General features: G+C 64.3%; 62 protein-coding genes and 1 pseudogene (2 of these 63 only partly in view). 19 read left to right on the forward strand and 44 right to left on the reverse strand.

Features of this window, described 5'->3' with window-relative positions; genetic code table 11:
* The 18 genes in view from ACWPMZ_RS01860 to ACWPMZ_RS01945 are tightly spaced (at most 47 nt apart) and all read right to left on the reverse strand, a layout consistent with a single transcriptional unit that may run on beyond the window.
* Positions 1-890, reverse strand: partial view of a conjugal transfer protein TraG N-terminal domain-containing protein gene (locus ACWPMZ_RS01860; RefSeq protein WP_455702327.1) — the start only. It extends 1,819 nt beyond the left edge of the window; only the first 890 of its 2,709 coding nucleotides appear in the window; its start codon is at positions 888-890; the stop codon falls past the left edge of the window.
* A 13-nt stretch (positions 891-903) separates the two neighbouring features.
* Positions 904-2,352, reverse strand: coding sequence for a conjugal transfer protein TraH (locus ACWPMZ_RS01865; protein WP_455702328.1), 1,449 nt, complete (start codon positions 2,350-2,352; stop codon positions 904-906).
* Positions 2,342-3,100 (reverse strand): conjugal transfer protein TraF, encoded by a 759-nt coding sequence (locus tag ACWPMZ_RS01870; RefSeq protein WP_455702329.1) that lies wholly within the window; start codon positions 3,098-3,100, stop codon positions 2,342-2,344. Before ACWPMZ_RS01870 ends, ACWPMZ_RS01865 begins: the two co-directional genes overlap by 11 nt.
* A 47-nt stretch (positions 3,101-3,147) precedes the next feature.
* Complete coding sequence (locus tag ACWPMZ_RS01875) at positions 3,148-4,875, reverse strand: conjugal transfer protein TraN (protein WP_455702330.1); 1,728 nt, start codon at positions 4,873-4,875, stop codon at positions 3,148-3,150.
* On the reverse strand, positions 4,872-5,621 hold the full coding sequence (gene trbC, locus ACWPMZ_RS01880; protein ID WP_455702331.1) for a type-F conjugative transfer system pilin assembly protein TrbC: 750 nt from the start codon (positions 5,619-5,621) through the stop codon (positions 4,872-4,874). Before trbC ends, ACWPMZ_RS01875 begins: the two co-directional genes overlap by 4 nt.
* Positions 5,618-6,631, reverse strand: coding sequence for a conjugal transfer pilus assembly protein TraU (traU, locus tag ACWPMZ_RS01885; protein ID WP_455702332.1), 1,014 nt, complete (start codon positions 6,629-6,631; stop codon positions 5,618-5,620). The genes trbC and traU overlap by 4 nt, the downstream gene beginning before the upstream one ends.
* Positions 6,628-7,260: a type-F conjugative transfer system protein TraW gene (gene traW, locus ACWPMZ_RS01890; protein WP_455702333.1), complete on the reverse strand. Its 633-nt coding sequence runs from the start codon at positions 7,258-7,260 to the stop codon at positions 6,628-6,630. Before traW ends, traU begins: the two co-directional genes overlap by 4 nt.
* Positions 7,257-7,766 (reverse strand): S26 family signal peptidase, encoded by a 510-nt coding sequence (locus tag ACWPMZ_RS01895; protein WP_455702334.1) that lies wholly within the window; start codon positions 7,764-7,766, stop codon positions 7,257-7,259. The genes traW and ACWPMZ_RS01895 overlap by 4 nt, the downstream gene beginning before the upstream one ends.
* Positions 7,763-8,143 (reverse strand): TrbI F-type domain-containing protein, encoded by a 381-nt coding sequence (locus tag ACWPMZ_RS01900; protein ID WP_455702335.1) that lies wholly within the window; start codon positions 8,141-8,143, stop codon positions 7,763-7,765. Before ACWPMZ_RS01900 ends, ACWPMZ_RS01895 begins: the two co-directional genes overlap by 4 nt.
* Positions 8,136-8,528 (reverse strand): hypothetical protein, encoded by a 393-nt coding sequence (locus tag ACWPMZ_RS01905; RefSeq protein ID WP_455702336.1) that lies wholly within the window; start codon positions 8,526-8,528, stop codon positions 8,136-8,138. Before ACWPMZ_RS01905 ends, ACWPMZ_RS01900 begins: the two co-directional genes overlap by 8 nt.
* Positions 8,525-11,086 (reverse strand): type IV secretion system protein TraC, encoded by a 2,562-nt coding sequence (traC, locus tag ACWPMZ_RS01910; RefSeq protein ID WP_455702337.1) that lies wholly within the window; start codon positions 11,084-11,086, stop codon positions 8,525-8,527. The genes ACWPMZ_RS01905 and traC overlap by 4 nt, the downstream gene beginning before the upstream one ends.
* The gene (locus tag ACWPMZ_RS01915; RefSeq protein WP_455702338.1) at positions 11,083-11,658 is read right to left on the reverse strand and encodes a hypothetical protein; all 576 of its coding nucleotides are present in this window, start codon (positions 11,656-11,658) and stop codon (positions 11,083-11,085) included. Before ACWPMZ_RS01915 ends, traC begins: the two co-directional genes overlap by 4 nt.
* On the reverse strand, positions 11,655-12,515 hold the full coding sequence (locus ACWPMZ_RS01920; RefSeq protein WP_455702339.1) for a DsbC family protein: 861 nt from the start codon (positions 12,513-12,515) through the stop codon (positions 11,655-11,657). Before ACWPMZ_RS01920 ends, ACWPMZ_RS01915 begins: the two co-directional genes overlap by 4 nt.
* A 1-nt stretch (position 12,516) precedes the next feature.
* Entirely contained in the window at positions 12,517-13,812 is a 1,296-nt protein-coding gene (locus tag ACWPMZ_RS01925; RefSeq protein ID WP_455702340.1) for a TraB/VirB10 family protein, read from the reverse strand.
* Positions 13,812-14,633: a type-F conjugative transfer system secretin TraK gene (locus tag ACWPMZ_RS01930; RefSeq protein WP_455702341.1), complete on the reverse strand. Its 822-nt coding sequence runs from the start codon at positions 14,631-14,633 to the stop codon at positions 13,812-13,814. Before ACWPMZ_RS01930 ends, ACWPMZ_RS01925 begins: the two co-directional genes overlap by 1 nt.
* On the reverse strand, positions 14,630-15,196 hold the full coding sequence (locus ACWPMZ_RS01935) for a type IV conjugative transfer system protein TraE (RefSeq protein WP_455702342.1): 567 nt from the start codon (positions 15,194-15,196) through the stop codon (positions 14,630-14,632). The genes ACWPMZ_RS01930 and ACWPMZ_RS01935 overlap by 4 nt, the downstream gene beginning before the upstream one ends.
* Before the next feature lie 13 nt (positions 15,197-15,209).
* On the reverse strand, positions 15,210-15,497 hold the full coding sequence (traL, locus tag ACWPMZ_RS01940; protein ID WP_057883310.1) for a type IV conjugative transfer system protein TraL: 288 nt from the start codon (positions 15,495-15,497) through the stop codon (positions 15,210-15,212).
* A 29-nt stretch (positions 15,498-15,526) separates the two neighbouring features.
* Positions 15,527-15,841, reverse strand: coding sequence for a hypothetical protein (locus ACWPMZ_RS01945; protein WP_228241501.1), 315 nt, complete (start codon positions 15,839-15,841; stop codon positions 15,527-15,529).
* 370 nt (positions 15,842-16,211) lie between these two features.
* Between ACWPMZ_RS01945 and ACWPMZ_RS01950 the strand changes: the two genes are divergently transcribed.
* Both ACWPMZ_RS01950 and ACWPMZ_RS01955 read left to right on the forward strand, forming a co-directional pair.
* Positions 16,212-16,703, forward strand: a complete 492-nt coding sequence (locus ACWPMZ_RS01950; protein WP_455702343.1) for a hypothetical protein — start codon at positions 16,212-16,214, stop codon at positions 16,701-16,703.
* The gene (locus ACWPMZ_RS01955; protein WP_455702344.1) at positions 16,696-16,911 is read left to right on the forward strand and encodes a helix-turn-helix transcriptional regulator; all 216 of its coding nucleotides are present in this window, start codon (positions 16,696-16,698) and stop codon (positions 16,909-16,911) included. Before ACWPMZ_RS01950 ends, ACWPMZ_RS01955 begins: the two co-directional genes overlap by 8 nt.
* 126 nt (positions 16,912-17,037) lie before the next feature.
* On the opposite strand, the gene ACWPMZ_RS01960 is transcribed toward ACWPMZ_RS01955, so the two are convergent.
* Entirely contained in the window at positions 17,038-17,436 is a 399-nt protein-coding gene (locus ACWPMZ_RS01960) for a MerR family transcriptional regulator (RefSeq protein ID WP_455702345.1), read from the reverse strand.
* A 154-nt stretch (positions 17,437-17,590) separates the two neighbouring features.
* On the opposite strand from ACWPMZ_RS01960, the gene ACWPMZ_RS01965 reads away from it, so the two are divergent.
* From ACWPMZ_RS01965 to lpdA, 4 genes are all read left to right on the forward strand, one after another.
* A complete protein-coding gene (locus ACWPMZ_RS01965) occupies positions 17,591-18,178 on the forward strand; it encodes a class I SAM-dependent methyltransferase (protein ID WP_455702346.1) in 588 nt (195 codons plus the stop codon).
* A 62-nt stretch (positions 18,179-18,240) separates the two neighbouring features.
* Positions 18,241-18,876: a cation transporter gene (locus ACWPMZ_RS01970; RefSeq protein WP_057883315.1), complete on the forward strand. Its 636-nt coding sequence runs from the start codon at positions 18,241-18,243 to the stop codon at positions 18,874-18,876.
* On the forward strand, positions 18,873-20,828 hold the full coding sequence (locus ACWPMZ_RS01975) for an FTR1 family protein (RefSeq protein ID WP_455702347.1): 1,956 nt from the start codon (positions 18,873-18,875) through the stop codon (positions 20,826-20,828). The genes ACWPMZ_RS01970 and ACWPMZ_RS01975 overlap by 4 nt, the downstream gene beginning before the upstream one ends.
* A 102-nt stretch (positions 20,829-20,930) precedes the next feature.
* A complete protein-coding gene (gene lpdA, locus ACWPMZ_RS01980) occupies positions 20,931-22,340 on the forward strand; it encodes a dihydrolipoyl dehydrogenase (RefSeq protein WP_057883317.1) in 1,410 nt (469 codons plus the stop codon).
* Between the two features lie 113 nt (positions 22,341-22,453).
* Here lpdA and ACWPMZ_RS01985 read toward each other — a convergent pair whose 3' ends face one another.
* The 6 genes from ACWPMZ_RS01985 to ACWPMZ_RS02010 all read right to left on the reverse strand — a co-directional run bounded on the left by ACWPMZ_RS01985 (position 22,454) and on the right by ACWPMZ_RS02010 (position 32,007).
* Entirely contained in the window at positions 22,454-23,047 is a 594-nt protein-coding gene (locus ACWPMZ_RS01985) for a cation diffusion facilitator family transporter (RefSeq protein WP_057883318.1), read from the reverse strand.
* On the reverse strand, positions 23,044-25,614 hold the full coding sequence (locus ACWPMZ_RS01990; protein ID WP_455702348.1) for a heavy metal translocating P-type ATPase: 2,571 nt from the start codon (positions 25,612-25,614) through the stop codon (positions 23,044-23,046). The genes ACWPMZ_RS01985 and ACWPMZ_RS01990 overlap by 4 nt, the downstream gene beginning before the upstream one ends.
* 34 nt (positions 25,615-25,648) lie before the next feature.
* Positions 25,649-28,900 carry an efflux RND transporter permease subunit gene (locus ACWPMZ_RS01995; protein ID WP_057883320.1) on the reverse strand — a complete coding sequence of 1,084 codons (3,252 nt, stop codon included), beginning with the start codon at positions 28,898-28,900 and terminating at the stop codon, positions 25,649-25,651.
* Positions 28,901-28,991: 91 nt separating this feature from the next.
* Positions 28,992-30,194 (reverse strand): efflux RND transporter periplasmic adaptor subunit, encoded by a 1,203-nt coding sequence (locus ACWPMZ_RS02000; protein ID WP_455702349.1) that lies wholly within the window; start codon positions 30,192-30,194, stop codon positions 28,992-28,994.
* A gap of 4 nt (positions 30,195-30,198) precedes the next feature.
* Entirely contained in the window at positions 30,199-31,434 is a 1,236-nt protein-coding gene (locus ACWPMZ_RS02005) for a TolC family protein (RefSeq protein ID WP_455702350.1), read from the reverse strand.
* Positions 31,435-31,659: 225 nt separating this feature from the next.
* A complete protein-coding gene (locus tag ACWPMZ_RS02010) occupies positions 31,660-32,007 on the reverse strand; it encodes a hypothetical protein (protein ID WP_057883322.1) in 348 nt (115 codons plus the stop codon).
* A 195-nt stretch (positions 32,008-32,202) separates the two neighbouring features.
* Here ACWPMZ_RS02010 and ACWPMZ_RS02015 point away from each other — a divergent pair, with 195 nt between their 5' ends.
* Positions 32,203-32,622: a CBS domain-containing protein gene (locus tag ACWPMZ_RS02015; protein ID WP_057883323.1), complete on the forward strand. Its 420-nt coding sequence runs from the start codon at positions 32,203-32,205 to the stop codon at positions 32,620-32,622.
* Positions 32,623-32,894: 272 nt separating this feature from the next.
* On the opposite strand, the gene ACWPMZ_RS02020 is transcribed toward ACWPMZ_RS02015, so the two are convergent.
* From ACWPMZ_RS02020 to ACWPMZ_RS02095, 16 genes are all read right to left on the reverse strand, one after another.
* A complete protein-coding gene (locus tag ACWPMZ_RS02020; RefSeq protein WP_120717230.1) occupies positions 32,895-33,620 on the reverse strand; it encodes a PepSY domain-containing protein in 726 nt (241 codons plus the stop codon).
* A complete protein-coding gene (locus ACWPMZ_RS02025) occupies positions 33,617-34,321 on the reverse strand; it encodes a PepSY domain-containing protein (protein WP_120717231.1) in 705 nt (234 codons plus the stop codon). Before ACWPMZ_RS02025 ends, ACWPMZ_RS02020 begins: the two co-directional genes overlap by 4 nt.
* A 72-nt stretch (positions 34,322-34,393) precedes the next feature.
* Positions 34,394-35,194, reverse strand: coding sequence for a DUF305 domain-containing protein (locus ACWPMZ_RS02030; RefSeq protein WP_455702351.1), 801 nt, complete (start codon positions 35,192-35,194; stop codon positions 34,394-34,396).
* A 32-nt stretch (positions 35,195-35,226) separates the two neighbouring features.
* On the reverse strand, positions 35,227-35,706 hold the full coding sequence (locus tag ACWPMZ_RS02035) for a DUF305 domain-containing protein (protein WP_455702352.1): 480 nt from the start codon (positions 35,704-35,706) through the stop codon (positions 35,227-35,229).
* A gap of 12 nt (positions 35,707-35,718) precedes the next feature.
* Positions 35,719-36,219, reverse strand: a complete 501-nt coding sequence (locus ACWPMZ_RS02040) for a DUF2231 domain-containing protein (protein ID WP_455702353.1) — start codon at positions 36,217-36,219, stop codon at positions 35,719-35,721.
* A gap of 190 nt (positions 36,220-36,409) precedes the next feature.
* On the reverse strand, positions 36,410-36,904 hold the full coding sequence (locus tag ACWPMZ_RS02045) for a YybH family protein (protein WP_057883329.1): 495 nt from the start codon (positions 36,902-36,904) through the stop codon (positions 36,410-36,412).
* Positions 36,905-36,917: 13 nt separating this feature from the next.
* Positions 36,918-37,634, reverse strand: a complete 717-nt coding sequence (locus tag ACWPMZ_RS02050; protein WP_455702354.1) for a copper resistance protein B — start codon at positions 37,632-37,634, stop codon at positions 36,918-36,920.
* Positions 37,635-38,205: 571 nt separating this feature from the next.
* Positions 38,206-40,188 (reverse strand): copper resistance system multicopper oxidase, encoded by a 1,983-nt coding sequence (locus ACWPMZ_RS02055; protein ID WP_455702355.1) that lies wholly within the window; start codon positions 40,186-40,188, stop codon positions 38,206-38,208.
* A 79-nt stretch (positions 40,189-40,267) separates the two neighbouring features.
* Positions 40,268-40,498, reverse strand: a complete 231-nt coding sequence (locus tag ACWPMZ_RS02060; RefSeq protein WP_455702356.1) for a hypothetical protein — start codon at positions 40,496-40,498, stop codon at positions 40,268-40,270.
* Between the two features lie 48 nt (positions 40,499-40,546).
* Positions 40,547-40,876, reverse strand: a complete 330-nt coding sequence (locus ACWPMZ_RS02065; RefSeq protein ID WP_120717238.1) for a hypothetical protein — start codon at positions 40,874-40,876, stop codon at positions 40,547-40,549.
* A 97-nt stretch (positions 40,877-40,973) separates the two neighbouring features.
* Entirely contained in the window at positions 40,974-41,366 is a 393-nt protein-coding gene (gene cueR, locus ACWPMZ_RS02070; RefSeq protein ID WP_455702357.1) for a Cu(I)-responsive transcriptional regulator, read from the reverse strand.
* Positions 41,363-43,735 carry a heavy metal translocating P-type ATPase gene (locus ACWPMZ_RS02075; protein WP_120717240.1) on the reverse strand — a complete coding sequence of 791 codons (2,373 nt, stop codon included), beginning with the start codon at positions 43,733-43,735 and terminating at the stop codon, positions 41,363-41,365. Before ACWPMZ_RS02075 ends, cueR begins: the two co-directional genes overlap by 4 nt.
* A 154-nt stretch (positions 43,736-43,889) precedes the next feature.
* Entirely contained in the window at positions 43,890-44,924 is a 1,035-nt protein-coding gene (gene arsB, locus ACWPMZ_RS02080) for an ACR3 family arsenite efflux transporter (protein ID WP_455702358.1), read from the reverse strand.
* Positions 44,925-44,949: 25 nt separating this feature from the next.
* Positions 44,950-45,357 (reverse strand): arsenate reductase (glutaredoxin), encoded by a 408-nt coding sequence (gene arsC, locus ACWPMZ_RS02085; RefSeq protein WP_120718153.1) that lies wholly within the window; start codon positions 45,355-45,357, stop codon positions 44,950-44,952.
* On the reverse strand, positions 45,354-45,821 hold the full coding sequence (locus tag ACWPMZ_RS02090) for an ArsI/CadI family heavy metal resistance metalloenzyme (protein ID WP_455702359.1): 468 nt from the start codon (positions 45,819-45,821) through the stop codon (positions 45,354-45,356). The genes arsC and ACWPMZ_RS02090 overlap by 4 nt, the downstream gene beginning before the upstream one ends.
* Positions 45,818-46,168: an ArsR/SmtB family transcription factor gene (locus ACWPMZ_RS02095; RefSeq protein ID WP_194955811.1), complete on the reverse strand. Its 351-nt coding sequence runs from the start codon at positions 46,166-46,168 to the stop codon at positions 45,818-45,820. Before ACWPMZ_RS02095 ends, ACWPMZ_RS02090 begins: the two co-directional genes overlap by 4 nt.
* Positions 46,169-46,638: 470 nt before the next feature.
* Between ACWPMZ_RS02095 and ACWPMZ_RS02100 the strand changes: the two are divergent.
* Together ACWPMZ_RS02100 and ACWPMZ_RS02105 are read left to right on the forward strand one after the other, a co-directional pair.
* Positions 46,639-46,867, forward strand: a pseudogene (locus ACWPMZ_RS02100) (Arm DNA-binding domain-containing protein); the annotation flags it as partial.
* Positions 46,868-47,103: 236 nt separating this feature from the next.
* Positions 47,104-47,475 (forward strand): tyrosine-type recombinase/integrase, encoded by a 372-nt coding sequence (locus ACWPMZ_RS02105; RefSeq protein ID WP_455702360.1) that lies wholly within the window; start codon positions 47,104-47,106, stop codon positions 47,473-47,475.
* A 133-nt stretch (positions 47,476-47,608) separates the two neighbouring features.
* On the opposite strand, the gene ACWPMZ_RS02110 is transcribed toward ACWPMZ_RS02105, so the two are convergent.
* Positions 47,609-48,256 carry a hypothetical protein gene (locus ACWPMZ_RS02110; RefSeq protein WP_455702361.1) on the reverse strand — a complete coding sequence of 216 codons (648 nt, stop codon included), beginning with the start codon at positions 48,254-48,256 and terminating at the stop codon, positions 47,609-47,611.
* A gap of 104 nt (positions 48,257-48,360) precedes the next feature.
* Here ACWPMZ_RS02110 and ACWPMZ_RS02115 point away from each other — a divergent pair, with 104 nt between their 5' ends.
* Complete coding sequence (locus ACWPMZ_RS02115) at positions 48,361-48,555, forward strand: hypothetical protein (RefSeq protein ID WP_455702362.1); 195 nt, start codon at positions 48,361-48,363, stop codon at positions 48,553-48,555.
* Positions 48,556-48,638: 83 nt separating this feature from the next.
* Here ACWPMZ_RS02115 and ACWPMZ_RS02120 read toward each other — a convergent pair whose 3' ends face one another.
* Positions 48,639-49,244, reverse strand: coding sequence for a phospholipase D-like domain-containing protein (locus ACWPMZ_RS02120; RefSeq protein ID WP_455702363.1), 606 nt, complete (start codon positions 49,242-49,244; stop codon positions 48,639-48,641).
* Here ACWPMZ_RS02120 and ACWPMZ_RS02125 point away from each other — a divergent pair.
* From ACWPMZ_RS02125 to ACWPMZ_RS02135, 3 genes are all read left to right on the forward strand, one after another.
* Positions 49,138-49,470: a hypothetical protein gene (locus tag ACWPMZ_RS02125; protein ID WP_455704203.1), complete on the forward strand. Its 333-nt coding sequence runs from the start codon at positions 49,138-49,140 to the stop codon at positions 49,468-49,470. The genes ACWPMZ_RS02120 and ACWPMZ_RS02125 overlap by 107 nt on opposite strands.
* A gap of 875 nt (positions 49,471-50,345) precedes the next feature.
* A complete protein-coding gene (locus ACWPMZ_RS02130) occupies positions 50,346-50,921 on the forward strand; it encodes an NUDIX hydrolase (protein ID WP_455702364.1) in 576 nt (191 codons plus the stop codon).
* Positions 50,922-50,987: 66 nt separating this feature from the next.
* Entirely contained in the window at positions 50,988-51,380 is a 393-nt protein-coding gene (locus ACWPMZ_RS02135; RefSeq protein ID WP_455702365.1) for a hypothetical protein, read from the forward strand.
* On the opposite strand, the gene ACWPMZ_RS02140 is transcribed toward ACWPMZ_RS02135, so the two are convergent.
* Positions 51,346-52,011: a response regulator transcription factor gene (locus ACWPMZ_RS02140; RefSeq protein WP_455702366.1), complete on the reverse strand. Its 666-nt coding sequence runs from the start codon at positions 52,009-52,011 to the stop codon at positions 51,346-51,348. The genes ACWPMZ_RS02135 and ACWPMZ_RS02140 overlap by 35 nt on opposite strands.
* A gap of 160 nt (positions 52,012-52,171) precedes the next feature.
* Between ACWPMZ_RS02140 and ACWPMZ_RS02145 the strand changes: the two genes are divergently transcribed.
* The 6 genes from ACWPMZ_RS02145 to ACWPMZ_RS02170 all read left to right on the forward strand — a co-directional run.
* Positions 52,172-52,351 carry a hypothetical protein gene (locus ACWPMZ_RS02145; RefSeq protein WP_455702367.1) on the forward strand — a complete coding sequence of 60 codons (180 nt, stop codon included), beginning with the start codon at positions 52,172-52,174 and terminating at the stop codon, positions 52,349-52,351.
* 98 nt (positions 52,352-52,449) lie between these two features.
* Entirely contained in the window at positions 52,450-52,977 is a 528-nt protein-coding gene (locus tag ACWPMZ_RS02150; protein WP_455702368.1) for a helix-turn-helix domain-containing protein, read from the forward strand.
* 52 nt (positions 52,978-53,029) lie between these two features.
* Entirely contained in the window at positions 53,030-53,347 is a 318-nt protein-coding gene (locus tag ACWPMZ_RS02155; protein ID WP_455702369.1) for a hypothetical protein, read from the forward strand.
* A gap of 22 nt (positions 53,348-53,369) precedes the next feature.
* On the forward strand, positions 53,370-53,837 hold the full coding sequence (locus ACWPMZ_RS02160) for a hypothetical protein (RefSeq protein WP_455702370.1): 468 nt from the start codon (positions 53,370-53,372) through the stop codon (positions 53,835-53,837).
* Positions 53,813-54,214, forward strand: a complete 402-nt coding sequence (locus ACWPMZ_RS02165; RefSeq protein WP_455702371.1) for a JAB domain-containing protein — start codon at positions 53,813-53,815, stop codon at positions 54,212-54,214. The genes ACWPMZ_RS02160 and ACWPMZ_RS02165 overlap by 25 nt, the downstream gene beginning before the upstream one ends.
* 19 nt (positions 54,215-54,233) lie before the next feature.
* A protein-coding gene (locus ACWPMZ_RS02170) for a hypothetical protein (protein ID WP_455702372.1) crosses the window boundary here: on the forward strand, positions 54,234-54,550 show its 5' portion. Its footprint extends 142 nt past the window's final position; 317 of the gene's 459 nt are visible here — the first part of the coding sequence; its start codon is at positions 54,234-54,236; its stop codon lies beyond the right edge, outside the window.

The raw sequence follows: 54,550 nt of genomic DNA on the forward strand, positions 1-54,550 counted from the left end.
CCGGCAAAGCCGTGCATCGCCTGGTTCATCGCATTGATGGTGAGGACCTGGCGAAAGATCGCGCTCGCGCTTTGCGAGACGCCGCTCAGATACTGATAGGCGACCGGCAGATCAGCGAGCAGCTTGGCCCTGGCGAGCGCTTCGGTCTGGCGGGGGTAGAGCTGGCGACCGGCGACCAGCGTCATCTCGTCGATCAGGCCCGCCCACTGGTTCGAGAGCGCGGTATAGGCCTCGCGGCAAGTGACGATCGAGGCGGTGACGCTGTCGTCGCCTTGGCGGGTGACGAACTTCTGCGCGCGCGCCGCGCTGCCCGGCGCGATGGTCGCCCAGATGTCACTGCTCTGCGACAGCTCCTTCATCGAGTAGCGGCCGAGCAGGATGTCATAGAACACGCATTGCCGGACATGCTCGTCGAAATTGGCGGCGAACTCGGGATCGTTGATGCGCAGCGAGCGCGTCGCCTCAAGCAGCCTCGCGCCATAGATCATCCCGTTCTTCGAATAGTTGAGATCGCTCGGCAGGCCGAAGACCAGTTCGGCCGAACGCGTGAGATAGTCACCGGCCTGGCTGGTGAAGCTCGCCATGAGCGCGAGCCCCAGAGGGACATTCGCGACCGTGGCAGGAGCGAGGCCCGGGTTGACGCGGTCGGTGACGTGAACGTCCATCCGCGGCACCATTAGGCACATGTAGATGAGCGTCGCGCCGAGAAACCAGTTGAGCCAGGCGCGCCAGTCCTGATTGAAGGCGAGCACGACGACCGCCAGCGCCATTCCCATCACCAGCGCGACCTGGATCAGGCTCTTGTAGCCGCCCGCCCCGGTCCAGGCGGCGACTGCGTTCAGGACGTTGACGATGTATTCGCCGCCGCCGACCGTGAATATCTCGACCACTTGCGATGATCCCTTACGGAACGATCGAGCGCGACTGCAGCCCGCGCGACCAGTCGAGCGCCGCAGCCATCGAGGGCGACATCGAGGCGGCGAGCATATTCTCGATCATCGCGGTCTTCTCGATGATCTGGACGATCGCGGTGATGCGCGCCTGTCCGTTGGCCTGCCGGTGCGCGAGCTGGCTGCGTACCTCCGCCACCTGCGCGCGCCACAGCGCGAGCTTCGCTTCGTCTGCGGCAATGAAACTGGCCATCGAGCGGCCAGCTTCGGAGACGATCCGCTCGAGGATCGCGTGGAGAAGATCGATGCTCGCGACTTCGGCGAGGGTCGCGCGATCGTCGGTCGCCATGCCCCGCCCGAACGCCGCCTGCACGGTGAGGATCTTGTAGAGCGGTAGCGACGCGACCTGGAGCAGTTCCTTCTCCGTATTGCCGATCGCGGTGTCGGTCCGAATGGCCTCGACCATGTTGCCGATCAGGAGGGCGACGCGCGGCCTGATAGCCTTCGCGCTGGCAAGGCTCAGTTGCTGGAACGTCGGGTTGAGACACTGCACGGGTTCGTCGCATTGGAAGACGCGCACGTTCTGGCCCTGCGTCCCGTCGAGCAGCGCGGTCACCAGCGTCGAGGAGGCGTCGCCGGCAAAGGGCACGAACTTGCCTGGCGCATCGTCCGCCGGCGGCACGTAGATCACCGTGCCGATCAGCGTCATCGCGTATTCGGCAAGCTCGCGGTCGAAGGTGCCGCTGGGGTTGAAGAAGGCGCTCTGCTTGAGGACATGCCAGGTGTAGTTGCGCGCGACGCCGGGATTGACGTCGGCGAAGTCCTCGCCGCCGTTCTCGTTGGTCGAGGCGCGCTGCCCCCGCGTGCCGCAGCCATGCTTGGCCGCGGCATAGTCGGTGAAGATGCCTTCGGAATTGCCGATCGCTTCGCAGATCGCCTTGTCGGCAAGATCGCCCTTCGGCCACACGCCCCCGACCAGGCCCTGCGCCATCTCGCAGGAGTTGATCGACAGCTCGTTCATGAGCTGCGCCTTCTGGCTGAACTCCTGCATGATCTTGTTGCACTCTGGGCAGATCGTGTCGATCGCGAGGCTGAAGGCGAAGCCAACCGCGTTGTTGGCGACGGCCTTCAGCAGAGCGACCATCTCGCTGGCATTTATGAAGGAAAAGGAGCCAGCGAAGATGTCGATCCCACCGCACCCGGCGCGCGCGCGCGGCAGCTGGAGATTGGCGATGTTGGTCGTCTTCTGCGGGAAGCGCGTCCACACATTGCCCATGCTGTAGTAGCCCGCCGACTGGCCTTCGAAGGCGGTCGGCCCGGTGACGTTTGCCGCCCCGCCCATGTCATCCATGAACCGATCCATGCTGTTGCCGACGTTTGCCGATGCGGGGGCCAAGATCGGGGCGGCGACCATGCTCGTCGCGGCGAGCGCAAGCGCAATGGTGCTGAGCCTAGTAATCATGTCCGGCTTCCTTCGAGGTGAGGAGGTAGATGCGGTCCTGCAGCTCGTCGGCCGAGAGCACGCCGTAGCCGATCGGGATCGGGCGTTTGCCGACGCTGTCCCACAACACCACCGCCGGGGTGATCCCGGGCTCGAGCCCCATGCGCGGCCGCTGGCCCTTTTCGACGCTGTAGTCCGGGAAGTGCCGCGACGGCCCGCCATCGGTCGAGATCGCGCGCACGGTGATGCGCCAGCGTGACGCGACCGCCTTGACGATCGGGCTCATGACCTCGCAGGCGCCGCAGGTCTGGGCGAAGAAGTAGAACAGGCCGTAGCGCTCGGAGAGCCGGGCCATCACGAGGTCGCGTTCCGTCGCGCGGGTATCCTGCCACTGCTTCTTGGCGAGCGCGCCGACGGGACGTTCGAGCGTGTAGTCGAGCGCCGGATCCTGCCAAAGCGCGCGCTGCCAGACGTCGGAGAACAGCGAGGCGCGGTCGAGCTGTTCGCGCTGGAAGCGGATGTAGGCGGCGACATTATCGGGCGTAGGGCGAAGGATCGCCTGCGCCTTCAGTTCGCGCAAGGTCCCCGTGATCGCGTCGAGCTCTTCCGAGGCACTTGTAGCGGCCTGCGGCTGCGGCTCTGTCTCACGAGGCGCGGGCGCAGGCCTCACGCAGTAGAACCAGTAGCCGAGCTTGCGCTCCGCGCAGTAGAGGGCGTCGGCCGCATCGGTTCGGGGGCCTGCGTCCTGAGCCGCCAGCGGGCCAGCCATGAACAAGCCTGTAGCCGCGCAGAGCGCGAGTTTAATGGCGCCGCGCGTCATTGGGCTTCCCTTGCGTAATAATCCTGGATTTTCTGCTGGATGAGGGTGCTGGTCTCGAGCTCGTCCGGCAGCCGAGCAGCGTCGGTGAACTCGGCATAGACTTCGGAGAAATCCATCTGGCTGAGGTCGAGCCGCGCGAACTCGTCGAGCGTGAAACCCGTGCAGGTCTCGGTCTTTGGCTTGCCCCAAGGCTTGGGCAGCTGCCTCCGGCCCTGCTCCTGCAGGATCCGCGAGAGCTTGGACTCAAAGCAGCAGTAGACCTTCTTCTTGGTCAGACACACGCCGAGGAAGCTGTCGGAACAGTAAGTGCCGACGTAGGCGCACAGCCCCTGCGCATCGCGCTCGTGGAGCAGGACATCCTCGCGGTTGCAGCCGAGCGCCACCAGCAGTTGGATCCCGGGGATGAGCGGGAATCCCTTGCCCTTGCAGCAGTTGAGCACGCCAAAGACCTTGGACGAGCAGGTGTTGCGGGTTCCGCGAAACAGCGTCAGCGTTTGCGGGTCGAACTGTCCGCGCGCCTCGTTCATCGCGTGAAGCGCGGTTACCGCGTCCTTGAACTCGTTGTTTGCCTTGCGCTCGATCGTCTCGCACGATCCGTCGATGCAGTAGACGTCGCCGTCGCAGACATATTGCGTGCCATCCGCTTCGCTGGCTGGAAGCGGGCACTCGTAGACGCGCTCCCAGGTCTCGCATGCTTCGTCGCCGCTCAGACACTCCTCTCGGATGAAACGGCAGCTTCCCTGGTCCTCGAGCGCAGAGCAGTCGCTGGCGGCGCTTCGGGTGATGCAGGTATAGCTGCGCTGCCAGGCCCAGCAGGGCCGGGTGACCGCGACGCCGCCCACCATGCGGGTCTGCGGATCGCTGTCGATGCAGATTTCCGCGTCGAGCGTGCAATTGCCGTTGCTCGCGAAACCGGCGCACTGGCTCTCGTCGGGGGCGGCAGCTACATCCGTTGTGCTTGTGACTGCATAGGGCGTCCGGCCCGACACCGGAGCGTCGCAGGTCATCTCGGTCAGCGGTTCGCCCGGTTCCGAGCAGAACCGCGTGTGCCCGTTGTCGAACCATTGCAGGCAGCGGCCCTCGCGCTGGCCGGTCGCACGGCAGCTCGCGCCGGCGAAGCCTTCGCAGACTGGCTCGCCCGAATTGTTGAAGTCGCCGAACCTGCTGCAAAGGTAATGATACTGCGACCGCCGGGTAACGCTTGCGACGAGCGGCACCGTGCATTGGCCGGCGCTCTGGTCGATCCGCGTGCCGGTATTGCAGGTCGCCAAGTATGTCCCCGCCGACCCGGCGCCGGGAGGAAGCGGTACGCAGCTTCCCTGCGCGCCCCCAACCCTCATGCCGCTGGTGTAATCGAGCGGAGTCTCGCTGATCGTCCGGCTGCGCGCGAGCATGTCGGAGATGTCCTGCGCGTCGAACTCGGCGCGGGTGGTCATGCTGTCGCGGATCGTGCGCAGCGCCGGGTTCGTCGTTGCATTGGCGCGTGCGCGAGCCTCGATCTGGTCGGGGTTTTGCGCCAGGTCCTGCAAGCCGCGCGTCGCCTGCGGATCGTAATTGGGCACTTGGGTAGCATCGACCGGCGCCGAAGCCGCGTCGCGCGCGGTTTCGAGCAGGTCGCTTGCTGTCTGCTTGCCATCGGTTTTGGCCGCGTCGGTGGTCTGTGCGGTGCTCGCGCCCGGCACAGCAAGGATCAGCGCGAGCGCAGCGGCAATCATCCGCGTCATGGCCGGTCTCCTTCGAGGCGGGCGAGGTGGAGCCGTGCCAGCGCCGCGCCGGGCCCGCCGCCTCCGGCAAAGGTTTCGAGGACATGGACGACGCTGACATTGCCCGCGATGCGGTCGTGCGGCGGGACCGCGCTCGTACATTCGAACCCGTCGCACGGGCTGAAATCGGTGCTGAGCATGACGAAGCTCGGTGCGGCCTTTATGTCGAAGGCGCGAAAGAGCCGCGGATCGATGCCGAGCGAGCCCGCTTCGCTGCCGTCGCTCCAAATCGCCGCGAGGCGCTTCTTGAAGCCTTCGCTGTCGCCTTGCGGAAACCCGCGCAGCACCGTGACGCCGCCCGCGCGGCCCATGTCGCGCACCAGCGCCTTGAGCGCCTCGGGCGGCATCGACAGCGAGGCGAAGGCGATGAAGCGCGGGCCTTCGCCCAGCGATGCCGCCTCGGCTTGCGCCTGGGCACGAACCATGGCGTCGAAATCGAGCGGACCAGCAGTGAGGTCGGTACCGACGCTTTGGGCATAGGCCGCACGGTTGGCCTGTGCGGCATCCTGCGTGCTGCGCGCATCCTCGGCGAGCCCGTCGGCGCGTGTTCGTACGGCGGTGGCAAGCGCCTCGGCATCGCCGGCATGCTCGGCTGCGCGCGCGCGGATCGCATCGAGATCGAGGTCGCCCGATGCGCTTTGCGCGAGCGCCAGCCCGCCAATCGAAAGCGCGAGGACAAGCGGGATAAGGAGGAGGGGCTTGTTCATAGCGCGCAGCAGTTCCTCTTGCGCCAGACGAGATAACCCATGTCCTCGCCGATGGCGGGGACGACCTGTCCGGGCTCCTGGAGCGTGGTGGAGGTGCCGATCGGCGGGCAGGCGTAGCGCCCGCTCGTCGCCGGATTGGGATTGGTTGCCTGGAAGCGGTATTGCTGCTTGCGCATCACCGGCATCAGGTATTTGCCGCACAGGCCCTTGGAGCCCATCGTGCCCCACGAGACGAGCTCGCGGTGGAGCTTGTAGGCGAACCGTGAGAGCACGAGCCGCGAGGCCTGGACGTGCCCGATCGAGGCCGAGACATTGCCGTTCATCGGGTACATCGAGCCCTGGCAGCCCGCGCACCAGAACATCTCATCGATCGGCAGCTTGGCGGTCGCAGCGGCGCAGTCGGCCGCGCAGGCGGCCAGCGCCAAGGGGTTGGCGAACAGCACCGCCTCGGGATTGATGATCGCGGTGAGCTCGCTGTCCTGCCACAGCGGATCGATCTCGGAGATGTAGAGGATGTCGATCGAGCCGGGCTCGAGACAGAGGAAATCGGCGACGATCTCCATCCAGTAAATCAGCGGATAGGCGTACCAGTGGACGTGCCAGCTCGAATAATACTGGCTCGCGCCGCCCACCGCCGAGGGTCCGGAGATCGAACGGAACCCGATGTCGAAGCCGGGATCGAGCTTCATCCCGCCAAGGTTGACGAAGCACCACGGCTTCATGCTGACATCGGCGAGCCGTACCGGCTCCCAGAAACCCATCGCGATGCCGGGCCTGATCCCGCACAGGCAGACGGGCAGGTCGGGATTGTCGGGATCGGGCCTGTTCGAGGGCCAGATCTCGAGCCCGCCGACCGAGATCGGGAACAGGCACGACCAGCAGATGTCGGTGATCGGGTTGACGAAGCTGCCGGTGCACTTGCCCGGCCCGGCATCGGCCGCGGCGGGCGTTGCCAGTGCCAGCGACAAGGCAGCGAGGAGGGCCGCTGCGAGCTTGTGGAAGAGCCTCATCGCGCCGTCTCCTTCTTCGCGGGAAGCGCGATCTCGCTCACCGCGAGCAGTCGGCCCTGCTGGCGCACGCGCGCGGGCACGGCCCTGATCCCGAAGCGCTCGGTGAGCTTGCCGCCCTGGTCGAAATAGAAGCGGCGCTGGCGGGCCTTCATCAGCTCGAGCGGTGCGCCGCTGACCAGAATCAGCTTGGCCTGCCGGTCCTGCTTCAGCGCCCAGGCGACCTGCGCTGCGTCGTCGCCGTCGAGGAACAAGAGGTCGGCGCGCAAGCTCACGCTGTCGAGTGGGTTGACCCTGGTGCCTGCGGCATGGATCAGCTCGCCCTTCGCGCCCCTGATATCGGCCGCGAGCGTGATCGTCGGATCGAACGACCAGCTGCGATCGTCGATCGCGCGCGCGATCCCGGCGACCGGGTCCGGGCGATTGACGCGCGCCGCCGTGCGCCGCTTCAACCGGTCGTTGAGCTTCGCGGTCTCGCCCGACTTTTCCATCGCGATCAGGCGCGACTGGATCTGCTCGAGCAGATCGCGCTCGATCACCGGAAAGACCGCGCCTTGCTGGCCATAGTCGCGCGCCTGCGCGGCAGCCGGCAAAGCAAGAGCGATTGTCAGGAGAAGCGGGAGCCGGATCACAGGATCGCCCTCCCGCTGCCGAGGATCTGCCCTGCGCAGACGAAGCCGATCGCGCCGTAGCGACTGTCGAGCCCGCGCGGATGATCGGTGCCGGTGTAGTAGCAGTTTGCCGGGATCGTCCCGGCGGGACCGCGCGTCAGCGGAATCCCGAGGCGGGTCTTGTTGAGGCGCGTCGCAACCTTCTTGCCGTTGATGCGGACATCCATGCCGTGATGGCTCACGACATCGCCGGGCAAACCGAGCACGCGCTTGCCGAACATCTGCGGGTCGGGCCCGAAATGTCTTTCGACCAGCGCGCTCGGCGGCGGCTCGAAGAAGATGAGGTTGCCGCGTTCGATCGGCGCGCGCTTGTCCAGCCAGAACGCCCAGTTGGGCAGGCTCGGGCTCGCGTTGAGCAGCAGAGCGTGGTCCTTGCTGAAGGCGTCGAGCGGCGCCCAGGCCAGCGGCACGGCGCACAGCGAACAAAGGATCAACGGACGGCGCCAGTGAATGAAGGGAAGCTTCATCGGCGCGGCTCCTGCTGGAGCTGCCCGGCAATCCGCCGCTCGAGCTCGGGTGTCGCATCCTCGGCCGCGCCGGCGAGCACCGCCTCGGCAACCAGCACGACCCGACCGTCGCGGCCCATTTCGGCGACCGACGCTTCGGCTGCCTTCAGATAGGCCAGGCTCGCCGCCTGCACCGCCTGCGGCTCGGCCTCGGCGCGCGCGGCTTCGTCGACGAACTTACCGATGGTCTCGGCGAGACGGACCGTAACGATCCGCGGCGGTGGGTTCTCGGTCACCGCGCGCGTGATCCACGCGGCCCAGAGCAGCGCAGCGGCAAGACCGAGCGTCGCGAGGATACTGAGGGCCAGCCTGCGCTGGGGAAGCCGCAGTCTAGTCATGGTCCCTGTCTCCTTCGCCAAGGCGGCGCTCAAGCCGGCGGAGGAAGGCCGGCAGGCGAAAGAGGGCGTAGCCGCCCGCGGCGAACAGGAACGCGACCTTGAGATCCTGGCTGAACAGGTGCCGGGCGACCGGCTCGGCGAGCCGGTAGTGATCGGCGAGGTTGCCGAGCTGCGCGAACAGCAGTCCAAGATCCCACCCTGCGAGGAACAGGAACGCGAACAGCGGCAGGCCGAGCACGACGAGCACGATGTTCATCGCAAATCCCGCCGCCTCGATCAGAACGAGGCAGGTGCCCTGCGCCAGCGACCTCGTGTCGATCTGTCTCCCGGGGCTTCGTCGGCCTGCCATGCGATCGACCGGCGTTTCGTAGTCGAGGGCCATCATGCGGCTCCTCGGGTCGAGCCGGCGATGCTCGCGACATGGCCGATCGCCTTGTCGAGCGGCATGCCGTCGGCGACATGCTTGTGGATCGCGGCATAGGTGTCGGGATCGGACGAGAAGATTGTCGCCGAGAACGGGTCGAGCACGAGCCGGCCGACCGCCTCGATCTCCGGACCCTTGATGTAGACCTCGCTGTACTCGGTGCCCGAGCGCTTGAGACTGCGGATCAGCGTCTCGGTGCGGTCGTCCATGTCGAGCCGCGCTTCCTTGCGGAAATCGGCGATGGTCTCGGCCTTCTGCTGGAGCACCAGCATCCAGTCGCTGTTCTCGAGCGCGGCGCGCGCGCCGTCCGACTTGTAGTAGTCGTTGAGGGATTGGGTGGCGGTGGCAAGCGCGCCGCCGTACTTGCGCGCGGTGCGGGCATAGGTCTCGACGAACTCGCCCATCGAACCGCCCTTGAGCATGGCCCAGGCCTCATCGATCAGCAGCAGCTTCTTCGTCGATCGCGAGGAGCGGGTCATCGCCTGACCGGTCATGAACATGATCGCCGAGAGGACCACGCTCCGCAGCTCCTCGCGTGAAGCAAGATCGCTCATCTCGAAGACCGTGAAATCGTCCTCGAAGGCGAAGCTCGCCTTGCCGGAGAAGAAACCGGAATAGCTGCCGCCGCGGCAGAACGGCCCGATCGCGGTCGCTAGGTCCTTGCCGGCTTCGCTCTCGGAAGAGTGCAGCGCATGCGCGACATCGTCGATGCTGCCGCCGCTGCCGAGGCTGTCCCAGACCTGCGTGATCGCGCGGTCGATGAGGCCGCGCTCGGTATCGCTGGGCGCGGTGCTCGGACGCGCCATTTGCCCGACGATCGCCTTGATCATCGCAAAGCAGTCGAGCCGGTAATCCTCGTCGCTTTCGGCGCGGGCATCGTCGACCATCGAGAACGGGTTGAGCGAGAAGCCCGAGGCGAGCGTGAACTCGACGAAGCGCCCGCCCTGGAGCTTGACCGAGTGCTCGAAGCTGCGGCCGTCGTCGATCACCACGACCTTGGCGCCTGCGCCGCGCAGCGCCGCGCACAGTTCCTGCAGCAGTACCGACTTGCCCGAGCCCGACTTGCCGCAGATGGCGATGTTGTGGTTGCCCGCGCGGTTCTCGAAGGGCGACCAGAAGAAGGGCTGGCCGCGCCGTCCGACGAGCAGCAGATGCGGGATGTCGCTGCCGAGATACTCGCCCTGCATCGGCGCGATGTTCGCAGCGGTGGTCGAGAGCATGGTCTTGAGGCGCTTGAGCCGCGTCATGTCGCTTGCGAGCCCGTCGGCAAGGCTCAGCGGGAAAGCGGCGATCAGCCCCTGGAGCTGGAGGAAGCGCTCGTCGGCGAGGTCCCAACCCGCCGCCTTGTAGATCGCCTTGACCACGCGCTCGTGCGTGTCGCCCTGGCCGAGCGGCGAGATCGTGGTCAGGCCGTAGAACAGCTTGACCAGCTTCTTGCCCGCCTGGAGCTCGGCCTGGACATGGCGCCATTCGGCCGATTGCTCGCCGAGCCGGGGCAGGAAGCGCGCGCTCTTCGTGTCCGAGAGGCTGGTGGTGCGCATGAACTTGTAGCCCGCGCGCGCGGCGGCGGCTTCCTGGTCGGGATAGACGAGGCACAGCATTGTCGCCGTGGGGCACGGGAAACGCAGCTTGTCGGTGAACATGTCGCCGATGAGGCGCGCGCATTCCCACGGCGCCCAGCGCTCGGGCGTCGAGCGCACGGCATAGTGGCGCAGATCGAAGCGGTCGGGATAGCATTCGCCGACCTGCGGCACGCCGTCGCGGTCGCGGCCGGTCTCGCGAAAGCGCTCGGTGCGCAGGATCAACCGGTCGTCCTCGACCTCGAGTTCGATGTCGCGGCGGATCGCCTGGAGGTCGAGCGTCTCGTGGCGGTTCCAGTCTATCCGGTCGGGCTCGCGCGCCGTGGTCGGCGAGGTCAGCTCGTCGATCAGCGACAGGAGGCCGTGCGGCTCGAGGCTCGCCGCGTGCAATCCCAGCGAATGGAGCATGCCGAGCAAGCCCTCGCGGCATTCGGTAAGTTCGGCATCGCTCACATTGCCGGGCAGGGGAACGCCCAGCGACAGGATCAGCCGGGTGGCGCGCGCGTGGAACGGAGCATGCGCCGAGCCTGATTGCCAGACCAGATCATACAGCCGCTGCGTGCGCGCCCGCGCGATCGCCTCGTAAATCCCGCCCTGCTCGTAACGCGGCGCGAACCAGGGACCGACCACCGAACCGATCCGGGGCGAAGCGAAATTGAGCACCTGCAGGCAGGCGCCCGCCGGCATCCCTTCGGAGAAGAACTGCCCGAGGATCTCGCCGGTGCGCTCGTCCGCGCCCACCAGCGGGGTCACTTCGAGCACGAAACCCTTCGACGCGCGGTTGCGGTAGAGGCCGGTGCGCTCGTCATAGACCCGGTAGGGCAGCCAGTCCGACAGCATGTCGAGCATCAGCGGCGCACGGGCATGCTCCGCGCGGTCGGTATCGGCGAAAAGGCCGGAGAGCACCGCGTCGCGCGCGGCGCCAAGCGAAAAGCTCACTGCTGGTCTCCTTGTTCTGGATCTGGTTGGGAAAGCGAAAGGGGCACCCGGCCAGGGGAGGCGTTACGACCGGGTGCCCCGGGTTCCGGCGCGTCTGCGCCGGGTATCGCCGGACCGGGCTGCGAGGGGAGGAACAGCTGGTCCGGCAATTCGGGGAGGTTGGGATTCTTGGAGTTCTCGGGCTCGGGCGCGCGGGCAACCGCCTGGCCGATCGCGCGCAGCAGTTCGCCGGTCCCGCTCGGCTGCCGCCAGCCCGCGCCGACTGGCTCGGGCAGCACGACCTGGACCACGCGGGCCTCATGCTCGCGCCCGGCTTCGTCGCGGTGCGCGGCGAGCACGATGCGCAGACTGCGACCCACGGACGTCCGACCCTGTGCGGAAGAGACGGGCAGCGTCTCCTGACCGGCAGCCACGCCGGTGGCCTGCGCGTCGATCAGCGAGGTCGGTGCGCAGGTGCCCTCGGGCGCGCGGCAGGCGAAATTGCCCTCGACGTTGCCGCCGAGCGTGGCGCAGCCGGCGAGAAGCGATGCCGCGAAGATCCCGCAGGCGAGGTTGCGGATGCACGCGCTCATGACCGCGGCTCCTTTGCGCCCGCGGCGAATGCACGCAGCGTCTGGGCATCGCGGAAGCCTTGGAGCACCGCGCCGTCGCTGGCGCGAACGATGACCGGCGTACCGGCAAAGCCGTTGGCCTTCGCGAACGCTTCGTTAGCGTCGAGCGCTTTGGCATTGGCGCAGGATTTGCCGGTGCCCTGCAATTCTCCGGCATAGGCGGCGTGAAGCGCCTTTTCCGGGTCCTTCGCGCAGAGCACCGTCTCGGAAAGCTGCCGACTCGCCGCGCCGAAGATCGAGATCGGGCGCTCCTCGACCTGGAGCTTCGCCTTGACGAGTTCGCCTGCGAGACGCTGGCAATAGCCGCACTGGAAATCGGAGAAGACCACCAGCCTCGCGCCCTTCGGGTTGCCCCAGCGGATTGCGCCCTCGGCGGGCAGGCTCGCAAGATCGACCGTCTTTGCCGCTTCCGACGGGATGGTCTCGTTTTGTTCCGAACGTGCCCGGGCGCCGCCCGCGGCGAGCAGATCGGGATTGAGTTCAAGCAGCCGCGCGGCGGTAACATCGCGCCGCTCTTCCATGTCGTAGAGTCGGCCCACGAAGAGGTAGCGGGCGGTCTCGTCGATATAGAACAGCGTGTCGCCCGAGACGACCTCGCACCACGGACCGAGCGTATCGCAGGTCAGCGCATCGACCGGTGTTTTCGGGAGGCGCAGCTTGAGCGCGGCGGCGACGTCGCTTGCAAGACCGGCCGCATTGGCGGGAAGCGCGGTGACGGCGGCGACGCCGAGCGTCAGCACCGTGGCGGCGCCGGTCATCGCAAGCGCCACATGGGCGGCGCGGGCTTTGAGGCCCGGCCGGGCGTGGGAAAAATTCATGTTACTTGGTGCTCCTGACATGGACGCCGTCGAGAAAGACGAGCTCGACCTCGATGCCGGTCGGTATCTCGACGACGGGTTGGTATTGTTCGGCGCGTTCGATGAGGTAGCGGCTGACCGTGTCGGCGGCGTCGCCCGCGCCCTGGCCGAAACCGCCGGCAAGAATGTCGGTCGGCGAGAGCGCCTCGCGCTGGCCATTGGCACCGACCTGTCCGGTGAAGATGCCGTTGGCATTGGCGGAGAAGCCGCGCCCGAACCCGCCGACGATCCCGGCGAGCAGCGCCTGCCCGACGAGACTGCCTTCGCGGCTGACCACGCGGCCGCGCACCCCCGACTTGCCGGCAAAGGCGATGAACCCCTTGACCTCGCTCACCGCGTAGCGGCCGCCGGGCTGCGCGCAGGTCATCCGCGCGAGCTTGACGTAGACCTTCTCGGCCGAGAGGTCGCCGCGCGCCGCGCCGTTGACGAGGCACCCGGTAATATCGGTGGTAAGCAACCGCTTGCCGCTGACCACCGAGCGTGCGGGACCGGTGATCCTCAGCACCACGGGCAGCGGATCGGTCTGGCTCGCCACGCCGGTCGAAGCATCGACCCCGACGATTACCCGCGCCGGGGCATAGGAATTGGGCGGCAGGTAGTCGCGGCTCGCCTCGAGCATCAGCGCAGGCGTGCGTTCCGCCGCCGGACGGCTCTTTGCCTCGCCCGCCTCGCCGAAGCTGAGCGTGCTGAGGCCTCCGCTCTGCGGACCGGACGCAAGCGCGTCGCCCTGTTGCGGCTTCGGCGGCGTGACCCCCGGCCCATAGGTCGGCGGTGGGGCGGCCGGTGCCGCCGGCTCGGCCTGGCGAACCTGCTGCAGCTCGCCGCGCAAGGCAGCGTTCTCGGCCGAGATCGCATCGATCGCCGTCTGTCCGTCGCTCATCATCTGCGCGTTTTCGGAACGCAGCGCTTCGAGTTCCTGCTCGATTGCCGGCCGCGGCACTTGCGTTTCCTGCAGATCCTTGATCGCGCGGCCCTGCGCGTCGAGCCGATTGCCGTAGGTGGCGACAAACTCGCGCTGGGAAAGATTGCGGTTGACGAGACCGCCGGTGTCGATGGTCGCCGCGCCCTCGGCCGCGGCGCCACCATCATCCTCGCCGCCGAAGACGATCCACGACCCGCCGATCAGGACAAGACCGCCCAGCCCTGCGAGCAGCAGCTTCTGCCGCCTGGCGATCTGGGTGTTGAGGGTCCGCCGGCCTTCGGCATGACCGCTGTCGTGCGGCGCGCGTTCGTGCGTCGTTTCGGATGCGTCGGCCATCAGTCGAGCCCTCCAGTGTTGAAGACAAGGAAAGCGCTGGTCGCTTCGCCGGGAGGCAACGTGTCGCGGCCATAGGCGAAGGCGAGCGCGCCGGCGGGTGCCTCACGCTCCTCGCCGAGCGCGATCGGCTCCTTGCCCATGTTGCGGATGAGGAAGCGCTGGCCGGTCAGCGCCGCCCCGTCGTACTGCGCAACCTGCTGAACTTCGATGGCGCCGGTGCGGCGCGGCCGCGACAGTTCGGCGCGGGCCGAGAAGCCAGGCAGGACGCCGTCGGTCGCCATCGCCTCGATCAGGCGGATGGCGGCTTCGTTGTGGCCGCTTTCCTGCTCCCAGTCGGCCGCCTCGCGGCGGACGAGCGCCGGATTAGTAATGAACAGCTGGCCCGCCTCTGCGCCGCCGAGGCGGCAGGCGAACCGGTAGACGTAGCCGGCCTTGCTGGTGGCGAAGAAGCTAACCTTGTCCGAGGCGAACTGCGGCGGCACCGAGATGTAGATGTCGCCGCGGACCGGCTCGTGGGTCACCTGGAAGTCGTTGTAGGGAAAGCCGCTGGCGATCTTCGAGACATTGGCGAACCCGTCTTCGACGAGCGCGATGCGGGTCAGCTCGCCGCGTGCGAGCTCGCAGTCGATCGTCGCATTGTCCGCCGCCTCGACGAACTGGTCGGCGTGCGCGGGAACCGCGACCAGCGCGAACGATGCCGCCACGAAGGCCCCGCCGATCGCGCGCAGGCCGTTGTCGGGAACCCGGGTCGCGCCGATGCAGAAACAGGCAAGGCCGGTCCCGGCGAGCGCCGCGCTCAGCGGCATGGAAAAGAGGCTCATGATGACTGTTCCTCGTCTGTGGTAATTTGCTCGAAGCCGGTGAGGCCGAGCGAAAGCCCGCGCTTCGCCCAGGCAAAACGGAAGGTCCGCTCCTGACTCGCGATCACCTGCGCTCCGACGAAGGTCTTGAGCGTGCCGGTGACGGTTGCGGTGAGACTCTTGGTGTCGACCAGCATCGAGCGGATCACGAAGGCCTGGCTGACGTCCGAGCCGCGCTGCTCGTCGACGATTTTGACCAGTTCGGCCTTGAGACGACCGTGCGCCGCCGGATCGGCCACTTTCAGGATCTGCTCCATCCAGTAGTCGAGGCTCTCGGGGGCGCGGTTGAGCAGCATCAGCGCGGTGTCGCGGGTGACGAGCTCGAGGTAATGCGTATCGATCCCGCCGCTCGAGACCGTCAGCGTCTCGGCGGTGACCGGCACGAGAACGACCTGCTCGTCGCGGGTGATCGCGGCGCCGATACCCAGCACGCTGGTCGCTGCCAGAATGGCGCTCAGCCCTGCGAAGCGGTTGCGCTGGGCGAGATATCGCTGGGCCTGCGCATGCGCGAATTCGGTTTGCATGTCGGTCCTCCCCTCACCCGGCCAGCAGGCGGCAATGGGAGGGCGGCGTGGCTTTCAATCCCAGGAAACTCCCGGGCAGATACCAGTAGGCAGCATGCACCAGTTTCGACCCAGCATTGCCTGCCTTCGCCTTCCGCAGGGCGAACCAGGTCACGACCGATAGGCCCGTGCCGATGATGATGTGCTGCGCGAGAATGCCCCAGGCGAACGGGACGAGAAGTCCCGCGAACTCGTCGATGGTCCAGAAGCCGATGAGCTCCGGATCGTCGAGCCGCCGTGGAACAAGGTATCTGTCGGCCATGATGCCGCCCTCCTGCCGTTAAACCGCTGTCAGATGACCGCGGTCACGACCGAGGTGACGATCGGCACGCCGGTGCCGACGCCGATCCCGACACCCACCGGCACCGCCACCTGACCGAGCGCAAACCGCCCCGAGGCCAGCGCGATGAGGCCGCCGGCGAGCGACATGACGGTGATGATCTTGCCGCCCGAACCTTCCAGAAAGTCGGTGAACTTCTGCAGCGCCGGATCGAAAGTGGTGTCGGCGCCGGCATAGGCGGCACCGGCACAGGCGAGCGCTACAATGGCGGGAAGGATGTAGTCGCGGCCCCGGGGGCGGGCGGCGCTGAGTGGCTTGGTGATCATCGGGAGGAACTCCGGGAAGGTTGAACATCGAACCAGCGAGCATGTTCGCTGTATGTTCATTCCTCGCCCTGGAGCCGGGGTGTAGGAAATCGCGAAGTGCGTTGGGCGCTGTCTCACCAAGCAAAAAGCGACATCGACATGGGTCCGGGCCGGGTTCCGCGCGGGTCGGGCAGCGAAGTGCGCAAACCTGGCCGCCTTCTGCGCGCGGCGTGCCGCGGATTGCGATCCGTCAGCCGGAATCCGCGCGAATCGCCATAGGAAGCCGATTCGATCCTTCCTCTATGTTCTCTTCTTGTTCTTTTCGTTTTCCTACAGCCTTCCTTCGCGGCTAGCCCTCGAGTCGATCACCAACACGCGAAAGGATTTGTCGATGACCAACATGGCGCTCTTTGCCGAACAGGAGGTTCGCGCCGATCTCGCCCGGCTGCTGCTTGCCGCAGTCGAAGCCAGCGGCCGGACGCGCTGCGATATCGCGCGCGACGCGCAGATTCATAAGGATGCCCTGCGCCGTGTTCTGGCAGGCGAACGCTCCGCCAGCCTTGGCGAGGCCCTGCGCATTCTTGCCGCGAGCGGCGTTACCCCCCAGGCCCATATCCTGCTGTTCCTCGTGAGCAGCGGCGATCATGCTATTGCCTGGCTGCAATCGGATCTCGCGCAGTTCTTCGAGGACTTTACCGGCGAGCTGCCATCCGCGCTCGAACGCGTCCTGGGCAACCAGGTCCACAATGTGAGGCCGCGCTGGGCCAAAGGCACGGCGCACCGCGTCGCCCGGCTCCTGTCCGACCATATCGAGGAACTCGAACGCAGGGATGCGCTGCTTGGTGACGGTTTCCCCTCCAGCCAGGGAGGCCATCATGGGTGAGGCGATCGATCCTGCAGCGCCTGAGCCGCGCAAGGTCCCGCGCCTTATCCGTCTCCCTGAAGTCAGGCACCGGGTCGGACTGGGCCGATCGACGATCTACCGCTGGATGGCCGAGGGCAGGTTTCCGAAACCGGTCCAGCTTGGCGGCAATGTGGTGGCGTGGCCAGAAGATGAAATCGAGCACTGGATTTCCGCGCGACTAGAATGATCATCCATAACGTCGACTCCGACAGCGGGCTCAGCTTGAATGAGTCTGCTTTTTTCCGTTCCTGCTTGCTCCGGGGTGACGGTCATCTCCGTGTGTACGCAGGCAATCTAGATGGCGGGCGGGCCGCTAGGCGCCAAGGCTATCCATGATCCGGCATTCCGAAACCGCTCCGCCCGCGCAGGAACGAGCGATTTGTTCGAGTTCATCGCGCAGAAGCGCGAGCCTGGCGATTTTTTCGTTCACATCGTCGAGGTGCCGCACCGCGATTTGCGTCACTTCGTCGCATGGTCTTTCAGGATCGTCACCCAGCGCGAGCAGCGACCGGATCTCCTGGGTTTCAAACCCTAGCTTCCTTGCATGCCGGATGAAACGCAGTCGTTCCAGGTCACCCGCACCGTAAGTCCGCCGGCCTGATTGGGTCCGCGCTGCGCGGCGCATCAGCCCGATCTCTTCATAGAAGCGGATCGTGTTGACCTTCGTTCCGGTTGCGGCGGCAAGATCGCCTATCATCAACATCTTCGACATTCCGCTTGATCCTCCAGTCATTGGAGGATGTAGGAGAGCGAAGAGCCGCCGCCAAGGCCGGAGTAGAGACGCCCGCAAGATGGATAGCGACCACTTCACTCCCGCACTGGGAAGACCGGGGCTAACGCGTGCCTATGACCTGGCAATCCGACTCTTGACGCGTGAGACCGTCTGGCGGAGCGAACTTCTTCGACAGGTCGCGCCGCATAACAACGAGACGATCATCGATGTCGGCTGCGGTACCGGAACTTTCGCGCTGATGTTGAAGCGAGCGGCGCCGGGAGCCCGGATTACCGCGATCGATCCGGACCCACACGTGCTCGCACTAGCTCGGAAGAAGGCCGAGGCCGCTGGCATCGAGATCGCCTGGCGGCAAGGGTTTGCTCGGGACGTCGCCGGTCTTGGCGGCAGCTACGACAAGGCCGTGTCGAGCCTGGTCTTCCATCAGGTTCCGCTCGCGGGCAAACGAGAGGGTGTGGCGGCGATGTTCGCTAGCATCAGGCCGGGTGGCGAAGTCCACATCGCGGATTACGCTCACCAAAGCGGCGCGTTGATGCGTGCGCTGTTCCGCCTGACGGTCCAGGGGATCGACGGCCTGGCAGACACGCAGCCAAACGCAGATGGGGCGTTGGAGAGCATCCTTTCCGACTATGATGAGGCCGCCGTCGCACCTCAAGCCGTCGTGCCGACCGCCACCGGTGCGATCAGCCTCTTCCAGGCGATTAAGCCCTTCCGGAATTAATTGCGACACATTCGCAGAAAGGGGCTTGATCCTCCAGCGGCTGGAGGTTGTAGGGAGCGGCAATGGAAGCGAACGAATCAGACGGCTGCGGCTGCACTGGCGACACCAAGCGGGCCCAAACCGATCCCGCGTACCGCCGCGCGCTGTGGTGGGTGGTCATCCTCAATGTGGGCTTTGGCCTCGTCGAGATCGTCGGCGGATTCATCGCCAACAGCCAGGCGCTGAAAGCTGACGCGCTCGATTTTCTCGGCGACGGCTCGATCACTTTCGTCGGTCTGCTCGCTCTCGGATGGGCGGCATCCACCCGGGCGCGAATAGCGATAACACAGGGGCTCTTTCTCGGCGCGCTCGGCCTCGCCGTCATCGCCATGGCCATTTGGCGCGCTCTGAACGCCATTCCGCCGGAGCCCGAGCTGATGGGGGGCATCGGCATCGCAGCGCTGATCGTGAACGTGACCGCGGCCCTGATCCTCGCTCGTTTCCGGGACGGTGGCGACGCACAAGCCCGAGCGATCTGGCTGTTCTCGCGCAACGACGCGATCAACAACGTGGCGGTAATCGCGGCAGCTGCGCTCGTCTTCTTCCTCGACAGCGCGTGGCCCGACATCATCGTGGCTGCCGTAATTGCCGTAATTTTCCTGCAGTCGGCGTGGGAGATCATCCGAGACGCTGGCGGCGAGTTGCGTGCGAAGGCATGACGACTTTCCGCTACCTCAAGGCGTTGGCCCTCGCGCTTCTGCTCGGCTGCGTCCTCGCCGCTCCGGCCCGTGCGCAGACGGCGCCGGCTCAGACCATATGGCGTCTTCTGGACTATATCGCAGTCGATTACGCAGGTGCGGTCTCTGACGGCCGAGTGGTGAACGAGGCCGAATACGTCGAGATGGTGGAGTTCTCCGCGAGCGTGCGCCAGCGCCTCGACGAGCTAGCGCCAACCGAAGCGCGCGCAAACCTGCTGCAAGGAGCAAAGCGACTCGAGGCCGATATCGCTGCGAAGGCGGCCCCGGAAAGCATCGCCACGTCGGCCCGGGAGCTGGGAAGAGTCCTTTTGGCTGCCTACCCGGTGCCGCTTGCCCCGTCGAACCTGCCCGATCTCAGCCGAGGCGCAACGCTCTATGCTCAGAACTGCGCCAGCTGCCATGGATCGATGGGCGACGGGCGAGGTTCGGCGGCAGGCGGCATGGACCCGCCTCCGATCGGCTTCACCGACGAGGCTAGAGCGCGTGAACGGAGCCTCTTCGGCCTCTATCAGGTCATCGAGCAGGGCCTCGAAGGCACGGCCATGCCTTCCTTTGCACAGCTCAGCCCTGATGACCGATGGGCGCTCGCATTCCACGTTGGCCGCTACGCGTATCCAAACAAGCTTGCTCGCTCTGGAGAGACGGCCTGGTCGAATGACGATGCACTGCGCCGACTGATCCCAAACATGACTGCCTTGGCCGGCATGACCCCGGCGCAGCTCGAAGAGAAGCTGGGAGCTGAGAAGGCGCGGGCCGTCACCGCCTACTTGCGCGGCAATCCAGAGGCTCTTTCCGGACCGGAGGGCTCACTCAGTCTGGCCAAGGAGCGATTGCAGGAGGCGCTCGACGCCTATGAAGCTGGTCAACGGGCGAGAGCAACTGACCTGGCGCTTTCTGCCTACCTCGACGGTTTCGAACCCGTTGAGCCGCTCCTGACCGCGCGTGATGCTTCGCTGATGAGGCGGATCGAAGGGGCGATGGCCGAGCTGCGCGCCCGCATCGGCCGCGGCGCGCCGGTAGACGAGGTGCGAGCGCAGGTCGCGATAGTACAGACCCTCTTCACAGACGCCGAAGTTCAGCTCAGCCCCGATAAGGCCAGCGCTGCATCCAGCTTCTTGGGTGCCTTCACCATTCTTTTGCGCGAAGGGCTGGAGGCGCTTCTCCTCGTTATCGCGATGATCGCGTTCCTCAGGAAGGCCGATCGCCAGGATGTGCTGGGCTATGTTCATGGCGGGTGGGTGGCAGCGCTGGTGGCTGGCGTAGCCACCTGGGCGGCAGCGACGTATTTGATCAGTGTAAGCGGGGCGAGCCGCGAGCTGACCGAAGGCTTCGGTTCGATCTTGGCTGCGATAATACTCCTGTCGGTCGGAATCTGGATGCACGGGAAAGCCCAGGCCGGGGCATGGCAGCGCTACATCAACGAGCGGCTCAGCAAGGCGCTCTCGAAGCGGTCTGCCTGGTTCCTGTTTGGGCTTACCTTTCTCGTCGTCTATCGCGAAGTGTTCGAAACGGTTCTCTTCTATGCAACGCTCTGGAACCAGGGCAATTCTGGCGCTGTCGCCGCGGGAGCGCTCGCGGCCATTGTTCTGCTTGCAGTGATCGCCGTCGGAATGCTCCGTTACAGCCGGAATATTCCGATCGCGAGGTTCTTCGCGTACAGCTCCGCCCTCATCGCCATCTTGGCCGTCGTCCTCGCCGGCAAAGGCGTAGCGGCCCTTCAGGAGGCGGGGTTGATCGACGTGCAGCCCCTCGCACTCGTGCCGCGGATCGACCTGCTCGGCCTCACCCCCACGGTGCAGTCAGTGCTCGCCCAGTTGGTCATGCTGGCCGCGGTGCTGTTCGGCTTCTGGTACAATCGGCGAGTGGCCCGAAAGAGCATCCCGCCCGGCGTCCGCCCCGCCAATTCGATATAATCGCGATGTGGCATTGGGCAAAGCAGCGCGCGTCGGCTGCTGCGGACCGGTTCGCCATGAGCGGCGTTCACTTCAAAAGATGTGGCTACCAAGGATCCACGGATGAGCGACGACTTCGATATCATCGTAATCGGCGGTGGCACCGCGGGCTACCCAGCAGCCATCCGCGCAGCTCAGCTCGGGATGAGCGTCGCCTGCATTGAACGTCGGCCCACGCTGGGCGGCACCTGTCTTAACGTCGGCTGCATTCCCTCCAAGGCTCTTCTCCATTCCACGGAATTGTTCGCCCAAGTGAGCGAGGGACTGGAGGAGCACGGTATCGGTATCGGCGGGGTCGCCTTGAACCTGGGCCAATTGATCAGCCGCAAGGATGAGGTCGTCACCGGACTTACCAAGGGCGTCGAGCACCTGTTGAAGAAAAACGGCGTCGAATGGGTGAGAGGAAGCGCGCGGTTCGAGGCTGCCGACCGGCTCACCGTTGACTTGGTCCAAGGCGGCGCCCGATCGCTGACCGCGAGCAAAGGCATACTCGTCGCGACTGGGTCCGACGTGGCGCACCTGCCAGGGATCGATATCGACGAGATGAGCATCGTCTCCAACACCGGCGCACTCTCCTTAACGAGGGTGCCAGAGCATCTGGTCGTGATCGGCGGCGGCTATATCGGCCTTGAGCTTGGCTGCGTCTGGCGGCGTCTAGGGGCCAAGGTCACGGTGATCGAGTTCCTCGAAAGTATCGTCCCCAGCATGGATCGCGAAATTGCGCGGCATCTGCTCAAGGCACTGAAGCAGCAGGGCCTGGAATTTCAGTTCGAAACCAAGGTGACCAGTGTCGAGAAGCGCCCTGACGACCTGCTCGTATCGGTCGAACCGGCTCAAGGCGGCGAAACCGGGACGCTCACCGCCGATGTCGTACTCGTCGCGGTGGGGCGCAGGCCGTACACCGACGGCCTGGAACTGGAGCGGGTGGGAATCACGCTGGACCCCAAGGGGCGCATTCCGGTCGAGCTTGGTTTCAAGACTCAGGTTTCAGGGATTTACGCGATTGGCGATGTGATTGCCGGACCGATGCTCGCGCATAAGACGACCTTGGATGGGGTGAGGTGCGTGGAAGGGATCGCCGGACGCTACGCTGGGGTAGACTATAATACAGTGCCGGCCGTCATCTACACCTCGCCCGAAGTCGCGAGCGTTGGACAAACCGAGGAGCAATTGAAGGCTGCTGGTGTCGAATACAAGTCTGGCACATTTCCATTTTTGGCGAACAGCCGCGCGCGCTGTAACGGCGACACCCGTGGAATTACCAAGCTGCTGGCGGATGCGAATACCGATCGTCTGCTCGGCGCCCACATCATTGGCCCCGACGCCGGCACAATGATCCCTGAAGCGGTGCTGTTGATGGAATATGGGGGAACGGCCGAAGACCTCGCACTGACGACCCATGCACATCCCACCTTGCCGGAGTCGCTGAAGGAAGCGGCTCTCGTCTTGCTGGGGCAAGGTATGCACATATGACCTGGTGCGGGATTGGTCTTTAACGACGCGATCGAAATCTCTCGAACGCTCGAATTTGTCCTCACGCCGGGGGGATGGTCCGGCTTTTTCTGCTCGAGCAGAGCGGTTGAGAATTACTGGTGGGTGTCCTTATGAGCATCACGCAAGATCTCGATCCCACCATAAACCGCGATGCAGGCGACAGCGATGCCAACAATCAAATCGGGCCAGTTCGCCCCTGTCAGCATGACCGCGATCCCCGCAAGGACGATGCCGCCGTTCGAGACGAAGTCATTGAAGCTGAACGTCGTTGCCGCGCGCAAATTCACGTCCTTGTTGTTCAGCTTGTTCAACAGGCGCAGGCACCACAGATTTACGACAGCGGCCACGATCGCCATGCCGATCATGAGCGCGCCGCCGGGAGTCGATCCGTTGAGATAACGCTGCACAGCATCGGCCATTACACCGGCGGCAAAAATGAGCAGCATCACGCCTGAGAAACGCGCGGCGCCTCGTTTCCAGCGACGTGACCGCGTCAGCGCCAACAGACTCAAAGCATAGACAACTGCGTCCGAGGAGTTGTCGACACCGTTAGCCAGGAGTGCATTCGAATCCCCCAGGAAAGCCGTCACGAAAAAGCCTGCGGCGATGGCGACGTTGAGCGCCAGGACCAGCCACAGGGTCTTTCGTTTGTCGGCCGAGCCGAGATCGAAATTGGCTTCGCTCATCCCTTGCGCTCCTCCGTGGCCGGTTGCAGCCCGGCGAAAGGCACCTCTCGAAACGCCAAAAGCCGCAGCGCGTTGAAGACCACGATCAACGTCGAGCCCTCGTGGGCAATGACGGCAGGCCCGATCCCAAGCCCGAGTATCGTGGCAGGCAGCAACACTGCCACCACGCCCATGCTGACGAACACGTTCTGGCGGATGATCCGCCGCGTGCGCCGGCTGAGGTCGACGGCAAAGGGTAGTTTGGAGAGGTCGTCGGCCATCAGGGCGACATCGGCGGTTTCGAGCGCCACGTCGGACCCGGCCGCTCCCATCGCAATTCCGACCGTGGCCGTGGCAAGTGCGGGCGCATCGTTGACACCGTCACCGACCATCGCGACTTTGCCCTCCGCTGCGCGGAGCTTCTTGATCGCCTCGACCTTGTCTTCGGGCATAAGATCGCCCCAGGCGTCCTCGATGCCGACGCTCGCGGCGACGGCCTTGGCGACAGGTGTCGCGTCGCCCGACAGCATGATCATCCGCGTTATGCCGAGTTCGCGCAAGCGTGCGGTCGTTGCCGGAGCCGCCGACCGAGGAGTATCCATCAGCCCGATTACGCCAAGGTACCGCGCGCCCTGGCGAACGATCATGATGGTCCGCCCCTGGGAACGCAGTTCATCCGCCGAGGCCTTCACTGCACCGGAAAGCGGTTCGCCGCCCGCCTCGGCAAAGAGTTCGTCGCGTCCGATGTGAACGGTCTGGCCGTCGACGACGGCTTCGACACCGCGTCCCGTGATCGATTTAAGGTCGGTCGCCTTCGCGGCCGGGCCCTTGAGCCGCTCCGTCCCATCGCGGACGATCGCCGCGGCGAGCGGATGGTCGCTGAGCGCTTCCACCGCGACCGCCGTCTGCAACAATTCTTGCTCCGTTGCATCGGCCGCCGCAACGACATCCGTCACGCGCGGCCGCCCTTCGGTCAACGTTCCCGTCTTGTCGAAGGCAATAGCGCTCAGTGCGCCCAAGTTCTCGAGCGGCCCGCCGCCCTTCACGAGCACCCCGCCGCGCGCCGCCCGTGCCACGCCCGACAAGACCGCGCTCGGTGTTGCGATCGCGAGAGCACAGGGGCTGGCCGCGACCAGAACAGCCATCGCCCGATAGAAGCTGGCACTGAAGGGTTCGTCGATCACGACCCATGCAAACAGCAGCAGCACCACCAGTCCGAGAACGACCGGCACGAAGATGCGCTCGAACCGGTCGGTGAAGCGTTGAGTGGGAGACTTCTGCGTCTCCGCTTCGCTGACGAGCTTCACGACTTTGGCCAATGTCGTGTCAGAGGCGAGACGGGTGACCTGGATTGCCAGTGCGCCAGAGCCGTTGATCGTGCCCGCAAATATTCTGGACGTGGACGCGACGCTGTCCGCTGCGGCCGCAGCGGCCGCCGCGTCCTCTACCGGCTGCTTGTCGACCGGAACGCTTTCGCCAGTCACCGGCGCCTGGTTGACGCTGCTGGTGCCTTCGATCACGAACCCGTCAGCCGGCAAGCGCTCGTTGGGTTTGACGACGACGATGTCGCCGACGACCAGCGCCTCAACAGGCACTTCCTCGGTGGCGCTGCCGCGCCGCACGACCGCCGTCTGAGGCGCGAGCTCCGCCAGCGCTTCGATCGCCTTCTTGGCGCGCCCCATGGCATAATGCTCGAGCGCGTGGCCAAGGCTGAACAAAAACAGGAGCAAGGCCCCTTCGGCGAATTCCCCTAACAGGGCCGCGCCGGCGGCCGCGACGAGCATCAGCGTGTCGATCTCGAAGCGGCGCAATTTGAGAGAATCGATAGCTTCGCGGACAGTGAAGAACCCGCCGAAGAAGTAGGCGGCAAGGTAGAGCGCAGGGGAGACAACCTCCGGCGCGGCCTCGGCCCAGGACAGTGCAAATCCGATAGCTAGCGCGACGCCGGAGATGAGCGCAAAATACAATTCGGTGTTCGACCCAAATACGCCGCCGTGCGCGTGACCCCCGCCCTCGGTATGGTCATGGGAGTGATCGGCATCTTTAGCGTGGTCGTGCGCGTGCTTGCCGGCAGGAGTCGCAGTCGCGGTCGTAACCGGATCGGCAGAAGCGACCGAAGCCGATGTAGCGGGTTTACTAGAGCCTCGGCGACTTACGCCGAGCGAGGCAAGCGCCGACGTTATCTCTGCTTCGTCGACGAGGCTCCGGTCAAACTCCACCCTCAGAGCTCCGCTGCCCGTCGCATGGGCTTCGAACACGCCCTCGATACGGCACAGCGTTTCCCCCACGGTTCGCGCCCGCCGCTCCTGCTCGATCCCCTCGACCTGCCACACGATGTGCCCAAAGCGAGCGGTCAGCGCGGCCCCGGCCGCGCGCGCCGCCTTGCGTATCTGTGCCAGCCCGACCTTCTCCGGATCGTAATGAACACACAGCTTTGCCGGCTCGCTCTCTGCAGCGCCGACCACATGCGCTTCGCTAACGCCGTGGTGCTCCGTCAGCTCGTCAAGCAGCCTCGCGACACAGCGATCCGCTTCATCGGGAACTGTCGGGAGAAGGAGCGGAAGGTCGAGGCGTGTGCGTGTCGTCACAAAGTGTTCTCCCCGAAGACAGGTCTTGGACGGATCATGCTGGCAGCGGTTCCGACCTAGGTATTCCGTCCTCGAAATCGCCCGGCTGATGGGGCTCCCCGCGCTTCCTCAGGATGAGATGGCTGATCGCGGGAAGGACGTAGAGGGTCATGATGGTGGCGACGATCAGGCCGCCGATGACCACGATCGCGAGCGGCTTCTGGACCTCTGCCCCTCGCCCGGTGGCCAGCGCCATGGGCACGAAGCCTATCGCCGGCACGATGCCGGTCATCAGCACCGCGCGGACCCGCTCCAGAGTGCCTTCGACGATCGCTTCGTCCACCGGTCGTCCAGCATCGATCCGCTGACGGACGCTGGTCATCACCACGAGACCGTTGAGCACGGTCACCCCCGATAGCACGATGAAACCGACCGCCGCCGAGATCGAGAACGGCAAGCCCGCCAGCGCCAATCCAAACGCGCCACCGGCGAGCCCCAGCGGAACTGCCGAATAGACGGCCAGCGAAGAGCGCAAATTGCGCACCGCCAGGAACAGGATGCCGAAGATCAGCAGGAATACCACTGGCACGATCAGGGTGATGCGCTGCGAGGCTGCCTGCAAATTCTCGAACTGCCCTCCCCAGGTGATGGTGACACCGGGTGGAAGCTTAACCTGCGCGACCCGCTCCTGCGCCTCCTCGACATAGGAGCCGAGATCGCGGCCCCTCACATTGGACTGCACCACTACTCGGCGCTGTCCGTTCTCACGGCTGACCTGGTTCAGGCCTTCGGACGTTCGGAAGGCGACCAGCTCGCGCAGCGGGACGGACGTTCCGGCACCGGAAGCACCTTCGGGGAGCTGCACGGGAAGCGAGCCGACCACGTCGAGGTCGTCACGGTTGAGATTGTCGAGCCGAACGATGATGTCGAAGCGGCGGTCACCCTCGAACACCAATCCGGCTTCGCGTCCGCCCAGGGCGGCCGCGACCGTGTCGGTCACGTCCTCCATGGCCAGGCCGTAGCGAGCGATCGCTTCGCGATCGAACTGCACCTCGAGCGTGGGAAAGCCCTCGGTCTGTTCGACCTTCAGATCCGCAGTTCCCTCGACACCGCTCATAGCGGCTGCGACTTCGCCCGCGACGCGATTGAGAACGTCCATGTCGTCGCCAAAGACCTTGACTGCGATGTCGCCGCGGACACCGGCGATTAGCTCGTTGAAGCGCAGCTCGATCGGTTGGCTTGTTTCATAGGCGTTACCGACGAGGCCCCCCAGCTTCTCGTCGATCCGGGCGAGAACGTCCTCGCGGCTATCGACCCCGTCCGGCCACTCGTCGCGCGGCTTCAGGATGATGAAGGCATCGGATGCGTTCTGCGGCATGGGATCGGAAGCGACTTCGGCCGTACCGGTCTTCGAGTACACATAGGCGACCTCCGGGAGGCTGGACACCGCGCGCTCGACCGCCAGCTGCATCTTGGTCGACTGCTCGAGCGAGGTCGAAGGTACCCGCAGCGACTGCATGGCAAGATCGCCCTCGTCGAGAGTGGGAATGAATTCGCGCCCCAGACTTGTGAAGACAAGAAAGGCTGCCGCCATGGTGGCCAAGCCGCCGCCAATCCACGGCCAAGGCCGCTGGACCACTCGGCGCAGCACGGGCTCGTACCGCTCCTTGTACCAGGCAACCGCCTTGACCTCTTTCTCCGCGACCTTGCCGCGGATGAGGACGGCAACCATGGCGGGCACGAAGGTCAGCGACAGGAGGAAAGCACCCACCAGCGCCAGCATGACCGTGATCGCCATCGGCGAGAACGTCTTGCCCTCGACCCCGGTGAAGGTGAGCAGCGGCGCAAAGGTGAGCAGGATGATTGCCTGGCCGTAGATGGTGGGCCGGAGCATCTCCTTGGAGGCTTCGAACACTTCGTGAAGGCGCTCCGGCAGGCTCAGAAGCCGGCCCTCATGATGCTGGCGCTCCGCCAGCCTGCGCAGGCAATTCTCGATAATGATGATCGATCCATCGACAATGAGGCCGAAATCGAGTGCGCCGAGGCTCATCAGATTTCCCGACACGCCGAAGCGGTTCATCCCGATGGCCATAAACAGGAAGGAAAGCGGGATCACGAGCGTTGCGATGATCGCCGCGCGGATATTGCCAAGCAGCCAGAACAGCACCGCTGCCACGAGCAGGGCCCCTTCGAGCAGGTTCTTCTCGACGGTTCCGATCGTGGCTTCGACCAAGGCGGCACGATCGTAGACCACGTTCACCGCGATGCCCGGAGGCATCGACTTCGCGACCTCCTCCAGCCGCTCGCGCACGTCTTCGGCAACGATGCGGCTGTTACCCCCCAGCAGCATCAGCGCGGTCCCCACAACCACTTCGCGCCCGTTCATGGAAGCCGAACCGGTCCTGAGATCGCCGCCGCTTTGCACGGTCGCAACGTCGCGGACGAGCACGGGCACCCCTCCACGGGTCCCTATGGCCGTCCGGCCGATCTCGTCTTCGGTGCGAATGCGCGCATCCGCGCGCACCAGAAAGGCCTCGCCGGCGCGCTGCACGAAGTTGGCACCGATCGAGATGTTTCCGCGCTCGAGGGCCTCGGCGAGCTCGGTAAAAGAGACGCCGTAAGCCGCCATGCGGCTTGGGTCAGGCTGGACCACCAGCTGTTTTTCGTAGCCGCCGATCGAATCGATTCCGGCAACTCCCTCGACACTGCGGAGCTGGGGGCGGACGACCCAATCCTGGATCGTCCTCAGATAGGCGGCCTTCTGCACATCGGTCGTCAGACGCTCGCCATCCGGGGTGAGGAACGCGCCGTCGGGCTGAAAACCGGGTTGCCCGGCGATCATCCGCGATTCCTTCGACAACGGTCGCTTGTAATCGACCGTCCACATCAGGATTTCGCCGAGGCCAGTCGACAGCGGGCTCATCTGGGGCTCAACCGCTTCGGGAAGGCTCTCGCGTGCCTGGTTGAGGCGTTCGGCAACTTGCTGCCGCGCGAAGAAGATATCGACGCTGTCCTCGAAGATCACCGTGACCTGGCTGAAGCCATTGCGCGAGATCGAGCGCGTGCTTTCTAGGCCGGGAATCCCGGCCATCGCCGTCTCAACCGGAAACGTGACCAGCCGCTCCATGTCGAGTGGACCCAAGGCCGGCGCCTGGGTGTTGATCTGCACCTGCTTGTTGGTGATGTCCGGCACTGCGTCGATCGGCAGGCGGAATAGCTGGTAGGCGCCATACGCCGCAACGAGCAGGGTAAGGGCGATGACCACCCAGCGAAATCGGACCGAAGCGTCGAGGAGACGATCTAACATAAATACGTTCCTGGGAGGCGTAAGCGGTCGGCAATGCCGAGATCAGCATCGCGGGCGCGGCCGAAGCCTCGAAAATGGGGAGGTGCCTGTATCAATGCTCGGCTTCGCTGGCGCCAAGCTGCGACTTGAGAACGAATGCGCCTTCAGTGGCGATCACGGCGCCCGGCTTGATGCCTCCGAGAATCTCGATGCGGCCACCGCTGCGTTGGCCCGCAGTCACGGGGGTTGCCTGGAAGCCGCCGTTCACCTGAACGAACACGACATCGCGGCCTTCCACCGATTGGACGGCACCCTCCGGGATGACGATGCGATTTCCAGTCGCGCCACCACGCGGCGTGATCCGGACCCGAAATGCCTGGCCCTGGGTCAGCCCGGCAGGAATGCCCGATGGAGACAGCACCACGGTTGCGGCGCGGCTCTCGGTGTCGAGCGAGGGTGTGGTCGATCGGACCACCGCATCCAGGGTCGCCCCATCGCCCAGCTCGATCACGGCCCGATCGCCTGGGCGGATGCGCTGAGCGTCTGACCACGGCACCGCCGCTTCGATCTGGACGCTGCGCGGGTTGGCGACCTCGAACAGCTCGGTCCCGGCCGATACAAAGGCGCCAAGCTCCGCATCCATCTTGGTAATCCGGCCGCTGATCAGGCTGCGGACGGCAATGTGCCGTCCGTCTGAGGTCACCCCGGCCGCGGTCACCCCCGCCTGGGTGCGGCGCAGCTCCGCCTGAGCCTGCGCAGCCTCGGCCTGGGCAGCCTCGAGATCCTGCCGAGCGGTGATCTTGGCATCGAACAGACGCCGCTCACGATTGAGCGCGGCGGCCGTCGCCTGCGCGCGGGCTGCGGCCGAAGCGCGCTCGGCCATGATCGCGGCCGCTTCGCGACTCTCGAGCAAGGCGACGGTCTCACCGGCACCGACTCCATCGCCGAGGCGCTTGTAGATGCTCGTGATCGCACCGTCCGCCCGAGCGGTCAGGGACGAGCGACCGGTCGGGGGAGCGGTCGCGGTCGCCTGGGCAAGGATTTCGGATCCAAGCGAGCCCGCAGTAATACGCTCGGTCCGAATTCCGACCGCTTCCAGATTTGCAAGCGGCACGGCCACAAACCCTTCGGGTCCGTGCTCCTCCTCGCCCTCTTCCTCGCCCGCCTCGGCTTTTTCGGCAGTCGCACCGGCTGCGGTCGGCTGGTCCGTAGCTCGGCCGATGAGTATGCCGCCAACGCCCGCCAACAGGGCGATGCCTCCGGCGATGGCGATGAGCTTTTTGCGATCATCAGTTGGATTGAGGTCCATGGTCATGTCCTTACTGCGCCGTCGCGCGCGCGAGTTCCGCGGTGGCTTCGGCCTGCGCCAGGCGAGCTTCGATCAGTTGGGTTTCGGCGCTTGTCAGCGCGGCCTGCGCATCGAGCAGTTCGATAAGCTCGATCTTGCCAGCCTCGTACGATAGCTGCGCAAGCCGCAGTGCTTCACGTCCCTCGGGGATGGCTCCGCGTTCGAGCGCTTCGACACGGGCGTTGGCTGCGCTGAGATTGGCCGTCGCGTTGGCGATCCGGGTGCTGGCCCCAACACGCGCACTGGCCCGCTCAGCCTCCGCAGCGCGGATTTCGGCTCGAGCTGCCTCGATATTCCCGCTGTTGCGGTCCCTGATCGGCAGCGGCATCGAAAACCCCGCGACGAGCGCCTGATCGCCAAGCTCCTGGACATGGCGGATGCCAAGCCCAACCGCGGGATCGAGCCGTCGCTCCGCAAGCTGTTGCTGGAGACTCGCCTCGGCCAGAGCGAGCTGGGCATTGGCGAGCCGTACGTCCAAGGATTCGACCGGCAAGTTTGTGTTTGGGATCGGGTCGCCGAGGTCGCCCGCAATCGAACTGGGAGCCGTGTCTGCACCGAACAAAGCCGCAAGAGTGCGGCGTGACGCGGCTTCTTCGGCTTGCGCGCCGCGAAGCTCTGCCGCGGCCTGGCTGGCTGCGGCCTGCGCGCGCAGCGCACGCAGTGGCGGCTCCCGGCCAACTTCGACCAGAATGTTGGCGATCCGTGCGAGCTCGCGCGATCTCTCCTCGTTCTCCGCCGCGATACGCAGCCTGTCGCGCGCCGCGACCGCCGTGGCAAACTGTTGCCTCACCGATCGAGCCAGTTCCGCGCGCGTGATCAGCAAGCGCAGCTCGCTCACGGCAAGCTCGGCGCGTCCGACGGCCTGGCGCGCGGATCTCCGGCCTCCCAAGTCGAGCCGCTGATTGACGGCTACGGTCACCTCAGTGCTTTGCAGCCCGCCCAATTCTCCGGTGCCCAGAAAGTTCTCAACCTCGACGCTGAGTTCGGGGTTGTCTCTGAAACCCGCCTGACGGAGCCTGCCCTGCGCCGCCGCGACGGATGCGCGCGCCGATGCGATTGCCGGCGACCGTGCCTCCGCCGCGCCCAGAGCCCCTTCGAGGGTAAGGTTATCAGGCAAGAGCTCGTCGCTCGGCACCAGCAGCGGCAGCAACGCATCGTCTCCGGTGCGATCGATCGGCGCGGGTGGACCCATGATCGGCGAACCCACCTGGGGCGTTGCCGGCGAGCTTACCTGCGCTAGGGCCGCAGCGGGGCTGCACCCGAGAACGGCAGCCGCAAGGACATGCCGAGCATATTCGCTCGACTGACCGATCCCGCTCGATCGCGGGCCGGGAATCCGTCGCCAGAGGGCGCGGACTCGCAATTGGGAAAGCATTTTCGAGAGTTCCTCTGCTGACACAAAACACGCGCTGCGACTGCAGCACGGCTGGTGTCAGGCTCGAGGCGGCTCTTTGTCTGAGGTGATTTCAGCTGCGCTGAGCGCAACCATGGGCAGGGCAAAGTGCAGCGTGGTTGTCGCCAATTGCTCCGTCACGAAGACCACTCCGCGATCCAACGGCGAGACATTGTGACAATGGCCATGCGCACACAGAACGTGCGGCTGCGCGTCGTCGCTCGACTTTTCAGGTGCTGGCGACGTGTCGATGGACTGGATCGTCTGCTCTATCGAGGTTCCCACATCGTCGCACGCAACCGCATCGGACGCGCCGCCGAAAACGACAGCGAACAACAGCAGCAGGGCCGCGAGTGTCCGGAAGGGCGAGGTTGAGCGAAGTGTCATCGACCGCGCGCTAATGCCACGGCAATTGCAGCTAGACAACCTCAAGATATGCCGTCGTTCCGACGATGAGGTATGAACGGGGCGAAAGAAGCCCATGGGATCTCTCGCTGAAAGGAACGTCGGAGCCCCGCGCTGCGTTGGACGACTGAGCGCGCGATTGGCGCGCGGCCACTTCAAGAGCTTAGGAGAGACGATGTGGAAATTCGCGAACTGATGACGAAGGATCCGGCATGCTGCAGCCCGTCGGACAGTGTGAAGGAAGCCGCCTCGCTGATGGCAAGCAACGACTGCGGCCAAATTCCAGTGATCGACGCAGATGGTGGGTTGGTCGGCGTCATTACCGATCGCGACATCGCTTGCCGCTGCGTTGCCCAAGGCAAATCTGCCGAAACGAAGGTGGAGGAGATCATGTCATCTTCTCCCGTCACCGTGACCATCGATGCGAGCGTTGCTGAGTGCTGCAAAAAGATGGAAGAGAACCAAGTCCGTCGTCTCCCCGTCGTCGATGACGCCGGTAAGTGCTGTGGGATCGTGTCCCAAGCTGATATTGCGCGCCATGCTAGTGAGCATGAGACTGGCGATCTAGTACGTGAGGTGTCGGAGCCGACGCGTTAGGCTTCAGCTCATCGTCCCTTTTCCCATCAGTCGCTCATGGACACGGGCGGCCAGTGCGTAATGCGGTGCAAAGCGGGGGTACCCCGAATCTAGCGGCGACAGCGACCGGCAGATGAACGGCCAATAATCTTCAGGCCTATCCAGCGCGAGGCTGCTAGTTCGGGTGCAGGCTTGTTGCAGCCAGATTCTGATCGAACACGCGGGTGAAAAATTCGCCGAACAGTCTGGTCTTGGCCACGCAAGGTTGTGCTGAGCGCGAAGATTGCTGCATCTCACCGAGATATGCGCTCCCGGCGCGCGCGGACCCAAGCGAGATCATGCTTCCACATCGTCCGGAACAGCAGCCAAAAGCCCGTCACCGCCAGCCACGCCATCGCGACGCCGGCGGTGATGATCAGCGGATGGTTGAAGCTTGTCCTGTCGGCGTAATCCATGTTGTGAAGCATCCAGAAGAAATCCCACCAGCGCCAGGTGTCATTCCGCCGCTCGAGCACGGCGCCCGTGGTGGCCGACACGTAATATGTGCTCGCGTCGTCGTCGGCGAAATCGACCTGCCAGATCGGCGGCTCGTGGTCCCTGACCGGCAGCGATCGCTCGGTAAGAAGCTTCGCCGCGCCGGGCCTCGCCCCGTTGGGATGGTTCGACTGCGCAATGGCGCGGGCGGCGGGCGCATCGATCGTCACTGGAATTCCCGTTCGGGCATCGAACATCCGGGTCGATCGCGCGGTCCGCACTTCGACCACCGGCCGATCAAGCAGAGTCTTCAGCCGCAGACCCTCGATTTCTGCGCTGCCCAACTCGCGGACGATCCCTGGCCACGCGGTCGCTTCGCCAGCGACTGCCGCTTGGGTCGCTTGAGGCCGGGGGCCTCCGGCAACCGCCTCCATGTCTAGCAGCGCCATCGCGGCGCCACTGATTGCCCAGATCACGAACTGCAGGCCGATCGCCAGCCCGACCCACTTGTGGATTTTCCGCAGCCAGGTCGACTTGATTGTCATAGGGTGCTGCGCCCCTTCTTCTTGCGCTTGGGAAAGGCATGGAAAAGCAACCAGATGCCCGAGAGCGCCATCAGTACCGCGCCCCACGTGAAGACGCGAAGAAGGGAGTTGTTGACGTTCTCGCGCTCGTCATAATCCATGATGTGGAGCATCCACACGAAGTCGAACACGCGCCACAGTTCGTGCCGGCGCGACAGCAGTTCGCCGGTAACCGGTGAGAGATAGAAGGTCGGACTGTTCCAATGATCGAACTCCACCCGCCAGAGCGGAGGCGTTCGTCCGCGGATTTCCCCGGGCACATCCGTAAAGAGTTCGACCGATGCGATGGACTCGGACCCGGTGTAGTACGACGAAGCCAGGGCTCTGATTGCCTGCTCGTTCGGCGGGTCCAACCGCGTAGCCGAGGTTGCCCCGAAGGCGCGCTCTCCCGAGGGCCCTTCGGTGACATAAATCGGGCGCTCATCAACCCAGGCCAGCCTGATGCTGGAAGCTTTCTCCCGCGCGGCAAGCGCGAGCGGATCCCGCAAGGCGTTCGCATGGACGCCCGGAATGGACGCCACGCGAATGAGATGGTCGCCGTGGATCGTATCGATATGGACGATGGTCATGTAAAGGCCGCTAAGCGACCAGACGACCACCTGCAGGCCGACGAACAGCCCGATCCATTTATGCGTCTTGCGGGCGATTACGTGGGTTCGCATCTGCGGGCGAAAGCTCCGGCCTTGGATGAGAGTGGCCCCGGCGAAGTTCTCGCCGGGGCCATCAAGGGGCGATCAGCAGTGGCCCGCTTCCCGATGTTCGGGAGCGCAGGTAGGCGACGCGTCGGGCTCCGCTGCAGGTTCCGCCGAGGGCTTGGGCGCAGCCGCTTTGGCCGGGGCCGGCTTTGCATCGGCAGCCTTCGGAGCAGCAGGTTTCGCGGTAGCCGCCGGCGCAGAGGTTTCGCTCTTGGCTTGCGCCTGCATGGCCATCGGCTTGCCGCGCAGCATGGCTTCGACCATCCCCACTTCCTTGAGCTGCTCTGACCGGGTCTCCACGATCTGCGCGCGCACGGCCCCGCTCGCGCCGTTCGCGAGTGCGATGTCCGACATCGCGACGGCCCCGCGGTGGTGGGCGAGCATCTTGGCGAGATAGGTCTCCGAAGGGGTCGCGCCCGATGCCCCCATCATTTCGCTGTGCATCTCGGTCATTGCCGCTTCGTAGAGCCTGGCGCTTTCCGGATCGGCGGTGCCGTTGCGGGCGAGCGCCTTGAGCGCTTCGATCTCGGCGCCCTGGTTGTCGATCGTCATCTGCGCCATCTTCGCGACATCGGCGGTGGGTTGGAGGCCGAGCACAATCCGCGACATGTCGATCGCGCCGTCGTGGTGCGCGATCATCTTCTTGACCCAGGTGTCGGCGGCATCGACGCCGACAGCCGCCTTCATCGCCTTGTCCATCGTCATCTCAGATTCGGCGTAGGGGCCGTCCATGGTCATGCTGGCAGCGGGCGCGGCGTCTTCGGTAGGCTGATTTTCGCTTCCGCAGGCGCTCAGCGACGCGAGCAGCGCAAGCGCTGCAATTCCGGTGAGTTTGGTCATCGAGTATCTCCGTGGTTTTCCGTCGTATCGGGTCAGTGGCGGCCCATGATCCGCTTCATCTGGGCAATCTCATCTTTCTGCGCCTGGATGATCTCGCCGCAGAGCTGGCGTATCTCGGGGTCGGTGAGCTTGGCTTCCTCGCACATCAGGATAGCACCTGAGTGGTGTGGAATCATCGAGCGCAGGAACTGGTCATCGCCGACGAGGCTCTGTTGCCGGATGCCGACAAGCGACAGGACGAAGATCGCCGCAAAGGCTACATAGAGCGCGGCGTTGAGCTTCCGGTTGCGATACATGCCTCCCATTGTCGCAAGCATGATCGCGCCCATCGGCGCCCACATGACCAAAGCCATGTAGAAGAAGTTCACGTTCTGGATGAACTCCCCCCAGCTCCAGATCATGGCGAACATGGCGAGATACATCACCAGCAGGCTCAGCCCGAGATTGACCGCCAGCATCATGTAGGGCTTCGAGCCGCCCTCGTGATGCGCGGACTTTGCGTGGTCTTCCATCGGTCGTTCTCCTTACCAGTTCAGGTGATCGACGCCGTGCACGAGCGCGCCGCCGAACCACCCCTGCACGAGGATCGCTGCCGTCAGGATCGACAGCACCACGATCATGGCTGTGCCGCGATCCTGCTCGGGACGCTTGAGCGCGAACACACCCAAGGCGAACGCGCCGATCCCGATGCCGGTCCCGAGCCAGCGGTGGCTCTGCATCATCCAGTCGTCGAGGCCGAGTTCAAACCCGCCGCTCAGCCAGCCCGACAGCAGGGCGAACGGAGCGGTCACTCCTGCGGTCACCACCAGGAACTGGACGGGCTTCGCGAAGCCGGGCCGCTTGCGCCCGACGATGGCGGTGAAGAGCGCCGCCGGAATGAAGGCGATTGGAAAATGCACCAGCATGGGATGGAAGCGGCCGAGCCAGTCGAGCAGTCTGGCCGCGAAGTTCTGCGGCGGATCGTCTGCTGCGTCCATCGCCGCCATGGCCGCGGCATGACCCGGCATCGCAGGATCGTGGGCCATGGGAGCCGCGTCCCGCGTTCCGCCAGCCGCCGCACGTTGTGCCTCGAGTTGCGCTGCCTCCTGCTTCGCTTTGTGATCCTTGTGCGCCGATACAGGTGCCGCTGGCATGGACAGGACAGCGATGGCTGCAAACATCGCCAGCACCGACCGCGCCAGCAAGCGATGCGATCGTCGGATGAACATGCTCATCTCAGGTCCCCTTCGGCTTGCGCGCCGAATTGTGCATGACCAGGATCTTCCAGCCATCCGCCGTTCTCGTGAGCACGCTCGTGGCGACGCCCCTGCGCATCGCGATCTCACCGCTCTCCGTCTCGATCCGGTAATTGTAGGTCTCGGTTGCGAGCGCGAGATCGCCTTCGATGCGCACCGCGACCGCGTAGTCGGAGAACGCGAACGCGCGGAAAGCCGCGAGCTCGGGCCCCAGATGATGCGCGAGATACTCCTTGTAGGTGCCTTCGACCCCGCCGGTTTCGAACACCGCGGAATCCTCGGTGAAGAGCGCTTCGGTGCCGCTCGCGTCCAGCCGCTCTATCGCGGACTTGTAGCGCGCCAGCACGTCGCGAACGGCGCTCTCGTCGGCGCCGAGCGGCGCGGTTTGCGGTGCCGTCGGCCCCGCTTTTGAAGGATGGTGCCCTGGTGCCGCCTGGAGCGCCAGCAAGGCTGCGATCATGGTCGTTATCAACATTGCTCTTCTCCCCTCAGAACCAGAAGCGAATGCCCGCCAGGAAGCTAAAGCCTCCGGCAGATTCGCCTTCATCACGCAGGAAATCGCGCGTCCTGCCGAACGCCCGCTCGTATTGGACGCCCACGTAAGGAGCGAATTCGCGGGCGATGTCGTAGCGCAGCCGGACGCCGATCTCTGCATCGGTCAGACCCGCGCCGACACCAATGTCCTCGCTGCTCTGAGCCGCGAAATTGAGCTCGGCACGCGGCTGCAGGATCAGCTTTTGGGTGATGCGCTGGTCGTAGTAGCCTTCGAGCCGGCCCAACAGTTCGCCCCGATCCGACAGGAACAGCGCGCCCTCGACATCGAAGAAACCCGGCGCCAGCCCCTCGAATCCGATCGTGGCGTAGACGCGCGATGGGTCTGGCTCGAAATCGTACCGGACACCGGCCTGAAGATCGAAGTAAGGGCCAATGGCGCGGCTATAGAGCGCCTGGACCTCAGCCGATTCCACCCCGGCGCCGAACTCGCCTTCACCTTCGGTTTTGACCACCAGCCGATTGATGTCTCCGCCATACCAGGCCTCGCCGCCCCATTCGTAGGCGTCCCGCCCGCTCTTGATCTTCACCTCGGCGATGTTGAGCATAACCATCGAAAAGTTCTGGCCGCCGTGATGCAGCGACAGATGGTGACGCCCCATGGCCATCGCGGATGGGCCATAGATCGCGTCCGCGGCGTAGTCCGTGGGCACGGGCGGAGCCGTGCCCGAGCCGGCAGGGAGGTTCGTCCCCTCTGCCGTGATCGTTTCGGCCGGGGTACAATGTCCCATCGCCGCGTGTTCCGGCGCGCACGTCACCTGAGCCACAGGTTGCGCTGCGGGGAGTGTGCAATGCCCCATCGCCGCATGCTCCGGCGAGCAAGTGGTTTGGGCCGGGGACGCGGTCTGTGGCGTCGCTGTGGGAGCGGCAGCGGGACGCGTGCAATGGCCCATTGCAGCATGTTCGGGCAGGCAAGTGCTCGGCGCTTGCGGTACCGGAAGTGGCTGAGCGGCAGCCGGTTGGTTTTCCGTTAACGTACAATGTCCCATCGCGGCGTGCTCGGGCAGGCAGGTAGGCGGCGCTTTGGGCCCGGGCTGCGGCTGAGCGACCGCCGATCGATTTGCCGGCAGCGTGCAATGCCCCATGGCAGCATGCTCGGGAGTGCAACTCGTGGCTGCGGTAGGGACCGATGTCTGGTCCGGCGAAGCCTGTTCTTGCGCGACTGCTGGCACGCTGGCGAAAGCCGCCACGGCAAGCAGGGGAAGTCTGTGAAGCCAGATCATCTTACGCGTCTCCCTTGTCGGGACGCACGGTGACGACACGCATCATCCCGGCGGTCATGTGGTAGAGGTTGTGACAGTGGAACGCCCAGTCGCCCTGCGCATCGAGGGTGACGTCGAAGGTCGCCGTCCCGCCCGGCTGCACGTTCACCGTGTGCTTGCGCGGCGACCAGGCGCCATGACCCGTCACCAGCTCGAAGAAATGGCCGTGCAGATGGATCGGGTGCTGCATCATCGTGTCGTTGACCAGTCGCACGCGCACGCGTTCGTTATGGCGGAACGGGATCGGCTCGGCCGGCTCGCTCATCTTCACCCCGTCGAACGACCACATGTAGCGTTCCATGTTGCCGGTGAGGTGGATGTCGAGCTGGCGGGACGGCGCGCGCACGTCGGGATTGCGCTCGAGCGCCATGAGATCGCGATAGGTCAGCACACGGTGGCCGACATCTTCGAGGCCCGTCCCCGGATCGCCCATGCGATCCACCGGCATCGGCGAGATCGTCTGCACGCCCGGGTTCCTGTCGACCTGCGGCGCGTTGGCGAAGTCGCGCATGCCCATCGAGCCATGGTCCATCGGAGCGGCTGCCTGGCCGGCGGCCGCCGGGGCCGTGTGTCCCATCGCGGCGTGGTCCATGGGTGCTGCCGCCGGAGATGCCGCAGCGGAGCCATGCCCCATCGCCGCGTGATCCATACCCGCCATGCCAGCCGCCGCTGCCGTTGCAACTACGGCGCCTGTCTCTTTCCAGCCGGTCAGCTTCCACAACTCGCCGGAGGCGTTCTGTTGGGCAGTCGGATCGACGCCGCGTACCTTCGCCGGGTTCGATGATCCACTGCCCATCGCGCCATGATCCATCCCGGAATGGTCCATGTCGCCCATGCCCATGTCCTTCATGGTCAGGAGCGGGCGCGGGCGCAGCGGCGGAACCGGCGCGCTCATGCCCTCGCGCGGCGCAAGGGTCGCGCGGCCCAAGCCCGACCGGTCGCTCGCCTCGCTGACAAAACTGTAGGCGCGGTCCCCGGGTGTAACGACGACGTCGTAGGTCTCGGCGGTGCCGATCTGGAACTCGTCCACGGTGACCGGCCGCACGTTGAGACCGTCGGCCTGGACGACCGTCATCGGCAGGCCGGGAATGCGGATGTTGAAGGTCGTCTGCGCCGACGCGTTGATCACGCGCAGACGCACTCGCTCGCCGGGCGTGAACAGGCCGGTCCAATTGTCGTAGGGGCCGAAGCCGTTGATGGTGAAGGCGTAGGTTGACCCGGTGACGTCGGCGATGTCGGCCGCGTCCATCCGCATCTGCGCCCATTCCCAGCGCTCCTTCGCAGTGAGGTCGCGCCCTGCGAGCAGTCCCGACAGCGTCATGCGCTGCCGGTTGAAGTAGGGCCCGCCCATCTGCTTGAGCTTGCGGTAGATCGTCGCGCCGGCGAGCGGGCTGTGATCGGACAGCACCAGCACATGCTCGCGGTCGTAGGCGACCGAGTCGGGTCCCGCCGGATCGATCACGATCGGGCCATACACGCCGTCTTCTTCCTGATAGGCGCTGTGGCTGTGATACCAGTAGGTACCGGCGTGGCTGAGATCGAACTCGTAGTCGAACGTCGAGCGCGGCATGATGCCGGGGAAGCTGACGCCGGGAACGCCATCCATCTCGAACGGCACGAGAAGGCCGTGCCAGTGGATCGAGCTGTCCTCATCGAGCGTGTTCTGCACGCGCAGGCGTACCCGCTGGCCTTCCTTGAGGCGGATCAGCGGGCCCGGCACGGTGCCGTTGATGCCGACGGCGCGGGTGACCTTGCCGTCCACCTCGACGCTGACCTGACCGATGGTAAGCGCAATGTCGTTGCCACCGACTGTCGGCAACGGGCGCACGAGGCCTTTCGAGAGCGGCTGGGCCCAGGCGGGCAGAGCCTGCGCCAAGCCGAAGCCTGCGCCGGACATAGCGACGGCGCGCAGCAGCGCACGCCGTCCGAGGACGAGTTCATTCATGAGGGAGTTCCCTGATTCACTGGCGCGAAGACGATCGCCTGCCGACGGGACTGACGCCCCGCCGGCAGGTCAGTCGTGCTTAGTGGTGCGCGTGCCCGTTGGCGGGGGCCGTCGGCGTCATGTTATGGCCTGCGTGCGGATCATCCGCGGAAGGCGCCGCGGTGCCGCTGGCGGGCTTGCCCGCCATCTTGTCGCAGCACGCGCACTTCTCCTTCATCTTCTCGCAGCATTCCATCTTCGGCTTTTCCGCAGGAGCGGCCTGGGCGTGCGCGACGCCGGGAAGAGCGATCGCCAAAGCGACCGCAGTCATCAACTTGTTCATGTTCCTAAACTCCGTGAAATCGAAAGAAGAGCGATTTCACGCAAGTTTGGGAGGCGGTGTTGGAAGCTTCGCCAGGAACGCACGATGCTCGGTCGACCGGAAGCCGGCGAGAATGGGCGCATGATAGACGACCGGGTCGAGCGCGGGCGAGCCGAGCGGCGCCACGGCCGAGCACATCGCGACACAGCACTGTGTCATCGCGCCGGACTCGTCGTCGCCGCCGGAATTCTCGTCGCCGCAATGCCCTGTTTTCGCCATCTCGCGATGATCCATCGGCATCGCCGCCATGGCCACGCCGGACTGCATCGCGAGAGGTGCGACCACCATGGCCAGCGCTGCCAGGATGAGATGGATTCGGCGAAGCATCAGGAATTTGTCCTAGGCGCGGGCGGAACAGGGGTCAATTTCCTTGTGAGGTCCAAGGTACGCGCTTGCTTTCCACGTTTGCCCCTATGCGCCCGCATCATCCCACGGACTCAAGGTCATCGAGGATGGGGCAATCGGGCATTTGATCGCCGTGACACTCGGCGGCCAGGTGCTCCAGCGATCGGCGCATCGAATCCAACTGCCGAGACTTGGACCTCAATTCGGCCGCACGGGCGAGGGCAAGTGCCTTGACTTCGGCACTGGCGCGGCTGCGATCCTGCCAGAGCCCCAGCAGCTGCCGTATTTCCTCGATACCGAAGCCAAGATCGCGGGCCCGCCCGATGAAGGCGAGCGTGTGAACGTCTGTCCGATCATAGTCCCGGTATCCCGAATCTCTCCTTGGGGCAGCAGGGATCAAACCCACCTTCTCGTAATGCCGGATCATCCGCTGGCTCACGCCGGACGCGCTGGAGGCTTCGCCGATCTTCACAAGTGGATGCTCCGCAAGCGCAGCGAATTGCCGATGACCGCCACCGAACTGAACGCCATCGCCGCACCTGCGATGATCGGGCTCAACAGGAGGCCGAACCACGGGTACAGAACCCCTGCCGCGATGGGCACGCCGGCGGCGTTGAACACAAACGAGAAGAAAAGGTTCTGCCGGATATTCGCCATGGTCGCGCGGCTCAGCTTGCGCGCGCGGACGATCCCCCGCAGATCGCCCTTGACCAGGGTGATCGCGGCGCTTTCCATCGCCACGTCGGTGCCCGTGCCCATGGCAATGCCAACGTCGGCAGCCGCGAGAGCCGGCGCGTCGTTGATGCCGTCTCCAGCCATTGCCACGCGCCGTCCCGCGCGACGGAGCTCCTCTACTTTCGCCTGCTTCTGCTGGGGCAGGACATCCGCCATCACTTCGTCGATCCCGACGCGGCGAGCCACTGCTTCCGCTGTCCGGCGGTTGTCGCCGGTCATCATTACGACGTGGATGCCGCTCTGGCGCAGTTCCGCGACGGCCTCGGAAGCGCTATCCTTGATCGGATCCGCGACCACCACGATGCCGGCGAGCTTTCCATTGACGGCGACGAACATGACGCCTTCGCCGTCTGAACGATGCCGGTCTGCCTGACCTTCAAGCGGGCCGGTGTTCGCGCCGATCGTTTCGAGGAGGGCAGCGTTGCCCAACGCGACCTGGCGTCCATCCACCCGCCCGGTTACGCCCTTGCCGGTTATCGAGGCGAAATCGGAACTCTCCGGCAGCACGATCCCCCGGTCGTTCGCACCTTCGACGATCGCCGCTGCCAGCGGGTGTTCGCTCCCGCGTTCCAGCGCCGCGGACAGGCGGAGAACTTCGCTCTCATCGAAACCACCTGTCGGCTGAACTTTGACCAGCTTCGGCTTGCCGACAGTCAGGGTACCAGTCTTGTCGACAACCAGAGTGTCAATTTTTTCCGTCAGCTCGAGAGCTTCGGCGTTCTTGACCAGTACTCCAGATGTCGCCCCGCGACCGGTTCCCACCATGATCGACATCGGCGTCGCAAGACCGAGCGCACACGGACAGGCGATGATGAGCACCGCTACCGCATTGACCAGTGCGTGCGCGGCGCGCGGTTCGGGCCCTACGAAATTCCACACGATGAAGGTGGCGATGGCGATCAGCACGACACCGGGAACGAACCAGCCGGAAACCTTGTCGGCAAGGGCCTGGATCGGTGCGCGCGAACGCTGTGCATCGGCAACCATCCGGACGATCTGCGAAAGCATCGTATCGCGGCCGACGCGATCGGCGCGCATGACCAGACCGCCGGTTCCGTTCACCGTGGCGCCGGTGACCCGGTCACCTTCGCTCTTTTCAACTGGGACGGGCTCGCCGCTGATCATGGATTCGTCGATTGAGCTCCTGCCCTCGATCACGATTCCGTCGACCGGTACCTTTTCGCCGGGCCGAATGCGAAGCAGATCGCCGACCTGCACAAGGTCCAGTTCGACGTCCTCGTCGTTACCGTCGGAGTTGACCTTGCGGGCGGTCTTGGGAGCCAGGCCGAGCAAGGCGCGGATCGCCTTTCCGGTGGCGGAACGGGCGCGAAGCTCGAGAACCTGACCTAGCAGCACGAGCGTGGTGATAACGGCCGCAGCCTCGAAATAGACGGGCACCAAGCCACCCATGGTTCGGAGCGCTGGAGGAAATATCTGGGGCGCGAGGGTCGCGACCAGGCTGTAGCCGAAGGCGACCCCCACCCCGAGCCCGATGAGTGTGAACATATTGAGGTTCCGGGTTCGCAGCGACTGCCAGAATCGCTCGAAGAACGGCCAGCCGCCCCACAGGACGACCGGCGCCGCGAGCACCAGCTGCACCCATTGGGACGTGCGCATGGGCATCACTTCCCAGCCGAGTAGTTCCATCAGGACGACCAGAACCACAAGCGGGACGCTGAACGCGGCGCTCACCCGGAAGCGCCGCGTCATGTCTATGAGCTCGGGATTGGGACCTTCCTCCAGCGTCGGCTCGAGCGGCTCCAGTGCCATGCCGCAGATGGGGCAGGTGCCGGGACCATTCTGGCGAATCTGGAGATGCATTGGGCACGTCCAGATCGTGCCGGCGGGCACATCTGACAGACCCGCTGTTCTTGCTTCCGAAGTCGGGGCCGAGAGATAGCGCTGCGGATCGGCCTGGAACTTGCCGAGACAGCTGGCGCTGCAGAACCAGTAGGGCGCTCCGTCGAGCTCGAACCGGTGAGAGCTGGTGCGGCTATCCACCTTCATGCCGCAGACCGGGTCGGTCGTTATCCCGCCATCGTGCTCGCCCGGAAGAGCCGCGGGCGAGCCATGCTTGCAGTCGTGGTGCTTATGGGTCTCGTGCATGTCCGGCTCCTTCGAAGCGAATCGGTATGCGGCACCTTATGATGTTTGACATCGTGTCAGGGTCAAGAGGATCCGCCAGTGGTCGTTGAACCACGATGGAAATGCTGCTGGTGCCGCGTTCCTATGGACCGTCATCGTATGTCCGCAGTTTGGCCTAGGCGAGCGCTTCTTGTCGTTCGTACCAGCCGCGCGACCGCTTCACGATGGCCACGACCGAAAGCATCACCGGCACTTCCACCAGCACTCCGACGACCGTGGCCAGTGCTGCTCCGGAATTGATGCCGAACAGCGAAATGGCGGCGGCGACGGCGAGTTCGAAGAAGTTCGAAGCGCCGATCAGCGCCGCTGGCGCGGCAACGCACCAGGCCACACCGAACTTGCGGCTAAGCCAGTATGCCAGGCCGGCGTTGAAATAGACCTGGATCAGGATGGGCACAGCGAGGAGCACAATGACCAGCGGTTGCGCCAGGATCTGCTCACCCTGGAAGCCGAACAACAATACAAGCGTCGTCAGCAGTGAGACGAGCGAGATCGGCCCAAGCACGCCAAGCAATCTGTCGAGCGCAGGCTGTCCGCCCGTTGCCAGCACGCGCCCTCGCATCAGCTGCGCGATCACGACCGGGATCACTATATAAAGCACGACTGAGAGCATTAATGTGTCCCAGGGCACGGTGATCGACGCTACGCCTAGCAGCAACCCGACGATGGGTGCGAAGGCGAACACCATGATGAGATCGTTCAGCGCAACCTGGCTAAGCGTGTAATTGGGCTCCCCTTCGCAGAGGTTCGACCAGACGAAGACCATCGCCGTGCACGGCGCGGCGGCCAGGATGATGAGGCCGGCGATATAGGAGGATATCTCGCCAGCGGGCAGCAGCGGCGCGAAGAGCCAGCCGATGAAGAAGGTGCCCAGCGCCGCCATCGAAAACGGCTTCACTGCCCAGTTGATGAACAGGGTGACACCGACGCCCTTCCAGTGCTGACGAACCGACCCGAGCGCCCCGAAATCGATCTTGAGCAGCATGGGAATGATCATCAGCCAGATGAGCACCGCAACGGGCAGGTTGACCCGCGCGATCTCGGCAGCGGCTATTGCCGCGAAGGCGCCCGGAACGGCCGCCCCGAGAGCGATGCCGACTACGATGCACAGCAGCACCCATACCGAAAGATACCGCTCGAACTTCGACATTGCGGGCCGCGCCGCCAATCCAGCATCAGCCATTGGCGGGCACAACCTCGCCGTCTTCCCTCACGAAATCGGCGTCAAGAGTCCGGTCGAGGACCGACAGCACCTCTTCGGACGGGCGGCAGAGCCTTGCGCCCTTCGGCCCCACCACAATCGGGCGATTGATCAGGATCGGATGCTCCATCATCGCGTCGATGAGTTGGTCGTCCGTGAGCGACGGCTCCCCAAGCCCAAGCTCCGCGTAAGGCGTGCCCTTTTCGCGGATGAGATCGCGTGGGCCGATGCCCATGTGCTGGATGAGCGAGGCCAGTTCTTCCCGGCTTGGCGGGCTCTCCAAATAGTGGATCACTTCGGGCTCGATCCCTGTTGCGCGGATCAGCGCCAAGGTGTTGCGCGACGTCCCACATGCCGGGTTGTGGTAGATGGTGACGCTCATCCGCAGCAGCTCGCTGATTGTGCGGGCACGGCCGGGGCGCAGCATGCGCCGTCGGCGGCATTGGTGGAAAGAGCCGCCAGCGCGGGGCGATCGCCGTAGACTGTGGCGTCGCCATTGGTGAGAAAGGCTTCCCAGACGATGCCGTCCGGATCGGCAATCCAGCTCTTTTCCGACTTGGCGTAGCAACAGGTGGTCGCGCCTTCCTCCAAGACAGGACGATCGGCTGCCTTGAGCCGATCGTAAACCTCGGTCAATTCCTCGCCGTCTTCGACCTGGATACCGAGATGCTCGATGCCTTTGGCAGCGTGGCCCGAGGAGATCGCGAAATTGACGCGGGGGTCTTCCAGCATCCACTTGGCATAATCATCTTTCGTCACGGTCGGCTCCGCTCCAAACAGGGTTGAGTAGAACCCGATGGACGTGCTCAGATCGGCGACACCGACGTGGACATGCAGACGCTTCATGCGGAAATCCTTTCCTGAGGCTGCGCGGCATCCTCGCCGCATTGTGCCGTCGGCGCGCAGGCCGCACCGCCGCAGCAATTCTCCATGAGGTAGCCGACCAGCGCGTTCATCGCCCCATAGTTGGCCGTGTAGATGAGCGAGCGTCCCTGCCGCCGCTGCTGGATCAACTCTGCGCGCGTGAGCTGCGCCAGATGGAACGATAGGGACGAGTTGGGCACACCGAGCATCTCGGCAATGGCGCCTGCGGGCATACCGTCATCGCCGGCCTGAACCAGCAAGCGAAACAGTGCCAGGCGATGCTCCTGCGCAAGGGCGCCAAGCGCCTCGACGGCGGCGGTTGAACTCATTTCCATAAGAATCGAAATATCGCTAGTGATCTCGCTGGTCAAGATATATTTTGACCAATCTCGAAACGAGTGTGCGTTTGCTCACTTTTACGCCATGGGTCACGGTTGTCCGCTAAGAGTTGAAAGCGGCTATTATCGGTCGCCGGCAGAAGGGTCCAAAAGTGGTGCTAGGTCCCTAAAAAGGCATCGAACCAATACCTTACACGCCTTTTGCGGGCCTTTTGCGGACCTTTCTAAATGCCCACATCGCAGAAGCCTCTGTTACAGAAGCAGAAATTATCTCAAATTGGATGCCTCTTCTGGCACCATTTGTTTTTTCGCCAACGTCCGTTGGCGATTCCAAAACCCCTTGAAATACGGTAACATAGCCTCCGGTTCGTTCATCTAGGTTCGAGTCCGTTCGCTGACGATCTGGGGGCCTTGGGGGCACTTTTTGGCCCGAGGCCCCCAGTCGAAACGGCTCCGAATCGATGGTTTTTCGAGGGGAGGCCCCCATTGCTCTGACCGATTTCCAACTCAAGCAAGCAGCTCCGCGCGAGCGCGAATGGAAGCTCGCCGATGGTGGCGGGCTGTATGTCCTCGTACGCCCGAACGGCACCATGCTGTGGCGCATGAAGTACCGCCAGGTTCGGCAGGGAGAAGAAGCTCTTCTTCGGTAGCTACCCCGAGGTAGGCTTGCGCGAGGCGCGCCTGCTGCGCGACGAAGCGCGGATCGAAATCGGCCGCGGTGGCGAACCGGCGCGGCGCAAGCGCGAAGAGAGAATTGCTGCGTATATCCGCGCTGGCGACACGTTTGAAGCGGTCGCCTTCGAGTACATAGCCAAGCGCGAGGCCAAAGGTCTGGCAATGGCCACACTGGTCAAGAACAACTGGCTGGCGAGCGTGCTGAGCAAGTCGATCGGTCACAGGCCGATTGCCGAGATCACCTCCACGAAATGCTGGCCGTTTTCAAGCGCCACGAGCAGAGGGGGACTTATGAAAAGGCACGGCGCCTACGCAGCTTTGCGTCGCGCGTGTTCCGATACGCGGTGTCGACGCTTCGAGCTGAGTACGATCCATGTGCGCCTCTGAAGTGCGCACTGATTTCGCCGAAGCCGAAGCACTATGCGGCGATCACCGGTCCCGCCGAGCTACGAAAGCTCTTGCGCGCGATTGACGTCTACGAAGGGTACCCGAGCACCCGGTTCGCACTTCAGATTGCTCCGCATATGTATGTCCGGCCTCGCGAGCTCCGTCACGCCGAATCGGACGAGTTTGACTGGGAAGCAGCGGTTTGGCGAATTTCAGCCGGCGAGATGAAGTCTTGAGGGCCTCACGCCGTTCCGCTGTCGAGCCAGGTGCCTCGTGATCCTGGAGGAAGCTCGCAGCGTGAACGGAGGCTCGCAATACGTGCTCCGCTCGCTTCATGGGAGAGGCAGGCCCTCCTGCCACGGGGAAAACCTATCGCACCACTGAGGAAGCCGTTCGGCTTTTCCAGCGATCAAGCCTGGCCTTTTCGTGGTCAGTCTCGCAATTCACCTCCATCCAGGCGAGCAACTTGATCAAAAGTCGCCAACAGGATTGTTTAAACGCCTCCGCCGAGCTCTCGAAGCGCTTCAGGAAGTTGGTCCTGATCAGGGCGACAACCTGCTTGAGGCGTCCTGTCTCAAGAGCGGTTGCGACGTCCTCGCTGTCACCTTTGAAATAGGCATATGGATTGTAGACGCCGAGGACAAAGAGCCGCTCCTTCTTGTGAAAAGCCTCGCCGACCATATCGAGCAACTTGCCATAGGTCTGCCGTACGGAATATTCGGCAACCGTCGGCTCCCGCGGCTCAGGGAACATGACCTCGCCATCGCCCTCGCGCTTCATACTTGCTTTGACGTAGCTGCGACTTGCTGCACGACAAGAGCGTCGAAAAGGGGGGTCAGCCGCTAGTCTGACTGTCGCTCCAGGGTCGTCAAAGACCAGTTCGTCGTCGTCCTTGCCGCCATGGTTTTCCTTCTCGATTCTCTTCTCCAGCCGGCGGATGTATCCGGGCAAGAAATGTATTCCGAGCGTGCCTCCGACAAAATAGTCGGTCTGTTTTTGGCTGAAGAGCTGGACCATATGCTGGAAGTCGGTAAGTCGGTAAGTCGGTTGTTGATCGGTGTAGCCGTGAGCAAGAACATCTGCTTGCCCGCTGCGATGTCGAACAGCTTCCAAGAGCGTGATTGCCGATCACCCTCTTCTTCACCACGAGTGCCAGTGTTTCGAAAATGATGAGCCTCGTCGATGATGATGATGACGTCGGCTTCCTGCGTGACCTGCTCCAGTTCCTCTGCCCCCTTTTCCCGCATCAGATCCGTGTGACTGAAGATCTTGAGCCGACTGTAACGTCTGAAAACGTCGGGGAGCCGCTTGCCTAGCTCTCGCTCCCAAACCAGCTCCTTGGCGGACTTGGGGACGAAGAGCGCGACGTTCTTCTTTTCGTGAACAGCGAACCGTTCGGTCAGCATAAGTCCGATGAACGCCTTACCGAGGCCCACGCCGTCGCAAAGGAACGCTCCACCGTAGCGTTCCGCGCGCTTAAGCAGACCGCCGTATCCATCCCGTTGGTATCGCGCAAGGACGGGAAATATCCGAGAACCGGTTTCCTCCCACTCCGAAGCCGTCTCCTCGTGTCCGGCGAAGTACTGCTGCAGCGATCGGGCATAGATCTCTCGAAAGGAGAGAACGAACGTGTGTGGCGCCCAAACGTTTTTAAGATTTCTGGCGTGACGTCCTCGGCTTCATCCCAATGCTCTTCATACCATTCCTGAAGCACGGCCACCGGCGTACTGGTGATTTGAACATTCAACTCAACGTTCTCGGTGAAGCCTGGCAGCGTCAAGTTCGATGATCCGACCAGTGCAGATGACCCGACTACCTCCAGCCGCGCGTGGGTGATGTAGGCTTTCGCGTGGAACTTATCTTTGCGATAGACTCGGCACTCGATCTGCCCAGAGCGAATGGCTTCGACGACGGCCTCGACACCCGAGAGGAAGTGGTTTTTTGCGCTTCTCGACGTCCGAGCTTTGGTCGAATTTGCTTGTGACAGCGCTGAGGGCGCTCTCAAAAGCTCTCCGCGTACGTTTGGAAGCCTCGTCTCCGAAGAGAATTCGGATTTTGTCGACCTTCTGCCATTCGCCATTGAGAGCAAGGAGAGAGCCAATCTCGAAAAAGCCGGCGGCGATATCGATTTGCTTGAAAAGCTGGCACCAGTCGTGGAGATACCGAAGCGCCTTCCAGTCCTCTGCGCTATTGTCGACAATGAAAAGCTCGCTACCGACCTTATGGCTTGACCTCTTTGGCAACTTCCAAATTCCCTACCCCACGAGATGGTTCGCTCCGCGTCGGCCTGCCGCGTGTGCCTAGTTGGGCCGGAGCTTAGCAGCTTTCTTTCTTGCATGACGGCCGGCTAAAGCAAATGGTTCGTTCTGCAGCTTTGAACTTGAGTGGCTTGCCACGCGTAGGATCTCGCATTGACCTCAGCGGGGGCTTGCGGGCCTCTGCTGTACCTCCTGACGCGACGGGCCTCCATCTCAGGGGGGTTCTGTGTATACACGGCAGATAGACAGAACTCGGTCTGTGCACTGCCGGATCTTTGTCTTTAGCCGAAACCGTGCTTTTCCGCGGTTGAACTGGTCGGGGAGACAGGATTCGAAGATGCGACCCTCTGCTCCCAAAGCAGCGGACAAGAACGGTCCTAACGCGCAGAGGGTCAGGCGCCATATGTCGCAAACTTTGCTCTATGAGAGGCCGGGCCTCAAAAAAGCGCGTCGGATTTGCCTCCCGCTGATTCGAGGCTGGACAACTCGAGATTAAGGTCAAAAAACCGGGTTCGGCAGTAGAACTCGAATTACACGGCATTGAAAAAAAAGCGAAGCCCAACCCAACGTGCGGGATCGGTGGCCGGTGCGCTGGTAAGTCGCCATCAAAGGGCACTCGGTGGCGATGATGACCGAGCACCGGCCGCGCGGCAAGGCGCTGATGATCGAGGGGCCGGTAGATTGGCTCAACTGGCAGCATTCCGGCTAACGCGGGCGCACGTCGAGCCGAGCGGGTGTGGCTAAGCGGAATTTTATTGGGATGAGCGGAGAGAATGGTCCGGAATGGTCCCATCCCGTTGAGCGCACCCCGGTACGTAAGTAATTGTCCGGAGCACCGGAGGGCGAGCGTGGGACTGAAGGCACTGGCGGAACGGGTCCTGGCCCTGCTGCCCGCCCCTATCGCCCGCCCGGCCTTGCTGGTCGCCTCGCGGCTCAATGGTGCCTGGCGCTCGATCGTCCCCAACCGGGAAGTCGCCTGCTTCGTCGCCGTGGGCAACAGCCGGCAGGAAATCCTTCTCGTGCGTCATACCTATCGCGATCCGGAACTGTGGACATTGCCAGGCGGGGCGATGCACCCGGGCGAGGATCCGCTGCGGGCGGCCATGCGCGAAGTGCGCGAGGAACTGTCGTGCGAGTTGAGCGACCTAGAACTCAAGGGATTCTTCCACTGGGAAGTCCCGCCGCGCACGATCGATGGCTATGTCGTGACTGCGCTGACCGACGACATTCCGACGCCCGATCAGCGCGAGATCAGCGAGGCCGGGTTCTTCGCGCTCGATGCGCTGCCGGAGCCGCTGTTCGACTTCGCCCAGGAGCAGATCGACGAACTGCTCCTGCGCACGTCCTTCACTGTCGCGGTGCCGCCGTTCATTCGGTCGGACTTCGTGAAGCGCCACGGACGGCGCTACGCAAGATTGCGCTGACCGGGGTACCCCTTATTGACATAGGTCCATTTTGGTTCTTTTTCCGCGGCGACTGCCGGGGACTTCATGGACTTCGATATTCGCCAAAGCTGGCTGACCGATCTCACCGATCTCCTCGATCGTTGTGTCGGCGCGACCAGCGAGGAAGCACCGCAGATCCTGCGCGATTTCCACACCGTCTGCCGGCAGGGGCCACCGCGCCTGTGCGCCGATTTCTTCGGCCCGCCGATGCAGCGGGCCGAGCTCGATCGATTGCTCGAATGCGGTGCCATCGAAAGCGCGGCCCTGCGCCTCAAGGGCAACCGGGGCTTCATGCTGTCCGGCAACGCCTCGGCGATTTTCATCGCTACGGTTATGTCGCCGGGCGGCCGTGAGGCCATGTTCGATGCCGACAACGAGGCGGTGGCGGTGATCGGCGCCGCGATCAGCGCTCTGTGTCTGGCCGTCCAGGAAAGCTGACGCCGGGCGCGGGGTCGAGCGCGTCGGCGTCGGCGATCGACGGCACGCGCAGGTAGAACGCCACCTCCACCGGCAGGGTCCAGTCCTCCTCGCGCAGCTTGCCCTGCATGTTCGCCCGGTGAATCTCGACCGTGCGAGAACTGATGTCGAGTTCGCGCGCGATCTCCTTGTTCGACATCCCGCGTGAAAGCGACATGAGGACCTGTTGTTCGCGCGTGCTGAGCCGCCGGAATATCCCGCGGGCGGCAAAGGCCTTGCGATGCAGGGTGGCCAGCTTTCCCTGATTTTCGAGTGCCGACTCCGCGCTCCGGGCGAGGACGTTCTCGTCCATCGGCCAAGCCAGGTATTCCATCACGCCGGTCGAAAGGACCTGCGACACGCGGGCGATCGGGGCATCGGCCGCGTAGGCGATGACCGGATCCCAGGAGTCCTTGCGCAGGAGGACCCCGAAGACTTGGGCCAGATCGCTTCCCTCGTCGTGGACGAGCAGGAGGTCGGGCCGGCGCCGGTCAAGCGCCAGCTCGCCCGGCGTCTCGTACGGTTCGACATGGTACTCTGCACCCAGGAGCAGGCGAGAGACGGATGCGCGTCGGCCGGGGTCGCGGTCGACCAGCGCAATCTTTGCCCGCAAAACTTATCTCCTCGGTAGGACTACGCATTAACCGTGCAAACCCTTTCCCGAAAAGGGACAATTGGCTCCAAAATGGTCCTATTTTTAACGAAATATTCCAGCTAAAGACATCCTTTGTCATATTCGTGCTTGGGAACGCGCCCAAGCCAGGAGTGGTAGGTTGAGCGAACATCTTCGGGCCGTCGCGGACGCCGCGGCTCGTGCGCCCGGTGCTGACGGTGAGGGGCGCGAGGGCGCGATCCGGCGGATCGAAGAAGCCCAGACCATCCTCCTGACCATGGGACTGACCCTTCCCGTGGCGCTTCTCGAAGAAGCGCTGGAGGCCATCCGCAAGGTTTGAGGCAACTGACAGCCGGGCCGCGCGTTGTCAGGAAAACGAGTATTTGCTAATCCTAACTTTATGGAGGGGCGACGAACGCCCCCGAGGGACGCTTACTCATGCCTGTTACCGAAGTGCCATTCACGAGGACCGATTTCACCGATCGCCAGGTCGAGATCATGGACCTGCTCGCGCGTCACATGACGAGCAAGCAGATCGGCCAAGAATTGGGCATCTCGCCGAGCTCGGTCGACAAGCACATCCTTCGCGCATCCCACAAGCTCGGTCTGTCGGACCGCAACGCCGCCGCGCGCGAATGGGCCGATATGCAGGCCCACCGCCCGGCGCAGCCGGTGGGTGAGGCGGCACGAAAACTACCCCCCCAATTTTCACCCCTCGACCCGCAGGCAGGCTTTGTCCCATCGGAGTTGCGGGATTTGCCGGGTTCGCCGCTTTTCACGGTCCATGACGCAGCCGCGTTCGGCGACTGGGTCATGCCGCGGCGGCGCCGGCCGGTCCTGGAGAAGCTGGACGAAAACTTCGGAGTTTTCGGAAGGGTCGCAGCGGTCGTGGTTCTGGCGGGCTTCCTTGCCATGACCATCGTCTTGTCGCTGGCGATAGCAGACGGGATCGACCGGTTGATTTGATCCAGCGTCTCCGACCGCAACTTTTTGGCGCCTTGCGCCCACGGAGACATTCATGATCGATCCCCAAACCCGCGACCAAGTCGGAGCGAGCCTGTTTCACGCCGAAGATCAGTTCGACGAGATCATCGCCGCGTCCGCCGAGCTGATGGGCGGCGTCTCGCGCCTGCGCACCACAGGCAAGGCTTCCATGCTCGATACGCAAAAGCCGATGGCCCGCCTGGCGGAAATCCAGCAGCTGCTCACCACAGCACGCCTCAAGCTGACAGGCGTTCACGGCGATCTGGCGAAACTGGTTCCAAGCCTGAAGGATATGACCACTTCATGTCCGTGCAAGGATCCCGCGCTCAACGAGGCTGCTGCCACGGCATGACGTCGCCCGGTAAGGACGATCGATGGATCTAGACCCGGTCGTCCTTACCTACGCGTTTGCCTTGATTTCGATCGCGACGGCATTGCTCTTTGGTGGAGCGCCCGAACGCATCGGCGGTCTGGTGGTCCTGTCAATGGCCGTTCTGCAGACGCTTATGCACATCGTGCATCCGCAGTTTTACCATGACGTGGATCCGGTGTCGGTCGTCATCGACGTTTTTCTTTTCGTCAACCTGCTGGCCTTGGCGATCTACGCGGAAAGGTTGTGGCCTGTATGGGGCGCATCGCTTCAAATTCTGAGTTTGAGCGCTCATTTCGCTCGGGCTCTCCACTTCGAAATGCCGGAGATGGTCTATGGCTTGATGAAGGCCATACCCACCCTGTTCTTCCAACTCGCATTGATCGTCGGCACGATAAATCACCGGCGGATCGTGAAGCGGCTTGGATCGGACGTCGCCTGGAAGGAGTGGCGCGCGCCGAAGGCTCGCTGACCTCGATCTCGGAGGACATGCTCGTCGCGCTGATCGCTACGATCGGGCAGCGGCGCACCGAATTTCTCGTGATTTTCGCCCTGACCGAGGAGCACCGTTTCCTCCGGTGCATCGTCAAGTCGGGCGGGATGGATTCGGCGACCGCTGAGTACCGGTCGATCCTGGGGGATTCGATCGCCTGCGGCGCGCACGCGCTCGTCCTGGCGCACAATCATCCGTCGGGTCGGCGTACGCCGAGCCAGGGGGACATCGTGGCCACCCGCTCGCTCGCGGCGCTGGGGTCGCCGCTGCGCATCGCGGTTCACGACCACCTGATCGTGACGCGTGACAGCACCTTCAGCATGCGCAAGGCCGGGATGCTCGGTCATGGCAAATAGGACGAGTTTGGGGCAACGCATGTCTATCTTCTTCAAGAGCGACCTTAAGAGCGAACGGCCGGCTTTCGGCGTGGCGGACACCGCGACCAAGCCGCTGGACCGCGACCAGCTGCGCGATCTCGTGTCGTTCGAATGCCGCAAGCGCTCGCTGCGGCACCAGATGTTCGACAGCACGGTTGTCAACGATTCCTGCTGGCACGTCCTTGAGGAGCTCTATTCAGCGCACCTGGCCAACTACATGCCCAGGTCGAAGGCGATCCTCGATCACGAGGTCATGGCGCCGACGACGGTGCTGCGCTATCTCGATCACCTTGAGACCTTCGGCCTGATTTCGCG

This window comes from Tsuneonella sp. HG222 (assembly GCF_053819185.1).

Excerpts from the sequence above, each read along its gene's own strand:
- ACWPMZ_RS01865 (WP_455702328.1), bottom strand. The coding sequence starts at position 2,352 with ATGATTACTAGGCTCAGCACCATTGCGCTTGCGCTCGCCGCGACGAGC.
- ACWPMZ_RS01870 (WP_455702329.1), bottom strand. The coding sequence starts at position 3,100 with ATGGCTGGCCCGCTGGCGGCTCAGGACGCAGGCCCCCGAACCGATGCG.
- ACWPMZ_RS01875 (WP_455702330.1), bottom strand. The coding sequence starts at position 4,875 with ATGACGCGGATGATTGCCGCTGCGCTCGCGCTGATCCTTGCTGTGCCG.
- trbC (WP_455702331.1), bottom strand. The coding sequence starts at position 5,621 with ATGAACAAGCCCCTCCTCCTTATCCCGCTTGTCCTCGCGCTTTCGATT.
- traU (WP_455702332.1), bottom strand. The coding sequence starts at position 6,631 with ATGAGGCTCTTCCACAAGCTCGCAGCGGCCCTCCTCGCTGCCTTGTCG.
- ACWPMZ_RS01895 (WP_455702334.1), bottom strand. The coding sequence starts at position 7,766 with ATGAAGCTTCCCTTCATTCACTGGCGCCGTCCGTTGATCCTTTGTTCG.
- ACWPMZ_RS01900 (WP_455702335.1), bottom strand. The coding sequence starts at position 8,143 with ATGACTAGACTGCGGCTTCCCCAGCGCAGGCTGGCCCTCAGTATCCTC.
- ACWPMZ_RS01905 (WP_455702336.1), bottom strand. The coding sequence starts at position 8,528 with ATGATGGCCCTCGACTACGAAACGCCGGTCGATCGCATGGCAGGCCGA.
- ACWPMZ_RS01915 (WP_455702338.1), bottom strand. The coding sequence starts at position 11,658 with ATGAGCGCGTGCATCCGCAACCTCGCCTGCGGGATCTTCGCGGCATCG.
- ACWPMZ_RS01920 (WP_455702339.1), bottom strand. The coding sequence starts at position 12,515 with ATGAATTTTTCCCACGCCCGGCCGGGCCTCAAAGCCCGCGCCGCCCAT.
- ACWPMZ_RS01925 (WP_455702340.1), bottom strand. The coding sequence starts at position 13,812 with ATGGCCGACGCATCCGAAACGACGCACGAACGCGCGCCGCACGACAGC.
- ACWPMZ_RS01930 (WP_455702341.1), bottom strand. The coding sequence starts at position 14,633 with ATGAGCCTCTTTTCCATGCCGCTGAGCGCGGCGCTCGCCGGGACCGGC.
- ACWPMZ_RS01935 (WP_455702342.1), bottom strand. The coding sequence starts at position 15,196 with ATGCAAACCGAATTCGCGCATGCGCAGGCCCAGCGATATCTCGCCCAG.
- traL (WP_057883310.1), bottom strand. The coding sequence starts at position 15,497 with ATGGCCGACAGATACCTTGTTCCACGGCGGCTCGACGATCCGGAGCTC.
- ACWPMZ_RS01945 (WP_228241501.1), bottom strand. The coding sequence starts at position 15,841 with ATGATCACCAAGCCACTCAGCGCCGCCCGCCCCCGGGGCCGCGACTAC.
- ACWPMZ_RS01950 (WP_455702343.1), top strand. The coding sequence starts at position 16,212 with ATGACCAACATGGCGCTCTTTGCCGAACAGGAGGTTCGCGCCGATCTC.
- ACWPMZ_RS01955 (WP_455702344.1), top strand. The coding sequence starts at position 16,696 with ATGGGTGAGGCGATCGATCCTGCAGCGCCTGAGCCGCGCAAGGTCCCG.
- ACWPMZ_RS01960 (WP_455702345.1), bottom strand. The coding sequence starts at position 17,436 with ATGTCGAAGATGTTGATGATAGGCGATCTTGCCGCCGCAACCGGAACG.
- ACWPMZ_RS01970 (WP_057883315.1), top strand. The coding sequence starts at position 18,241 with ATGGAAGCGAACGAATCAGACGGCTGCGGCTGCACTGGCGACACCAAG.
- ACWPMZ_RS01975 (WP_455702347.1), top strand. The coding sequence starts at position 18,873 with ATGACGACTTTCCGCTACCTCAAGGCGTTGGCCCTCGCGCTTCTGCTC.
- lpdA (WP_057883317.1), top strand. The coding sequence starts at position 20,931 with ATGAGCGACGACTTCGATATCATCGTAATCGGCGGTGGCACCGCGGGC.
- ACWPMZ_RS01985 (WP_057883318.1), bottom strand. The coding sequence starts at position 23,047 with ATGAGCGAAGCCAATTTCGATCTCGGCTCGGCCGACAAACGAAAGACC.
- ACWPMZ_RS01995 (WP_057883320.1), bottom strand. The coding sequence starts at position 28,900 with ATGTTAGATCGTCTCCTCGACGCTTCGGTCCGATTTCGCTGGGTGGTC.
- ACWPMZ_RS02000 (WP_455702349.1), bottom strand. The coding sequence starts at position 30,194 with ATGACCATGGACCTCAATCCAACTGATGATCGCAAAAAGCTCATCGCC.
- ACWPMZ_RS02010 (WP_057883322.1), bottom strand. The coding sequence starts at position 32,007 with ATGACACTTCGCTCAACCTCGCCCTTCCGGACACTCGCGGCCCTGCTG.
- ACWPMZ_RS02020 (WP_120717230.1), bottom strand. The coding sequence starts at position 33,620 with ATGACAATCAAGTCGACCTGGCTGCGGAAAATCCACAAGTGGGTCGGG.
- ACWPMZ_RS02025 (WP_120717231.1), bottom strand. The coding sequence starts at position 34,321 with ATGCGAACCCACGTAATCGCCCGCAAGACGCATAAATGGATCGGGCTG.
- ACWPMZ_RS02030 (WP_455702351.1), bottom strand. The coding sequence starts at position 35,194 with ATGACCAAACTCACCGGAATTGCAGCGCTTGCGCTGCTCGCGTCGCTG.
- ACWPMZ_RS02035 (WP_455702352.1), bottom strand. The coding sequence starts at position 35,706 with ATGGAAGACCACGCAAAGTCCGCGCATCACGAGGGCGGCTCGAAGCCC.
- ACWPMZ_RS02040 (WP_455702353.1), bottom strand. The coding sequence starts at position 36,219 with ATGGCCCACGATCCTGCGATGCCGGGTCATGCCGCGGCCATGGCGGCG.
- ACWPMZ_RS02045 (WP_057883329.1), bottom strand. The coding sequence starts at position 36,904 with ATGTTGATAACGACCATGATCGCAGCCTTGCTGGCGCTCCAGGCGGCA.
- ACWPMZ_RS02055 (WP_455702355.1), bottom strand. The coding sequence starts at position 40,188 with ATGAATGAACTCGTCCTCGGACGGCGTGCGCTGCTGCGCGCCGTCGCT.
- ACWPMZ_RS02060 (WP_455702356.1), bottom strand. The coding sequence starts at position 40,498 with ATGACTGCGGTCGCTTTGGCGATCGCTCTTCCCGGCGTCGCGCACGCC.
- ACWPMZ_RS02065 (WP_120717238.1), bottom strand. The coding sequence starts at position 40,876 with ATGCTTCGCCGAATCCATCTCATCCTGGCAGCGCTGGCCATGGTGGTC.
- ACWPMZ_RS02075 (WP_120717240.1), bottom strand. The coding sequence starts at position 43,735 with ATGCACGAGACCCATAAGCACCACGACTGCAAGCATGGCTCGCCCGCG.
- arsB (WP_455702358.1), bottom strand. The coding sequence starts at position 44,924 with ATGTCGAAGTTCGAGCGGTATCTTTCGGTATGGGTGCTGCTGTGCATC.
- arsC (WP_120718153.1), bottom strand. The coding sequence starts at position 45,357 with ATGAGCGTCACCATCTACCACAACCCGGCATGTGGGACGTCGCGCAAC.
- ACWPMZ_RS02090 (WP_455702359.1), bottom strand. The coding sequence starts at position 45,821 with ATGAAGCGTCTGCATGTCCACGTCGGTGTCGCCGATCTGAGCACGTCC.
- ACWPMZ_RS02095 (WP_194955811.1), bottom strand. The coding sequence starts at position 46,168 with ATGAGTTCAACCGCCGCCGTCGAGGCGCTTGGCGCCCTTGCGCAGGAG.
- ACWPMZ_RS02105 (WP_455702360.1), top strand. The coding sequence starts at position 47,104 with ATGCTGGCCGTTTTCAAGCGCCACGAGCAGAGGGGGACTTATGAAAAG.
- ACWPMZ_RS02110 (WP_455702361.1), bottom strand. The coding sequence starts at position 48,256 with ATGGTCCAGCTCTTCAGCCAAAAACAGACCGACTATTTTGTCGGAGGC.
- ACWPMZ_RS02125 (WP_455704203.1), top strand. The coding sequence starts at position 49,138 with ATGGCTTCGACGACGGCCTCGACACCCGAGAGGAAGTGGTTTTTTGCG.
- ACWPMZ_RS02135 (WP_455702365.1), top strand. The coding sequence starts at position 50,988 with ATGGACTTCGATATTCGCCAAAGCTGGCTGACCGATCTCACCGATCTC.
- ACWPMZ_RS02150 (WP_455702368.1), top strand. The coding sequence starts at position 52,450 with ATGCCTGTTACCGAAGTGCCATTCACGAGGACCGATTTCACCGATCGC.
- ACWPMZ_RS02155 (WP_455702369.1), top strand. The coding sequence starts at position 53,030 with ATGATCGATCCCCAAACCCGCGACCAAGTCGGAGCGAGCCTGTTTCAC.
- ACWPMZ_RS02160 (WP_455702370.1), top strand. The coding sequence starts at position 53,370 with ATGGATCTAGACCCGGTCGTCCTTACCTACGCGTTTGCCTTGATTTCG.